Below are 41,372 nucleotides of genomic sequence, written 5' to 3' on the forward strand. Positions count from 1 at the left end.
ACCCTCTGGATCGGACTTCAGCGCACCATGGATGCCGCCTCTACAATCCAGGCGCTCCGAACAGAGGATGCGTGACTTGTGTATAACGAGATGCACTAAACCATACAACGATATGCGAGGCTTTGGTCGAGCGTAACCATGACGGCAAGTTTGTCGGTGCGAGCAGACAGAGGACAGAAAACAAACCTTGGGAGTATTCGATCCACGCTCATTTTCCAGGGCATGACGTTAGTAGCCCGGAGTCGCTGTTTAGATTCGAAATGCCGCCCAGACATCGCATTGGCGAACTGGATCCGGACAAGAGTGTATAGACCAAAAACGTACACCAGTGCTACTGGCTGCTTAGGGTCGGGTGCGGTCCAAACCATGGCAGCAGCGCCCGTAAGATAGCCTTGTCTCACAGGGACACTCTGAAAATATTGATCCCGCGGTTCAAGACTTTATTGTCTTGTTCAATATTCTATTGTCGGCAAACAGAAAGCCCCCGCTGTCCGAGGAAAGCGAGGGCGGCTGAAGCAAGTTAGGTGGCTGGAGCTGGATAGACATTACAGTGCATTCTTGCAGGGAAAAAAGAACGTCCCTGAGCGGCCATAGCGGCACTCAGGGACGAACTCACTTGCAAAGCTTCGCCATCTGCGCATGAACTTCCGTGAGGCTCCAGCGAAATGCGCCGGGATTGCTCATGTCGATGTTCACACGCTTCTGTGGCTCCGCCAGCCAGGCTTCCTGTGCGTCGGCACACTTGACGGTGTCCTGCGGCGGCCTGGGGTCATTCCTCCAGTCCCGGTACTGCGTATCCGCTTCCCACGCAACGGCCAGGCCCATCGGGACGGCTGCAAGGACGGCAACACACAGCATGGCAACTACTGGCGAACGTTTCATAGAATAATTCCTTTCTGAGATGGTGTATTGGCTTGAATTGATCGTGCCTTCCTATATGCGCCACACGAAATGACAAGCGCACCATCGCCCAGGAAATAAAAAAACCCGGCACTCAATGAGTAGCCGGGTCGGGTAAGGCAGTCCTGAAGTCATTGCGTCATGGGTTCATGCTGCACCTGGTTGCGCTGATGCACCTTGCGGAGAACTTCCACGGTCTCGCCGGTGCGCGCCTGCCTGATGTCGTAGTTCGATTCGATCATGTCCGAGAATTGCTCGAAGCTGACCCGTTTGAACTGCATGAAGGGACCTGACGCCCTGACAAGATGGCCGAAATCCTGGACCGCGAGGCGAACGACCTGCCCTTCCTCATCCGTGCCCAGAAACTCCTTAACGCCGATGGTATGTGCCTGCGATACGATCACGATGTGCTCCCTGTTGAGTTAGATTGAGTTCCGGGACAGCCCCGGCATACCGTACAGAGGAGAAATGCGTCACATCCATACACAAGCGCACAAACCGTTCGGGCAAGAAAAAACCCCTGAGGCATGAATGCGTCAGGGGTTGGGTTTAACGAAATGGCAGGTCAGAACAGACACTGTTGCGTATCTGGTTTTTCTTTTGCAGGAATACCAGTGACAGGGTCTTTGGCAGGCGTTACATGGTGCTCAGCTGTGGCGGCGTCTTCATCGCGGATGTCCGGAAAAGATGCCGCATGGCTTCTGTCGGTCGTTCCGGCTGCGGACGCCTGTTCCTCAAGGTTCGCAAAAACGATCCGTTCAGCGGGAGCTTCAGAAGGCAGGATCGGTTCAACAACAGTTTCTTCCGTGGCATAAGATGATTTGAGAACCAATGCATCGATGATCACGAAGACGATCCACGACGCTGCGACAATACCCAGCCCCATGGCAACCCTGCCACCAGTGAAATACCACCCGCCCGCGGCGTTTCCCGCGATCAGCAGTGCAATCAGGATTGCTCTCATAAAAAATTCCCCGTTAAAAATTGAATGTTAACCTTCGCAGACAACTGCATGTTCACGACGCTCTCTTTGTCTTTCCCGTTCCCTGATGATTCTAAGGACTGCCGGGTCTTTTGGCTGCTGCGATTCCCTGATGCGGCTGGGTGTGAATCGACCTGACCATTGATGGCCTTTCTCGGTAACGGTTCTGCGAACGCGCAACTTGAACGATTCGCTGCTTACTTGCTTATGCAGTTCGCAATGCTGCGCCTCGACTTCCAGCAAAAAGATAATGTCGCCTTGTGCTGCCAGTAGTTTCTCCTCCAGCCGCTTGCGACGCGCCACCTGGCGGCCGATCATCAGTGTTCCGACGGCAGCGAAGGCAGCCGCAGTTGCGGCTCCTGCCGCCTGAATCAATGCTGCAGCGACTTGCGGGTCTGTCCAGATCAAAACCATTTTTTCCCTCCTTAAATTGTAGAGTGATCGCCGCCGGCGACTCCCCTGCAAAAATTGTTGAATGATCACAAGCCAGGATTGCCGGTTGTCCGGATTGCCTTGGTATGAGTAAATGCAGCACAAGAAAAAAGAAGACCGACGGCGTCCCTGCTGCCTGAGCAGAGCGGTTGAACTGGAGCGATATAAAAAACCCCTTGTCGCAAAAAGCGGACAAGGGGCCGGTACAACGGTTAAGCCGACGAAGACTCGCTTGCCACGCCTGTGCAGACAGATCGGGAAAGTGCAGTCCTGATTGCCGCGGAGACCTGGGTGGCCAAGGCGTGGATGTCATCAGCGTAGAAAAACGACGCTGACTGATCCAGCAGGCTGTTGCTCATGGCGGCAAATGGCCTGCCCTGTGACACCCAAAGCGTTACCCGGTGCTGATCATCGCCAAATGCCTCGGTCCTGTCATTCCTTTGCAAGGTTCGCCGTTGCCAAAAGTACCGGACCTCGATCCCGAACTGGTGCTCGTCATGCTCATTTGCCAACGCGGGGGCAATGAAGAATGAAGCACCGTTCAGAGTAGAGCGAAGCGGATCGCCATCATTCCACCGTAGCGGCCTCCTTGCCTGTTTCCAGGCATGGCCAGCGGGACAGACAACCAGATCGCGCAGCGATGCATCCATCTCGGAAAAGCACTGCTCGATATAGGCGTTGAACTGCTGGTAGTCGAGCGGCACATTGCGGGGGTCTGTGGCCTGCTGGCTGCCAACCATGGCGAAGACATCGGGAAATCGCGCTGACACTTGGGGATACTCGGCCAGTACAGCAGCCGACGGCATGTCTGCCTTTATCCATTCCGGAGCGTCAGGCGAGTTGGCGTAGAGAGCATTGTTGACTTCGCGCTCGTGCACCTGCGCCAGCGCTGCCTCCAGGCTCCCGTCTGCGAAGCCGAGGCTGCAGCCGTGAAGGAAGATCTCCCAGTTGCGGCCGTGATTGAGAAGCTGTGTTGCCATTGCTGCCTGGACGAATTCGCCATAAGACATTTGCTGCGCGGGGACTGCTGCTGACATGAAAAGCTCCTTGAAGAACGGCCATTTCGGCCGGGATGAACAGGGTTATGAAATTCGCCGTGGTGTGGCGGTTGGGTGTGCAAGGAGATGCCTCACAACAGAACGCAAGAGCGGGATTACCCAGCAGTGGAAAGAAAAACGGCCCTCGAAGAATCGAGAGCCGGTGACTACGTTAAATGCGGAAATCGGAAAGGATTTCGATTTCTGCCGGTCGGGCGCCTATTGCACCAGTCAGGCGTTCGTTTAGCGGACGAACGCCAATTGGTCTGACGGGATGACAACTCAAATTGCTTATCCAGCCAATTCCCCTCCTCCCAGTTTCGGGAATAGAAAACCGGCACCAGTCGCCGAATTGAACGACTGCCCCTTTTCGATCAAGAACAGGTGGCAAAAGCGCGGCCGGTTCAACGCCATTGCATCGCCATGATTTCACTTCCCTCAGTGCCAGAAGAGTGCTGCGTTCAATGACATTTTCAATTTTGGCCTGGGCCTCGATGATGATTCGTTCGATTTCGACAGAATGATTCCATGTGAAGCGCTGACCGAGCGCGACGTGGCCAAACGTTGCGAATTGAATCGTTCCGGGCGAGAGGGTACGAACATTGAACGCCCCGATCGAGGAAAATTCTCCGAGGCCTGCCTCAACCATCTCGAATGCTGCGGCCGTGTGCTGAGGTGCCGTGGCCAGCGTAACGGCGTCAGGCAAATCCAGCCCGCCGACCTCGTGGTCTTCGTTGTGGTCTTTAATGTGAATGACTTCTGCTGAAAATGACATGCAATTCTCCTTGTGTTGGTATGGAGAGATGCAGCACGCCGAAAGATATGAGTACTGCCAGCGCCAGCAATTGCAATCCGCAAATGTAGAACTACAATGATTTTATGACAACCTTTTATGCAGATCAGTGAACCGTTTCGATGTGTTTACAAACGGTTTTACAAAGATGATTTGAAACAATTAGGCCGATGGATTGGTTTTGATCATCAGCTCGTATGTTATAACCTGCGTCCGCCAACGTAATACGGCGCTTTTTATAACAACGAGAGAGGAATCACTATGGCAAGCTTGAAGGAAATCCAGGCGCAGATCGAACAACTTCAGCAGCAAGCTGCAGCGCAACGTGAACAGGAATTGTCTGGAGCCATTCAACAAATTCGTGATCTCATGCAGGAATTCGGCATTACCGTAGATGACTTGCAGCCGAAAGGCAAAAAAGGCGCGGCCAAGAAATCCGGCACCGTGCAATTCCGTAATCCGCAGACGGGTGATACCTGGAGCGGCCGTGGCCGCATGCCGAACTGGCTGGCTGGCCAGGACAGGGAACAGTTCCGGGTGTGATGCCGAAAGGTCGCTTTGCTACCTACGCGACCAGATCCGCCTCAGGGAAAAGATAACGCTTTTCCAGCAGACCCTTTGCCTGAGCGGCCGGGACCGGTCGGGATATGTAATAGCCCTGTACCTCGTCGCAGGACAGGGTCTGAAGTGCCGCCAACTGCTCGGCCGTTTCCACACCCTCGGCCACGACACGCATATCCAGCGCATGCGCCATCGAGACGATCGCCTCGAAAAGTGCTGCATCTGCTGGGCTGTTCAGCATCTGTGATGTGAACGCGCGGTCAATCTTCAAACCATCCATGTCCAGGCGCTTCAACTGCGCCAGGCACGAGTAGCCGGTGCCGAAGTCGTCTACGTAGAGCTTGACCCCCGTTTTTTGGATCGCCTGCAGCTCTGTAACCGCCTGGCCATCTTCGGCGATGGTGGCGGATTCGGTAATTTCCACCTCAATGAGACCAGCATCCAGACCATTGCCGGTCAGGGCGCTGGCCAGAATGGCACTCACGGTACCGGCATCGATCTGCTGTGCCGCGACATTGACGGAAATAGGCACAACAGGCAGGCCTTCTTCCTTCCACCGCGCCAGTTGCATGCAGACCATGCGGATGACTTCTTCCCCCAGCGGCACGATCAGGCCAGTCTTTTCCGCCATCGGGATAAATTCGACCGGGGGTATCATTCCCCTTTCCGGATGGTTCCAGCGCACCAGGGCTTCCATGCTGGTGATCTCGCCAGTGTCACCACGCACCCTTGGCTGATAGTGAAGCACGAGCTCACCACGCCCTATCCCCAATTTAAGTTCGGTTAGCCGCGTCAGCTGCATGACCAGGTGGCGTTCCATATGCGGCTCGAAGAAGCAATACATGCCCTTGCCGCGTGCCTTGGCTGCATACATGGCCATATCGGCTTGCTTGAGCAGCGTTTCAGGATCGGTCCCATCGTCAGGATAGAGGCTCACCCCTACCGAAGCCTGTACAAGTTGTGGGCAGGTGCCATCCTTCATCGCAAATGGCGACGCGAGTGTCTTAACTACTCTCTCGGCCAAGGCCAGAACGTCGTTGCGTGTCTGAGCCGATTCAACAATGATGGTGAACTCGTCGCCGCCAAGGCGCGCAATCTTGTCCTCCGGCCGAATGACGCCTTTCAGGCGCATGGCGACAGCCTTTAGCAATTCATCGCCGGCGGCGTGGCCGAGGGTGTCGTTAATATTCTTGAAGTCGTCCAGATCCACGAACAGGACGGACAGGATCGTGCCCGTAGAGCGGGCATGGTCGACCGCGCCAGGCAGATGATTCATCAACCAGTGCCGGTTGGGCAGCGAAGTCACCGAGTCGGCATTGGCCATCCGGACCAGGGCATTTTCGTGGCTCTTGCTTTCCGTAATATCCCTCAATGTCACGGCAAGTCCCGCGCTGGAGCGAACAATGCGCATGTACAGCCAGTGGAGCGTGCCTGAGTGTCTCTGCGTTACCTGAATCTCTTCCTCGAAAAATCCGGTTTTCATTGCATTCAGGAGAAAACCCCTGACGCGAGCCTGCGCAGACTTTGAGATGGCTTCCGTTACGGTCTTGCCGATCAGCGCTTCCCGCGACAGTCCCTTGTAGCCTGCGCCCCGCTCGTTGCAGTCCTCAATCAGGAAATCGGTGATATCGCTATTTTCCCCATACAGTGGCCTGAGCATGTAGAAGCCATCGTTGGCGCTCTCCGTGGCGATTCGATAGGCTTCATTCACCTCATGTTTATATTGGCGTTGTGACGCTTTCACGAACGCGCGGCGCGTGCCGACGACGGCAACGGCAAGTAACACCAGGGTGCCGGAAGCCGCAAACAACAGAATTTGCCATCGTCTAGGCTGATACTCGGCCTGGAGGGAATCCTCTCCCACGCCCACGACTGCCATCATGGGGTAGCTGGCAGCGGTATTCCAGGCGATGATCCGGGCCTTATTGTCGCGATACTGGTCTGCCGAGCGATAGAGCATGCCGCTCGGGGTTTCAGGCGGGCGCCTTTCAAGAAGGTTTGGTACTTTGGACTGAATACCCTTCTTAGTTTTGGAAATCAGAAAGCCGCCATCTGCGCTGCGAAGCGAGATGAAATCTCCCTCGCCGAAGTTGATCTCGTTAACAAATGCAGCAAGGAACACGGGGTCAATGGCAACCACCATGACACCGGCAAAAGACCCATCTGGTGCGTTAAGCCTGCGCGACAGAATAATGACGTCGCCCTCAATCAGGATGTTGCGCATTAGCTTGGAAATGGCCAAAGCTGTGCTTGGGTTTGCCGCATGCGTCTTGAAATAATCCCGGGAAGCGATTCCCTTGCTTGACTTGACCTGTGGACTGGTTGTGGTGACGGGCATCCCATCGGGGCCAAACACGGTGACGGAAATCTGCGCGGCTTTTGGCACCAGGCCTGCTTCCATCTGCTTTTCCAGATTGAGCCTGCCGTTATTTTCCTGCCACTGGAACTGCAGGCTTTGCATGATGTAATCGAGATGGCCGATTGTCCGCTCGATCTGTTCGGCCTGCATGCGGGCATTGGTGGCAACTGTCAGCTGGGCCTGTTCCCGCAAGCGATTCACTTCTTGATGCATTGTTGCCGACGCCCATACCCATATCGACACAAGCAGGAATCCACAAACCACCGGCCATACCGCCATCGCCCTGGCGTTTTTGCGGATAAATCGGATTTTCTCCCTGAGGGATAGAGGGGAAGACTTAGCGATCATAGCGAACAAGACACCGTGCAATGGAGAAAAGGAGGCGCCGCGCTATCATTCGCCTTTACTACGAGCTGCTCACGCAGCCATCTTGTCGAAGAGGCCCATTTCGCTCGATGAGAGCAACTGGTCGATATCGAGGAGGATCAGCATGCGGTCATCGACCGTGCCAATGCCAAGCAGATAATTGGTGTCGACAGCGGTCCCCATCTCTGGCGCCGGCCGGACTTGACCGTCTTCCAGGGTCACCACGTCAGAGACGCTATCCACCACCATGCCGATGACCCGGTTGCGGATGTTGAGAATCACGACGACGGTGAATTCATTGTAGGCTGCCGCCCCGGTGTTGAAACGAATGCGCATGTCGATGATGGGCACGATGACACCGCGCAGGTTGACCACGCCTTTGACGAAGTCAGGCGCGTTGGCAATCCTGGTCACGTTTTCATAGGTCCGCAATTCCTGGACCTTCAGGATGCTGATGCCATATTCCTCGGCGCCAAGTCGAAAATTCAGGACTTCGCAGGGATACATCAGGGGTGAATCAGAGTGCATGTATAAGGTTTTCAATGATGATGTTCGGTGAGGGCCGCTGATACGCAGTGCGTAAAACACGGTAACGTCATCAGGTTTACGGCATTTCAAAATGGAAATTAAGGTTTGGCGGGCAATCAGCAGCCGGGGATGCCACATTTGGCATCAGACTCTCACGCCTAAAATTCTTCCCAGTTCCCGGCGTCGCGTGCCGCCACCTTTGAACTGGTGGTGGCCAAGGATCGTACATTGGCTGTCGTAGATGGTTTTCGGTTGGCAATTAGCGAAGGCGTAATGGCGGTGGCAGGCTTCTTGCCCGGGGCAGTAAGGGACGTCGGTGCCGCTCCGTCCAGCCGGAATACGCTCACCGCCTGGGACAGTGATCCTGTCTGTTCCCGCAACGATCCCGCCGCGGCCGCCGCCTGCTCTACTAAGGCGGCGTTCTGCTGGGTGACATCATCCATCTGTCCGATCGCACGATTGACCTGCTCGATGCCGGCGCTCTGCTCCTGGGATGCCACCAGAATTTCACCCATGATTGCCGTCACCCGCTTGACGCTATCGACAATTTCTTCCATCGTAGCCCCCGCTTCCGTCACCAGCTTGCTTCCGGTGTCGATGCGCTCGACCGAGTCCCCGATCAGCGACTTGATTTCCCTGGCCGCGGCCGCCGACTTCTGCGCCAAGGTGCGCACCTCGGTTGCCACGACCGCAAAGCCCCGCCCCTGCTCGCCGGCGCGAGCGGCTTCGACTGCGGCATTCAGGGCGAGGATATTGGTCTGGAATGCTATGGAGTCGATGACGCCGATGATGTCGGCGATCTTTCGCGCGGACTCGTTGATTGAGCCCATGGTGTCGACCACCTGGCTCATGACGGCGCCGCCCCGGATCGCGACCGCCGAAGCGGCAATAGCGACGTCATTGCCTGCGCGGGCATTGTCGGCATTCTGCCGGACGGTGGAAGTCAGCTCCTCCATCGAAGAAGCAGTCTCTTCCAGCGACGATGCCTGTTGCTCGGTACGGGAAGACAGGTCCATGTTGCCGGCAGCGATTTCGCCAGACGCAGTGGAGATAGACTGGGTGCCGGCACGCACCTGCGCCACGATGCCCACCAGGCTGTCGCGCATGTCCTTCATCGCGGCCATCACGCTATTCTGGTCGCCCGCACTGGTGATGACTCTGACTGCCAGATCGCCCTGCGCCACCCGGCGCGCAATGTCTGCGACGTCACCCGGTTCGCCGCCGAGTTGCCTCAGCAGGCTACGGGTCATTAGGATGCCCACGATCACGGCCACTAGCAGCGCTAGCGCTCCGACCATCAGGATGATGCGTACTGACTGGCTGACTGCTGCAGCAGCTTGCTGGCTTTGCGCATCGACGTTGCGCTGTACCGACTTGACCACGACATCGATATCGGCAACGATCTGGCGCCGCAGCGGCGAGCATTCCTTGACCAGGAACACACCGTATTCTTCCATCTTGCCTTCGCTGCGGTATTTGCGAGGACGGTTCAGTTCTTCTGCCATGGCCAGCAGGCCCTTCCTGGCTTTCTCGAAGTCGGCTTCACCCTTGAAAGCTGGCGTCATGGCGTTCAGCGCGGCCAGATAAAGCGCTTTTTGCTGGTCGAGGATGTCGAGTTCACGGTTCGCGTCCGCCTCGCTGGTAAAGATGAACGCATTGCGGGCAGCAATACCTGTCTGGTCGAGCGCTTCCCGTGCGCTGTAGAGCTGCTCGAGTTTCTCTGCGCGCGTCCTGTTTTGCGACTCCACCACCGCTTCAATGCTGTAGATGCGCATGAGTGCGAAGGCGGCGAGAATCATGATGAGAAGCGCCATGGCACCAAATCCCAACGCGAGCTTGGTGCTGATTTTCAGTCTTGACATTTTTTGCATTTTTTTTGTAATGAAAAGGTTGGCAGTGTTCTTCCAAAAAGAGAACCAAGAATATTGATGAAATAAATAAATTTCCAATTAGTAATACTTACGGCACAATCGTTACCTACTTTAGCTATAATTGGTACATATAGTCCAAAAAGTGTACCGATCCATCCAAATGAACGACGAGCTTCTGATATCGCTTCTGCCGCGCTTCAACTTTGCAGCGGAGACCTTTTTTTCGGGGGAGTTTTGCGGCTCAAATGATTTCAGCGAGAACCAGAACATAAGCCACCTGCATTTCGTACGGCGCGGCCCCGTCACCATGGCGCATGACGACGGCTCGACGATCGTGGCCGTGGAACCGACGATCATTTTTTATCCGCGGCCCTACAACCATCGCCTGATCGTGGCGCCCGGGACCGAAGCCGAACTTGTCTGCGCGAATGTCCAGTTCAAGGAAGCAGAGCGCAATCCGTTTGCCCAGTCACTCCCGAATTACCTGGCTATCCCATTGGCAGAGGTTGATAGCATCGGCGAGATCGTTGAACTGCTGTTTGCCCGCGCTGCCACACAATCCTTTGGCAAGCGCTTCATGATGGACAAGCTCAGTGACATCCTCGTCTTCGAGGTAATTCGGCATGCCATGGAAACCGGACAACTGAAGGCGGGGGTCTTGACCGGCTTCGCAGATGTCGGCATTGCCAGGGTACTGACTCTGATTCATGAGAACCCGGCGCAGGAATGGCAGATTGGTACGTTGGCGGCCGAAGCTTCAATGTCACGCAGCAAATTTGCGAAGAAATTTCATGACCTGGTCGGCATCAGCCCGGCTGCCTATATTGCCGAATGGCGCCTCGTCCTGGCGGAAAATCTTCTGCGCCAGGGCCAGTCGGTCAAGTCCGTTGCCAGAGCGGTTGGCTATGGCACGCCACAGTCCTTTGCCAGGGTGTTCATGGAACGACGGGGCAAGACACCAAAACAGTGGGCAGCACACGTAGAAAAACCCGACTCTTCAGAAATGGAAGAGTCGGGTCGGTGGAACGGTTAATCCCGGGATGCAGCAAGCGCCCCAGCGGCATCAACACAGCCGCGTTCCTTCAAAAAGGCGGCAACATCAGCTGGCGCCGGTTGAGCGTCATACAGCGCATTGAGCGCTGTCGTCAGTTCATTCAGGTTGTCGCGCGCATTGGCTGACCCGTCGTAAATCACGAGTTGCCCTATCGCGGTCTCCCCTCCCCCCTGCCATTTCACGAGAAGACGGCCGGGTTTGGCACCCGCTGGCGTCCCGTGGACTGCGGACGTTACCTGGTCAATCGCCTGCCCAACCGACACTCCCATAGAAGCAGGATCGTCAGGGAAGTCAGATGACAAAAGCAGGAAGCTCTTTTCATTGGCTTTCTGGCCTAGCGGGTCATCGTCTTCCGTTTCCGGACATCTGACACTGTCCCACGTCCAGCCGCCGCCAATTTCGTAGACTTCGATCGCCTTGCCTTCGCAGGTGATTGTGTGAGGCCGATAGTCTTCCGATTCCTCCCCCACGAACTGCAGGGTAATGATGCCCGTCGCCTCGTTATAGGACAGATCCGGCATGAGCGACACGATTTTCAGGGCCGTCTCCTTGTCGAAGCGGGGCATGCCCCAGCCGTTCCAGGCGCTGCCGTCGCTGAAGCATGGAAGGACCACGTCTTCAGCAAGGAAGTCCGCCGTTACCGTGCCGCGGCGCATGACAAGCGCCGGCGCCACAACATACTGACTGGCGAAATCCTCCGCGGACAGGAGCCGTTGAAAACCACCTCCCTGTGGCCAGATCGCAATCCGGCCATCGTCCTCGGTAGAGACCTCGTAGAGGCCACCATGCTCCTTGTGCAGGTAATAGAGCTGGGGATGACGGTGTTCTGACGAGAGTAAGCCTTTCTCTGCTGCGCCGGATTGTTGCTCGGACTGCTTGTTTCCTTGTCGATCGTTCATGGTTTCTCCATTTGTTGAGTGAGTACTCCGCTGTCGCGGGTTTGCGTTACTCATGGATATGGCGAACATGAAATACCAGGCAAGGAAGTAAGCAAGCAAGCGATGCTTAGGCTGCCCAAGGAGCTACGCTTTAGTGTGGTTGTTCACTAATTGTGGACTTAAGCCTGTGAGCTGGTCCTATAAAAATCTTAGTTTGGGATAACAAGACTTGTTGCTGCACTACTTCTTGTAGATTTTTTTTGTCAGATTTTCGCCTTGCATGACTGCGGCGGCACGCTCCGCTACAGTCAACTTGCCGCAGGCATAGGCATGGTTCGATGTGTCAGAGCTGTCCACCTGTTTATCACCGGAGAGAAGAATGACAGTGCGCCAAATGCATGCTTTCATGAAGTCCTTTGGCAGCCCCGTTGATGCGGTTTGATACGAGTAGGCTAAGTTTCTTTGGGCTTGGTAATCTCGCCGCATTGCTTTACGCTCCAGATCTGCAGCGTCATCATTAGCAAACACATTGAGAGAGGCAAAGGCAACTAGAGCAACAATAAAAATTTTCTGCATATTTAAACTGGAACGTATTTCATGGCACGTCGGAACCCCAACCGTTCTGCTTCCGCAGTGGTGTGCACATAGCATTCACCTTTTGCTGGATCAATTTTGACTCGATCGTATTGTTGGTCGAAAGGCAAATGATAGATATTGTTCTTTCCGTTAATATTACATTTGATGAGCGGGTAGTCGAATTTCATGTCCATCATTTCTATTTTGACACCTAGCTTTTCTGCAGCCCACTTCGCCGTATCAGAAAGGACTGTAGTTGTACAAAAGACAGGCTCAATTTTTGCCGTTCGCAGCATCGGCTTGGTCATTGGTAAAAGAATGGTGGTCCCATACAACTGAAAAATGTGTTTTTCGCGAATGGTGCGATGTTTTGCCCAGAATTTCGCTTGAATGACCTTCACATGATTTGACTTGGTGCAAATCAAATCCCGTCCCATATCCTTTAGCCCTTCAGTGGCACCAAAGAAGGCTACGTCCCAAGAATCCTTTTCATAAAGATACCCAATGTAGCGCTCGAACATCCGACCAATCTCGACATTGGATTTCTTGCGCTTCTTCCAGTTATCCAAAGCAAGCTGATTACGGACTGAAGGTCGAAGTTTGGAGTATTCCTCTTTGCTGATGTACGTGCTTACTCGATCGAAATCTGGGTTGGTGTCCTCATCCAGGACGAGCGAGGCATTCTCGTTTAGTATGTCTTCATAGTAATCCTCAAGTGCTGGATAATATTCGTGATACGTCTTTAAGACATACTCAAGAAACTTTGCGCGTTCCAAAATTTCCTTTTTCTCCAGCCGGACTTCGCGAACTTCATCTGCAGCTTTAAGAGCCGGATGTTTTTTCTTCTCGAGCGAACGGGCGGTCTTCAGATCCTTCGCTGTCATCGCTTCAGCAATCAACTCGGCAAGCCATTTACGCCCTTGAATGTAGCTTTCACTAAAGGCTTGCTCCATGCCTTCAATTGCCTTTTGCATTGCCTGTGCTTGCTTCTCTGTCTTGGTGCGCTCCCTACTCTCCTTTTCGTCGATTTCTTTTGATCGGTCATCGACTTCCTTCAAACGTTTTGCATGCTCAGTCTCACTGTAGGCACGCTGCCTCTGCTCGTGCACACTGATCTCGGTCATGCGGTTCTGGACAATTCGTTCAGCTCGTTTGTCTGCCTGAGTATTGATCCAGCCAACGACGCAGCAAATAATTACGATGCCAACGACTATAAGCCACCCGGATCCATCTGATCCGCGTGCGGCATAGGCAGAGGAACTTGTAAACAACAGTGCTAAGAGAAATGATGTCTTGAAATACATTGGTAGGCAGTAATGAGAGCGTTCCCCGATTGTATCTTCTGTGCAATATAAATGAGAGGTAGATCAATGTTGTTTTGGTCACAGATCTGTAAACCGCATAAGTTGTGGGTGTCAACCAGTTTGTAATTGGTGACGACTTATTCAAACATATAAAAAAATGAAAATAGCCCGGTCCATGGAATGGAACCGGGCTATGGGTAGTTATCTGTGGCTAAACCGCAGTTTAGTGGCTGGTTGCAGGCGTTGCGCCAGCGTGTGACGCGACAGCCGCCTTGATCTGCGCCACACGTTCGGCATTCTGATGCTTGGCAAAAAAGTCGACAATCGCATCATTGAGCCAGGCGCGGCAGGCGTCAGGCGCCGGCATCGAACCTGTTGCGGTGACGGTCTGGGCGAGCCAGAGTCCAAACGGCGCGGCCACTTCGTATTCCAGCACGCCGGGATATTCCAGATCTTCGCCGCATTCGCTAGCAACCGCGTTGATGGCGTCCACCAGGTAAGGCACGAAGCCCATGACTTCCCAGACCAGTTCGACGCAGCCGCCATTCCATGCGGTCAGGACGGCGTCGTAGTCCTTGTCATGCATGCCTTCCATGATGAAGGCGGAGTACATCGCAATCATGTGCGGATCGCGTTGTGGCGTGGGCGTACCAGGGATGAGGCGTTGGGAAATGGCGAGGCTGGATTTAACTGCTTGCATTGCATTCTCCTGAAAGGTTGGTTCTCGAAAATCGAGAGAGGCGGAAAGTCCGCCGGACACTTGCGAGGAGAAATGACCAACATGCTTGTCTACGCCGCAAAAGAAAAAAGGCCCATTTTCCGAAGAAAATGAGCCTTGGCATACTGAAGAACCCCGAGAGGTTCAGAAGTACGATTACTTCGTTGTGAAGGTCCAGGTCTTTCCGACCGGGTTTTGCTTGACCGAGCCTACAAAGGTGACTTTGTAGCTGGTGCCAGCGTCAAGCGGGCTGGTTGGCAGCAGAACGATGTTGCCGGAACCATTGATGTGCTCATCCGAGGTCAGTTTCGCACCCATCGACAGCACACCGGGCGCAGTCAGGATGCGAACATCCACGGCGGCACCGTCGCTTACCCGGGTCATCGTGTAGCTGATGACGCCAACTTCGGTCGGTGCCAGTGTTTCGGCGCCTTGCGAGTACAGGTTGACCAGTACCGGACGACCCACACCAGTGCCCACGCCAATATCGGCTGCAGGCGTTGGCAATTCAAGCTGGTTGAAGAACGTGGTTTCCACGCCCGTCTGACCAGCCGAAGGCGTCACCGAAACCGAACCTGCTTTTGGCAGTTGCGGTTTCATTTCGTTGGCAACGTCATGGCCAAGAACGATGACGCAGGTCTTGCCCGGTGTGACCGAAATGCCGACTTCGCGATACCAGTTCACCAGGGAGATCAGGTGATAGACCGAGTTGAACAGGTTCTTCGCGCAATCGCCCGCCGGGGTATTGACGGTCACGTTTTCGGTAACCGTACCCGTGTACTGGGCAAAGATGGCACGTTCCGCCGGAGACTGCCCGGTAAAGCCAAACAGCGCCGGGTCCTGGTAGTGCGGTCCAAGAATGCCGTTGAACGTAGAGTTGATATAGGTTGCGTTCTTGTACAGCTCGTTTTTCACAAAAAAGAAGTCATGGTTCATTGCTGCAAAATCGAGCTTCAAGCTTTGCTGCAGCAGACCCACGCCCATTGCACCGCGCATATCATTCAGCGCCTTGAAGATTGCCGCTTCTTCGAGGGTGGATGCATACTGCGCAGCCGGCACCGACGTCACCGGATCGACCACAGTGGTCGATGCGAGGATCGGCGTCTGAGGAACGTTGTTGCCACTGCCTGTACCGGTATTGGTGGTGATGTTGCCGCCGGTAGTCGCGCTCGTCGAAGAATTGCCACTGTCACTACCGCCGCCACCGCCACCGCAACCTGTCAGTGCCAGACCTGCGATCAATGCGACGAGAATTGCCTGCTTCTTCATGGTGAAATTTCCTGCCTTGTTGGTGTTAAACATGATGTGCTTTCTTGGTGAGTTAAAAAGGATTCCAGACCTTGCGATTACATCTGGCTTCCGGATATGACTGACAGTCGTTTGTAAGGCGGCTCAGTGCCCTGCCTGGGGACCCACCTGCCGCGCGGCCGCAATATCTTCGACAAAGAAAGCCAGCGCCTCAAACGGAAGGCCGTATCCCTTGCAGACCTGCACGATCGTGCTGAACTTCGGGTCGCGGATCTTGCCCGCTTCGAGCTTGCTCAGCACCGGAAGAGAAAGGTCGCTGCGGCGTTTGATGTCGCTGATTGTCAATGGTCGGCCTGATGCGCCGCGTTGGGACAGGCGGGTCTTCTTCAGGAACTCGCCCAGCGAAGGCGGCTCAATGGTAGCGTTGCAATGGGTGTCGGCTTGGATTTGCATGATGTTGTGTTAACCGTTCAGAAAAGAGATTAGGCGCGGCTTGCGCCCTGGATGTGTGCGATGACGCGGTTGGCGTGGCCGGCGCACAGAATCATGTCCCTGAGATATTCCTCGGGGGTGGCATAACCGGCTTCATGGGCCATCCCGCCGATACCGTACTGGCGAACGATCTCGTAGCCATGCACGGGACTATGGGGGGGAAATTCTTCCACCGGAAACGGCTCAAAGAAGTGGAACCGGTACTCGCCGGGATAGCCGTCGGTTGGTTCTCCACAGTACGCACTGAAGGTGACGAACCACGGCCGCAGCGAGGTCAGGACGGCGGGATGCTGCTCGATGAGCATGTGGACCGTATATGTTTCGTCAGCGGCGGGCCAGCGCAGCGATTCCAGCGAATCGTTGTGAGGACTGGGAAAGGTCATGCCGCGTACTCCGACGTGGCGCGGCGCAGTTCCCGCGCATCATTGGCTTCCTCGATCAGGCGCCGGTTTTCGCGCTGCTGCTTCTTGATCTGCTCGAACTGCTGCCGGCTCATGGGCGGCGTGGTCATCAGCGCCTTGTTGGAAGCCGGGTGATCCATTTCACGATGCTGGCTTAGCTGGTTTTTCATCTCATGCCGCCAGTTCATCCTGGACCTCGCCGCCCAAGGCGTTGATCAGTCCGTTAATCAGGCTGTTGAGTTCGCCGGTCATCAGGGCCCAGTCCGAGTCGAACACTTCGTCCGAACCTTTCGCGGTGGGATCGGCATGGTTCTTCAGCACTTCCAGCGGCCGGATACGCTTAATGGTGGTGTTGCCAGACAGGACAAACGAGATCTTGCCGTTCCAGGTCATGGCCAGATTCAGGCACTGCTTGCCGGCGACGATATGATTACGCACATCCTGCGCATCCAGCGAGTGGCGGGTGTATTTGACGGTAGCCTTGCCTTCGCTCATCGACTGCAGTTCGGCCTCGTTGTCGACCGTGAAGGCGCCGGGCGCTTCATCTTCGGACAGCCATTCGGTCATGGCGGTCGTGGTGGAACGGCAAAGACGCAAGCTGGAGACTGGAAGCTGCTCGACGGCCTTGACCAGGTACTTGAAGACGAGTTCTGCCTTGGCTGGCGACGATGCATCGATGCCGATCCAGCCGTTGACCGGATCAATCCAGACCTGGATGGTGGACAGCACCGGAAAGGCCTTCGGCAGCAGGTCGTCGATGACCTGTTCCTTGATTTCCTTCAGCTGCTTCTTGCCGGGCTTGAAGCCTTGCTGGTTTTCCATCTCGGTCGCTTTTTCCTTGACCTTCTGCTTGATGGTCTGCCCCGGCAGGTTCTTTTTCTCGATGGCCAGCGAAATGAGGAACTGGCGATTGAAGGCATAGACCAGTTGCCCGTCATCGCGTGGGCTGATCCAGCCAATCGACTCGGACTGCAGACCGCTGCACGGCTGGAACGCCTGCGTGGCCAGCAGGCCAGCCAGCTTTGCTGCTGACATGTCCCAATGTGGCCGTAGCCGCAGTAACTGAAGGTTCTTGAACCACATGCTCGCTCCCTTGCGTTGAAGATACATAACAGACGCCCATAATACGTAATGTATTTATGTGAAGCAAGGAAAAATGTATCTTTTGGGAAATGATTTTTTGCGGGGAGCCGGCCTTGAGCAAAGGCCGGTTGTTCTTGGCAACGAAGAACGGGGAATTAGCGGGAGAAAAGCCAGGCGCCGTCTGGCTGCTTGACGACTTCGTGGTCCATCTTGATCGTTTCGCCGCTATCGTCGGCAAGGTAGACGACTTCAAACGACAAGGCGTTCAGGGCCTGCATCTTCCAGCCGTGAATGCGGGCGACGCTCAGGCATGCCGCCTTGTTGTGATACGGCGTATAGGACATCGGCAGCAAGCTGGCAAAATCCCGGCCGGGGGCGGTGTAGACCGCTGTACTAGCAGACGAATTGCATGCGCGCTTCTCGAGTACTGTCTTGATCGTTGGCGACGCTTCCCGTAGCGACGAGGCGATCCGCTTGTCACCCTGTTGTCCCTGGAGCGCCTGCAGGAGGCTTGCCTGCTGTTCGGCACTCATCTGCGGGGCAATCGGTACAGGGCGAGACGGCAATGTGCCAGATGGAGCCCTGGAAACGGCAGCCAGAGTATTGTTCAGACCAGACAGGCCTTGGTTGACGTCCTGCAGCGTGGTGGCGCAACCGGCAAGGCCGAGCGCGGCGATTAGAGGAACAAGAATACGGGATGGCATGGAAGTCCTTTAAGTAAGTGGGATATCAGTGGAAGATCGTGGGTTCTGCGGGGATTACTGGGCACATCAGCTTGGCTCGCTGACGAACTGCCAGCGAACCTGTTGAGCCTGAAATGAATTCAGCGTCACGGTGATATCGCCGAGGCCAATAATTCCTTCGTCATACACGGTGCGCATATGCACACTATCGTCTCGGACCGCCTGGATGATGAAAACGCGTAGTCCCAAATGAGGATGCTTTTCTGCCCAAGTCTGGCCAGTACGTACCTGATGCTGTGTGCTTGTATTCATGAATGCTCTGACAGATTGGATTCGCTGCACAAAAGGCGTAGGCATTGCCTCATACAACGCAATTGCGCCATAACAAGGCAGCATAATACGCCTGGTATTTCTTATGGGCAAGATAAATATTTCCGCAAAGACTTTTCCGCAGCTACCTGACATCCCGAAAAATGAAAAAGGCCCGGAGTTTCGGGGCCTCTATCTGCATTAGATTGAAATTTCAACCTTCCCGATAGTCTAAGTTCTGCCAGAAGCAGGGTTACTTAGTCGCGGACAATTTGATGTTTCTTTTGCAATTTCTTATGCATGGATGTAATTCAGATCGTCCAACAAAGATGTGCGTGCTGTACCGCGAGGAGCGGCTCCGGCGTACACGAAAGGACTCACATGATGCTACGCAATAGGCGTAACCAACCTACCGAAGCGGAACCGCATGGTGCCGAGCGCGGACTTGACCGCTTCGAGGGATTCAGCGACGCAGTTTTCGCCATCGCGCTGACCCTGCTGATCGTCGAGATCAAGGTCCCCGGATCTCCAGAGGGATCGCATGACTACAGTGACCTGGCAAGTGCCATGGCTGAGCAGTGGCGCGAATTTCTCGCGCTCGTTCTCTGCTATGTCGTAATCGGCGCCTACTGGCTGCAGCACCATTATTCGGGTCGCATTTATGCTAAGAGTGATCACTGGTTCGGCGTGATCAACCTCCTGTTCCTGCTGGCGATCGTCGTCATTCCTTATCCAATCCGCGTCTGGTGCTTCCACCTCGGCACGGGCTTCGAACCCGCCGCGTCAGTGACCCTGGTTGCCGGTCTTGCCTTGACCGGCTGCACCTGGATGGGGAAGTGGTTCTATGCAATGCAAGGCCGCCGATTGATGGACGAACGGCTCGCACCCGATTTTCTCCAGCAAATGACGCGCCGCTTCGGCGTAGCGACGCTGGTCCAGATCGCTGCAGTTCCGGTCGTAGTCGTGGCGCCGCGTATCGGAGTGGCCATTGCACTGCTGTGCGTCGCCTACTTCCTGCTGCCACAGCCCACGCCGCGCTACAAGCCCAGGGAGGAGCCGAGCGAGGATGAGAAATTGAACAAGTAGCCAATTCGATGTGAAGCGCATTACAAAATTGGATTGTGCAATCCAACTGCATGCTTACTTGCGCACCTCCTGCTCATGATTGGATTGCACAATCCAAAGTAGGCGTTAGCGTAAGCGGCTGGATTTCATGTTGCCATAGAGGCTGTCCGTATTGGCATTCCTGAGTGCGACGCACTTTGGTTCATCTTCCTGCCGGACGGTGCCAAGCCGCTTACAGAATTCGCCGGTCTCGGTCTTGAATTTCGCGTCCGCCTGCAGCTGCTTCTCGAACTTCATTTCCTGCTGCACGAACTCTTCGTTGGACATGGCAGCCAGGGCGGAGGCGCTGGCCAGCGACAGGCTGGCGCAGATTAGTGCTGCGAATTTGTATGACATCTTCATGGGGTTTCTTTCGTCGTTTAAAAACTGTGCCGCAGCACAGGGATTAGTATTCAAGCTTGTTTGGCTCGCCTATATGCGACCATCACGCCGGCAGCGCCTGCCACCGACACAAGTGAACTGCCCCAGACAAGCGGCATGCGCCATTGCTCCAGAGTGGCCGGCGCAAAGGGGATGAGGGTCAGGACCGTCACGCCGGCATTGAGGCCATGCAGACTCCATTTCGTCAGCGCCGTCTTTTGCGCCAGCATTGTTCTAAGCGTCGTAATCACTTCTTTTTTCCTTGTTCGGTTCTTCTTTGCCTGTAGCGTGAGGTCGGCGCGGGAGAGTCATGTGTTGCCCGAAAAACCAGACGAACACCAGTGGCCAGCCGATAAAGGCAGCCAGCGCCAGCAGCCCGGCATAAAGCCACTGGTGGTGCCTGGCCAGCCAGATCACGCCAGCGGTTGCCACACCCATGACGACAATGTTCAGCGTTCGCAAAGGACTCATTGCACGCCGTCCCGCTGCGCCTTGTGTTTCACCAGGCGCGCGAGGGCTTCCTTCGGTTCGTGGGGGTGCGTCACTTTGAGCCCGCGTTCGACCAGCGTGCGGATCTCGGCCATGATGCGGCGCCCGACCAGCCGGGATGCGCCGATCCGCGCCAGTTCTTCGGTGCGCTGGCCTTCCACATCCATGGCCCAGCTGCGAAGCTGCGCCCGCGCGGCCGGCACCGATCCCCGTATGAGCGTGAAAACGTGATACAGGTCCGGGTCGACCGAGATCGATGTGCGCTTCTTCCGGCCGTCGACCGTCTTGGGATAGACGATCCGGACAAAATCATCCTTGGGCATTCTGCCTCTTCTTGAAATGTGCCTGGAAAGCGCCCATGACGGCTGCGTTCTTTTCCCAGTAGTGAAGGCAAAGCCGGGTTTCGAGGATCATCTTGACGGCGCTGGCGACAATTTCTTCCACCGGCACGCCCAACTCTTTGGCGATAATCTGTTCGTCGAGCCGGGCGGTGCGAACGATAAATTTCTCGATCGCGGTTTCCCGGATGAAGTGCGGGTCAGGGGCCGCTGGCGCCGGGACGCCTGCTTTTGCCGCATGAATGACTTCCTCGGCTTCCTTCAGCGCGACTGGCGGCGCACCGGCCGGAATCGGCGTTCCAACTTGGAACGGTTGCCCGGCAAGATGCAATTTCCACAAATCCAGGAAACTGCGCATGTTCTGGTTGATTTCCAGGGCGGTAATGGCGCGGGTCATGCCGACGTACAGCATGTTGACCTCCTGCGCCATTTCATCGCCGCTCATGTCGCGGAACTTGCCATGCTCGTCCAGCAATTCCTCAAAGTCATTCTCCAGCACGACCTGATCGAATTCCAGCCCTTTTGCCCGGTGAACCGTCATCACCAGCACATCGGCCTCGTCGCGGTTTGCGCAGTTCTGTGCCCGCACATTGGCGACCAGGCCCGGCAGGTTATGGCCGTAATCCTTCACCGCGCTCATGAGCGACATGATTTCCTTGTCGTCCACTGCATGAGCATAGGACTCCAGTTCGTCCAAATCCTCAAAGGCGCGGAAGAACGGATCGGTGATCGCGCCAGGCGTCTTGTTCCAGATCTGGAAGACATCGAGCAGCTTGCCCAGCGGGTAGGTATCGATTCCACCGACGAAATGCACCTTCTTGGTGTTGAGCAAGGCAACCGCGTTTGCAAAGACCTTCGCGTTCGTGCGGCAGATAATGGCGTATTGCCGGGTGCGATCCGCACGCGCATGGGTCAGTTCAGCTACACCGCGGCCGATGATGCTGCGTTCCTCTTTCTTGAAGCACTTGAGCAGGTGGTTCGACACAGTGGCCACGCCGCGGCCGAAACGGAAGCTGTGGGTCAGGGAATGACGCTCAGGCTCGCCCTCGATCATTTCAAAGGCGTGCATCGCATGCCGAAAGCCATAGATCGACTGGTGACGATCGCCTACCAGCACCTTCTTGCACTTCTGATTGACATAGATGGCCGCCGTACAGGGATTGGCGTCCTGAAATTCGTCAAACAGGATCGCCTGATATTTCGCTGACAGGTCCGGGTTGGAGAGCTGGAACAGTTTCAGGTAGCCGTCATGCGGCATGCGCAACTGCGTGTTATCGACATTCTTGACCTCCTCCCACAATGCAATGGCGTTCTTCAGCACCAGGTCGCGACTGGCAACAGGCACCTCGGGCGGCACATGGTCGGCCAGAATGGTGCGATCAGCCGAGGCGATGAAGCGTTCAACGGTGCTTACCAGGTACGTCGCGGCCAGGACCGGAATGCTGTAGAAACGCATGACGTCATTGGGACGCAGCATGCCGGTCTTGTGGGCATACAGGCGGCCGGTATAGGGGAACGCAAGGGAATGGGTAGTCTTGCACTGGACGTTGGGCGGAAACTTGGCTTGCGCTTCCATCTGGATCGCCTTGTTGAAAGCGACGTACAGCATTCGTTCGTAGGGCCGCGCCAGTGCGTACTGCACCAGGGTGAAAGTCTTGCTGGCGCCGGCGAAGGCTTCGACAACCAGATACGGGGCGTTGCTCTTGACGATGCCGCGCTGTTCGGTCGTCAGGGTGATGGTGCTTTCTTCCATGCTTTTTTTCCTCGCCCCTTATATGAGGCCTTACTTGTTCAGTCCTCCCGCACTGGCATTCGGCCGGGGATCACGGCAGCTGTCCACACGATGAACTTCCTTCCGTGCGGCACAACCATTTGTGTCTACTATACCATCTGTATTTCCTATCATCAATCTTTATTACGGGTACGTGTTATGGAGCGTTGCGCGCCTGCACAACAGTTTATGCCTTGGGCCAGCCTATAAATGCGGTGCATAGAGATACGCTTCCTTACAGGCCTTGATCGTCACACGAGGATGGATGCACAACGATTTATGCTTAGGCGGTAGCGCGTATACCTGTTCTGCCGACACAAGTATTTATGCCGTTGACGGGTGCCATATAGCTTCGTCGGCACAAGCATTTATGCCGGGTTGCGAGTGTAAACCTGGGCTTCAGGAAGTAGCGCCCCAGAGATGGCATACAGGCTAGAAAGGCAAAGGATGCTCGTACCGGCTCATCCTCATTGTCCGGTTGGGTGAGAGCAGTTGGATAGCCCGGTCAAGCGGCGGCTGAAAGGCACGGCGCAGGCGGAGTCAGTACATCCCGCACGGGAACGGTTATTCATGTTCACAAGCCTCGGCCAGGCGAAAGGATAAGAGCAAGGGCGAGTCCCAGCCATTATGTTCAAACGGCTCGGCCAAGGGTCAAGGTACGAGGAAGCGCCAGTTTCAGCCCTCATGTTCAAACGGCTTGGTCAAGAGGCAAGGAATGAGCAACCGCCCATCTCGGCAATTGTGTTCACACAGCCCATCCCTGCCCTCATGTTCAAACGGCTCGCCCAGGAGGCAAAGAACGAGCAAGCACCCATCCCGGCCATTGTGTTCACACAGCCCATCCCTGCCACGACCTCCCGCAAACGACACCGGTCGCATCATGGGTCCGCCCTTCAAACTACTGATGGTGGAACAAGGAAGAACTTTGCAAATGGGGCCGCTGTTTCCGCACTTGAACAACGATCACTCCAAACCGATGCCCTCCCCCTTCCGCTGTTGAAACGACGCCAGTCGCGGACAGGACCGAGCTAAAGGCATACCGAACAAAGAAAGGGGGCAAGCGGGGCCATGCTTGCGCCGGATGAAAAAGACAGCAGTCCGCGTTGATCGGTAGGCGGGGCGGGCCAGGCCGAGACCTTATGACACAGGTCTGCCTGTCAGCGCAGGTGAAACGCAGTTGAACCTGGTGAGCGATCGAGGAAGCGCCGGGGTACTCTGGACCGGATACGGGGCCAAAGCCTAATGACACTGGTCAGCCGGGTAGCGCAGGTGAAACGCAGTTGAACCTGGTAAGCGATGGAGGAAGGGGCGCCGTTGCTCGGACCCGACTCGAAACCAGGTGCGGGGCAGGCTCCGCGGCGAGCATTCGGGCCCAGCCGGTTGAAGCAGGCAGGGTCGGGCCGGGCGGTCAAGGAAGTCGAAGCGGTCGACGCAACCGAGCCGGTTGTTCGTGGCGTCAGAGGAAAAAGAAGAGAGAGAGAAAAAAGAGGACTGGGGAGGATACCCGGACCGGGGCCAACCGGGGCAGTCAAGATCCGCAATGTGCCAAAGAAGCCCTGCCCTGTCTGCGCCGCCTGGACAAGTGCCGACCCGACTGACCGAACAAAAGGAAAGCTGGTGCCGAACGACGGACAAGAGCCGCGCCGGTCCTCGCTTCCATCTTCTCGATTGCCTGTCCTCGCATCAGGAACAAGCAAAGCCGACCCGGAGCCGGGCGCCGCTGCAGCGCCAGCCAAGAGCAAGGGCTTTTGACACGGGTCAGGGTGTTGAGCGGATGGTGAAACGAAGTTGAACCGGGAGCGAGGAGGAAGACGGGCGGTGGCCGGTAGCCCACGACAGGGGCCGGAACGGGGTGGCCAAGGCAGGCTCGGACGGATGGTCGACCTAGTCGGCAGTCTTCACGGGCGGGAAGTTCGCTTGCGTGCGCAAGTAGGCAAGACAACCAAGATGACCAAGATGAAAAAGGAAGCAAGCCGCGCAAAGCCCTGCAGCCTGCCTGCGCCAACCCTGAACAAGTAGCGGTCCCCAGAAAAGCCGACCAGCACTTGCGCCGCATAGACAAGTTGCCCCACTGCGCATCCAGCACAAGCAAGTTCCCGGGAGGATGAGTCGCCCATCGACACTTCCCTCTCCCCCTCTCTTGATCCCCTCGGACGGCACTCACCGGCAATGCAACGGCCACTTCACCGGGCAAAGAAAGAAAGGGGGAAGCCGGTCGATCGGCAGAAGGAGGCAGGCACGACTCAGCAGGAGCCAGAAAAGTCTCGGCCCTTATGACACGGGTCAGATTGACCAGGCCCGCCAGGAGGCTAGCCAGTCAGTCTCGGAAGTCAGCCGGTCATGGCCATTTTGATACGGGTCAGGAGGACTGCCAGGTCTAGGAGCCAGACCCGGCCGGGAGATCGTGAAAGGGGAAAGAGGAAGGAAAGGACTTAGTGGAAGTCAGTCGTCGTCTTCAGGCTCCATTTCGAGCAAGACGGGAGAGGAAGGCCCGGGCTCAGAGTCGGGACTATCTGTTCGGTTATCCAAGGCTTCGAGCAGGCCGTTGAGGTCAGCATTGAACGTGGCAAGTTTGTCCTCGTTTGCAGCATGTAGCAGGTCGGCGGCATGTTGGAAGCGCTGCATCGTTTCAAGCGCTCTAGCACGAAGACTTAGAAGTGCTTTGGTTCGTCGCATCAGTTCCTTGACCGCAGGAGCATCCGCTTTAAATTCGACGGAAGAGCGCACTGAAATGACCAATGATTCGTTGCTTAGACGTTCTGCTCGCCACCTCTGCATGTTCTTCACATAGATCCATTTCACCACTGCCGGTGTGACCTTTCCTCTCCTTTTCCACCAGGTGATGCGCAGTTTTCCGGTCTTTCTTGGCTGCAGTGTGTTGAGCGCATGGTCGATTTTCGCTAGTTGCCCATCAATCGAAATCACCATATGCGATAGGGTCTCGGCGCTTTTCGCACAAGCAGGAACGGCTTCAAGAACTTCATCAAGATTGGGGGGGTGATGGATCACGGGATTTGTAAGTAGTTGAGGGGGGATGGTGTTACTCAAGTGTTTAAGGGAGTTTAGGGGGGGTGGTGTTAGTTAGATAAAAAAGAGAGGTTCGGGGGGTGTAGTTTTACTCAGGGTTTTCAAAAGAAATCAGGCTAAAAATCCAAACACATTATCATTATGTTTTTATAGGATTGTCAACGCAAGTTAAGTATCATAAAATCTTACCCGATAAGGCACTTAGAATGTGATGTTCAAAATCACTTCGAAGTCTAAGTTCAACTTATAAGTACATGTTGAAGTTAGAAGTGCACATTCCCGTATTGTGCGGTTTGTCAGTTGCCTAAACTGCATCATCGATTGAGGTTCTAGTGAACTTAGAAGTTCATAAAGTAGGCGGCACAAAAGTGCATTATTTACAACATTACTAAGGGAATTCATATGTACGATCAAACCATCGTTGGCCTTGACGTCGGCCGGAGCGCTGTAAAGGTGGCAGCTTTCTCAAATGGACAGATCTTTCACCTAACCTTCCCATCGTTGGTTTGCCTCTCAATCGAGTTAAGCGACGAGAACTCCATTCGTGCAGCTGAACTGGAAACCGTTGTTGTGGATGGACTTAAATACTTCACCGGCGATACTGCCCGCCTTCAAGGCGGCGCAGCCACTTCCGTCGGCTTGTCCAATGATTGGACTGAAACTCCTGAATACCTTGCGCTGGTCTTGTCGGCATTCAAGCGTCTCCACTGCATGGGCGTAACCGGCCTGGACTCTTCTTACATTGTGGTTGGCACCCCAGCTGCGCTCTACGGAAAGCAACGGGATCGGCTGGAAGAACTGACGCGCAAGGCCGTGCCGAACGCCGATGTGAAGGCGCTGTCCCAGCCAATGGGAGCCTATCTTTCCTTCTTCCTGGCTCCGAATGGCGTACCGGTCTATGAGCGGTTCAAGGACGCGAAGGGGCGAAAAAAATCCTGGGCTGTCATCGATGTTGGCCATTTCACCACCGACTTCCTGCTGATGAAGGAAGGGGTTCATATCGATCGGAAATCGGAGTCCTGTGAAGGAATCTTCCTCGCGGCCGAGCATCTGGCACGCATTCTCAGCGCAAAAGGCATTGACGCTTCACCGGTCGATTGTGAAGCATCGCTCCGCACCAGGGAGATTCAACACTTTGGGATCAAGGACGTCACGGAAGAAGTGGCTGATGCAGCGAATTTCGTCGTGTCGAAGATCATGACCAAAACGAACGCACTGCTTTTTGCTGAGGCGGCAAAGGTCGACGGCATCCTCCTCGCAGGCGGCGGTGCAGAAATCATCCATGAGAGCCTGGCGAAACAATGGCCTCATATTATGTTGCTCCCCGATGCAAGGATGGCGGTTGCGGAAGGATTTTGCCGATTTGGCAAGGCTCAGCTTCTCAAGCGCGCAGCAGCTATCACGGTCCAGCAAAAGGTAGCTGTCAATGGCTAAGTTTCTGAGGCAATACGATCCATCTGAGACCAAGCGGCGCGTGACGATTGAAATTTCGGAGGAAGTTTGCCCCGGTATGTTGGAGGCGCTGTCTGTTCTTCCTTATGGCCACGAGACGCCACTGATCCGTGCGGTGATGTACCAATGGATACTCGACCGGCAGGCCGAAGGCGACCTGGATGAGGCCATGCTTGCCGCGTTGGCTGGACCAGGGGGGCGGCCGGATGGTCGCCGGCCGAACAAAATGGCGATGGGAAGTGCACAGCCAGTACGGCGTCCAGTAGCCAAGGTGGCTAAGCCGGCCCGCGCTCCAGTTCAAACGGTTCAGCCCCACCCCCGCACTTCCGATGTGACTTCACAAGCTCCGGCTTTAGTGCCACCTACTGCGGCTCAAGGACTTCAAATGACCTCTGCCCAACCCTCGTTGGCAGCGCATGTTGAAGTAACTACTCAACCGGATCTCGCTACGGCTCCAGCGACTCGATTTCCACCAGTTCCAGCTCCCGACTACTCTACCCCTGTGGACGTTTCCGCGCTCTCAGAAGGACAACTCGAGGGAATTTTGGATTTGGACACGATGTTCAACTAGGCACATTTCAGCAATCATAGGCCCGACTTTTATGCGAACGACTGCTTTCCGTACTTCGCTTCGTCCTGTAACCCCCTCCTTTGTTCGGTCGCCTTATTTCTCTGACCCCTTACCCTCCAGGATTCCTCATGAAAGCATATCGTCTTGGCATTCTCATAGCACTGCTTGTCACAGGTTCTGCTTACGCGAAAGACTTTTCGCTGCCACGCGCGGATGAAGTCCTCCGCTCATTCGCAGGCAGTCGGCCGGTTGCAGCGCCTGCTGGCCAGCAGATTGAAGTGGGTTTCTCGCCTAACCAAGGCGCTGAAGAAGTCGTCCTTAAGGTGATCAATTCGTCAACGAAGTCGCTTCGCGTCGCTGCCTATTCCTTCACATCGGAGCCCGTCGTCTCCGCCCTGCTTGCCGCCCACAAGCGCGGCGTGGAGGTCGCCGTCATTGTCGACTACCGAAATAATTTCGTCGAAGGATGCGGCGAACGCGGGGCCTGCAAAGGCAAGCATGCGGTTGCCACCCTGGCAAACGCCGGGATTCCGGTGCGGGTGATCGACAAATATGCGATTTTTCATCATAAGTACGTCCTTGCAGACGGCAAGCACATGGAACTTGGCAGCTTCAATTACTCGGCAAGTGCAGCCACCCGGAATGCCGAGAATGCCATGGCGATCTGGAATAATCCCGAGGTCGTTGCGACCTACGCGGCAAAATGGAATGCCTACTGGTCCGAAGCCAGGCAGCCACCTCTCGACTACTGATCCAACAGTTGTACCCTCCCCGGTTCCATCAGCGGACCGGGACATCTTCCCAAGTATCCCATCCAGCTCTTATCTTCTGGCGTATCTCATACCTCCCCTGTCAGGCCACCGCAAGCGGCCTCATTTCAACCTGTCAGGAGAAGCAAATGGAAGTGCGTCAACTGGAACTCGAAGCATTGTGGGCCGCGCAGCCGGTCAAAAAGTTCAATCCCGATGAGTACAACGGATACGTCAACTCAACGACCTACTGGACCTGCCTGTATCTGCAGCAGGAATCGTCGATCTATCATCAAATCTGGAATTTCGTGGGGGCGAACCGTCAGGTATGCCCGATCCGTCTGTCCGCAAAATTCAAGGTCAAGCGCGTCCGAGAAGATAGCGATCAGAGCGAAGGTGTGCGGGGAAATGTGATCTGGATTCCGAGCTGGTCTCAGGGGGAAGTAAGCTGGAAAGAAGTCGCGGCGTCGTATGCGGATTGCCTGGTGGAGTCACATCAGCCAGTTCCAGAGGAAGTACCGGCGCCAGTTGGCCAGCTCGCCGACCTGTCCTTAATCGAGTTGTTCGCGGAGGCCGTCATCGATGGCAACATCGTCCGGTTTCCTCGCAAGCTCGATGCGGCTGACTACCGGCGTGTCGACGCGGCGCTGACGGCGCTGGGCGGCACCTGGAACAGAAAAGTCACAGGGCACGTTTTCGGACAAGATCCCACGGATCTGATCGAAGGGGTTATCGAGACAGGCACCTACGACCGTCCGGAACGACCCGAAAACTTCGGGTTTTTCCCAACGCCGTCGGCGCTGGCCAAGGCGGTGGTCGAAGAAGCGCAGCTGGAGCCGGGCATGAAAGTGCTGGAGCCAAGTGCCGGGATAGGTAACATCGCAATCGAAGCAGCGGCAATCGTCGGTGCAGATAACGTTCTCACGGTGGAACTGCAGGCATGCAATATCGACGTCCTCAAGGGTCTGGGGTTTTCTCCGGTCCAGTCAGACTTCCTTGTCTTTCAACCGGAAGCAGGGTTCGATCGGGTCCTAATGAATCCGCCTTTTTCGCGTCAGGCCGACATCGATCATGTGCTTCACGCATGGTCGATGGTCAGGGAAGGCGGTCGGCTGGTTGCCATCATGGCGGCCAGTGTCACCTTCCGCGAAAACGCCAAGTCCGTCGCGTTCCGCAATCTGGTCGAACGCCATGGCCGGATGTGGGATAACCCGGATGGTTCCTTCAAGAGTGTCGGCACCAAGTTCGTACTGTGACCGTCATTCTCGATAAATAACCAACCTGCGCCTCATCCCATCAAGGATGGGGCGCTTTTCTTTGTCTTCTCCCTTTCCCCGATTACCAATGTGCGTTCGACATTTCCCGGGTACCAGGCTTTCGCGGAGCTTGGCCGCAATCTGCGGATTCAACCTATAGGAGAACATCAATGACAATGCGCATTATCACCGGGCCGGAATCCATTCAGGGTTCCGCTGAATGGCTCGCGTGGCGGCAAAAGGGACTCGGGGCTTCCGAGGCGCCGATCATCATGGGGAAGTCGCACTACATGACCCCGTACACCCTGTTCAAGCTTAAAACCGGGATCATGCCGGCACCCAAACCCAACCCCGCGCAGCTGCGCGGACATGCACTCGAGCCAAAAGCCCGGATCGCTTATCAGCAGCTAACCGGCAATGTGGTCGTTCCAACGACTGCGGAGTACGTCGAAGTTCCCATCCTCCGGGCGTCGCTTGACGGCATGAGCTTTCACGAAGACATGATCGTCGAGATCAAATGTCCTGGGGCGGAAGCGCACCAGTCAGCCTTGAACGGCGTGGTTCCAGCATGCTTTGCAGATCAGTGCCAGCAGCAGTTGCTGGTGACCGGTTTGCCGAAAATGCACTACTACTCGTTTGACGGTGAAAAAGGCGTGCTTCTCGATGTCGTTCGGAACGAGGCCCGTATCCTGGAAATCATCACGGCCGCCAACGCCTTCTGGGATCACGTCATGTCCAGGACCTGGTCAACAGACGAATGGGCTGCCGCCGCAGCGGAATGGATCATGGCCTCACAAGCCGTGGAACATGCCGAAGAAATGGAAAAGCAGGCGCGTGCCATCCTGGTGAGCATGCTGCCGGGCGGTCAGACCAAGCGCGAAGGCAGCGGCGTGTCCGTCACCAGGGTGACCCGCAAGGGCGCTGTGGATTACGATGCACTACTCAAAGTCAAGGGGGTTGGCCTGTCCGATGCGGATCTGGAGTCGTTTCGCAAGGGCAGTTCCGAGTCCATCAAGGTAACGGTCCTGAAAGAAGCAAAGGCATCGCCAGCTCCGGTTGCCGCACTGGCATCGCTGAAGGCAGCAACACCGCCCAAGTCCCCGTCTTCCGTCAAACCGGCTGTCACGGCCATGCAACCTGAAGACGAAGGCTTCATCCTAACTGTGTAGTCCCGACGCCACCACTCATTCGAGAGGTGGCGTTTTTCTTTCCATTTCCTTGTCATTCATCTCCTTGCACGAAGACACCGCAAGTGCCTTTGCCCTTTCTTTTTTTCTCAGGAGATTTGAATGAATGCTGTTTCCCTGCAAGTCAATGTGCCAAACCTGGTTCGCAACATGCGCTTTTCGTTTACCAACTCGGTCAACGTGCTGTCTGAAATGATGCAGAATGCCCGCCGCGCCGGCGCCACACTGGTCCAGTTCTCCTTTTCGGAGGATGGGACGCTGGTGGTGGTCGACAATGGCAAGGGTATCGATGACTTCCAGAAGCTGCTTACCCTGTCCGAATCGGGATGGGATGCAGAACTGGTAGCCAGAGAGCATGCCTTCGGGCAGGGCTTCTTCAGTGCGCTGCATAGTGGGAAGCATGTCACCGTGGAGTCGCGCGGCCGCAAGATCGCCTTTGAAACCGAAGCTGTTCTGAGTTTCGCAAGCATTGCCGAAGAGCCGTCCGACTTCATTGGCGGCACCCGCATCACGCTGCAAGGCATGACGCTGCCAAAAAAGAACGTGGTCGATGCACTGACCCGCTTTGCCAAGGGTTTTCCCATCGAGGTCATGCTCGACGGCGTGCAGGTCGCGCGCAAGCACGCCATGCCTGCCCTGCCAACGATGGAGACGGCTATAGGCCATATCCATCTGCGCGGCTATCACGACAGCAAACCGCAACTCACCAGCGGAATCGAGGTCTATCTGCAGGGACTGCCCATCTACAATTCGGGCTTTTCCTGGGAGGACCGTAACATCGTCCACCTGGATGCGACGCAATTTGACGCACGCATGCCGGACAGGTCGCAGTTGATCGACGAGAAGGAGGCAGTACAGCGCATCCAGAACGCCGTGCGCACCGAACAGGAGAAGATCCTGACGGTACACAAGGCAGAAATGGGTGGCGAAGCGTTTGCGGAGAAATACTGGAATCTGCTTCCGCAACTCGGTCTGTCCGAAATGCTGCTGGATATTCCGTATTTGCCAAAGTCGGCGCTGGAGTATGCCCCTGAGCCGGTTCTCAACAGGGACTGTCTCTATCGGGCGGAGGTTGCGTCGGGCATTACGCGGGCGTCAGTGGAATCGGGAGAGCATGTCCTTTGTGTGGGTTCGCCATCCGAAGAAACGATCCCGGTGCACATGCTGGCGTATAAAAAGCGCTGGATGGTCGTCTCGAACCTGCCTGCCGGCCACTGGGCGGATCAACACCAGGTGGATCTGGAGGAAAACGCCGAAAAGGTCGTCGTTACCCTCAACGGTGATGAAGGCAAGATGCAGATGTTTCAGGGCATGTATCTCGATGCCAGGGTGCGTTTCTGCGACAGTGTGACCTTAACGCTTGATCAGCACGCCGTGACGTTTGATGACGAAGCGGTCTTCTGCGCATTTGGCGAAGTCGCTGTACCAGCCAAAGCCAGCGGCTGGAACGCGGTCATGCAGGCCAGTTCCTATGTGGGCGATAACGACCAGTTCGAGGAAGACGATCGGGACACCGACGATCAATACTTCCAGGCACTTGTCACACTGCACCGCACGAAGGACCTCGGCACTGTTGTCAAAATGCTGTTGTCACAAGGCGGGGTGCATCGCTTCGATGCGCTGCGTGGTCATTCTTTTAACGTCATCGTCGATGACACTGGCAACCTGACGGTCACGTCAGTCTAGCCAGACCCTGAAGTAGCAAGCCCACCATGTTTTTCATGGTGGGCTTTTTTCCGTCTGACTTGGCACGCACGCCGCCGGCGCCAGCTTGAAGCGCTGCTTAGCCTTAGATTGCGGCTGCCGTGGTATCGACCAGGCGCTCGTAATTCGGGATGACCTTGCGCACATCGTCCAGCGAAGTGGCGTTCTGCATTTCCAGGAACAGGCTGGCCAGCAGGATCTCGGCGCGGCCTTCCGGATACGACAACAGTGCCTGCTTCAGCTTGCGTGCCGATGGCGTTGCCTGCCCACCGATTTTCGAGACATCAGCGTAGCCCAGCATGTCCAGGCCCATTTCCACTGCAGTATTAGCAACAACCATGATGTTTCCCCAAAAAAATGTGTGTGTTTCGTGTGCTGTTACCGTTGTTTCTTTCGCGGTAACGAATAACGACATTTTGCCCATGGGAAACATATGCCACAATGTGTCTTTCGGCATGTGCCGAAAGTAACTAACTGGGACTTCGTTATTTCCAGACCATTTTTAGTTACAGTCTGTCGAAACTTGTACGCTATGACGATACTTATTATTGATGATCACCCCATGCTCGCGGCCGGACTGAAGTCCATGCTTGAGCATCACATCCCCGACCATGATTATGTGACCTGCACGAATCTTACTGCCGCCAGGGCCCTCCTGTTCGGCAAGGATGGTCCGGCGGTCGCCCTGGTCATTTGCGATCTAGGCTTGGGAGCGGAAAACGGTGCAGAACTGCTCACCTACATGCAGGCGTTTTCAGGGCCCAGAATTCCGGTCCTGATGATCTCCGGATTGGTGGAGCAGGCAGCCGTCAATTCCTGCAGGGGGCTGGGTGCAAAAGGCTATGTCTCAAAGACCGACAACACCGATGTGCTGATCGAGGCGATCCGCACCGTTCTCGCTGGCGGCGAAGTCTTCCCTTCCTGGGACAACAAGTGCACATCCCAATTTCTGGATCGGGCATTGAAGCTGACAGATCGCCAGCGTGCGGTAATGGATCTGGCGATCGCCGCGCTGTCCAACAAGGAGATCGCCCGTGAGCTCGACATCACGGACGGCACGGTCAAGAATTATCTGCGCCAAATCTACGGCTTCCTGAATGTAAAGAACCGCACCGACTTCGGGGTCCAGGCTGCCAAATGCGGCTATATCCCACGCACGTTTCCCACCGCTCACCGCGTCTGACCTGTCTTTTCTTCGCCAGTTTCCTGCAGCTCTGTTTGCTGTCTGCGGAAACTGGCTGATCTGAATGAACCCTACCATGCCTACTTCCATCCTGAACTCACCAGGTTTGCGCCGCCTTGACTTCAATCTGCTGGTCGGCCTGCCGCAAATGCTTCTGTCATGCGGAACGGCCACGGTCGGTACTCTGTTCATTTTCTGGGTAACACAAGCCTACGCCAAACCTTCTGCGACGAATTGTCTCTCCGTGGTTTCCTGGCTATGGGTTGCCGCCAGCTTTACGCTGATCGTTGTTCGCAACTTGATATATGCAAAGCTCAAAAACACCCTCACGGGCACCGATTCCGGCCTGAGCGGAGTGACGCTTTCCCCCATCCAGAAGCCGCTAATACAAGGCCAGCATGTTAACTTTGGCCAGGCGATTCCCCAACGTGCCGCGGCCGCGATTGCCTCGGGCCTGATATGGGGCGCTGCAAGCCTGCTGTTTTTCAATGAGGTCAGCGATGAAGGCCAGCATTTCCTGCTGCTCGCACTGGTCACGCTGACCTTCACCAGTATGCCGTCGCTGTATGCTTCCCAATGGGGGTTTCTGGCCCTGTGGGCGCCAGCGTGGCTTCCGAACATACTCTTTCATTCATCAGGAAACCATGCAAATGTGTACCTCGTTTCTGCCTTGATCACCTTGACGGCTGGCATGACGGTTTCAAAAGGAATTCGCATGGCATTAAGCCAGATGATGAAGCGACACAACATCTGGATTGACCAAGTGATCGCATCCAAGCACCAAGCGATCGAGACCGAAGCCATCGCCAAGGCGACGAAAGAGATGGCATATCAACACAAGATGTTCCTGCTGGGCGCTGGCCACGACCTGGCGCAGCCAATTCACACCATGCTCAACTGCCTCGGCAGCTTTGAAAAGCGGATTGAAGACATGGAGCGCTTTGGCGGCCCGCTCAATTCGATGCGCACCGCCGCATCGGTACTGCAGCGGCTGTGCAAGGACATCATTCAGCTTGAACAGATTAATTCTGGGCTGCACAAGGCCGAATGCAAACCGATATCCTTGCAGTTCATGTTTGAAAAAGTGATCGACCAAACCCTGCACCTTTCAAGATGCAAATATTTGACCGTGTGGAGTCGGGGGACGAATGCCGTTGTCAGGACAGACCCGTTCCTTCTGGAGCGAATCCTGCGCAACCTGGTGGAAAATGCAATCCGCTATACCTCGGCAGAAGGGAAAGTCATGTTGGTCGCGCGCAGCGCTGGAGACGCCATCAATATAGAAGTGTGGGACTCGGGCGCCGGCATCTCGCCGGCCACCCAGCAGCGGCTCTTCGAGGTTTTCGAGCGCGGCGACAATCCTGGTCCGCAAAAGGGTTTCGGTCTTGGTCTGTCCATCGTCAAGGGCCTGGCCACATCGATCGGGGGCACCATCGCGGTCAAGTCCATTCCGGGCAAGGGAACGCGGTTCAGGCTCTCGCTGCCAAAAGCAGACATCGGCAGTGCGGAACTGGAAGCCATCGAAACCTCCCCGCTCCTTCCATCGATCAATGGGATGTGGATTACCCTGATCGAGGATAACGACAACCTCAGGACCTCGCTGGTGGACTACTTGCGACTGGAAGGGGCAACTGTCCTTGCCGCCAAAGACTCAGCCAGCATGGTCTCCCAACTCAAGGAATGCAATGAGCGCATTGACATCCTGATCACCGACTGGAACCTTCGCGGCGAATCAGGGGAAGACGCATTCAGGAAACTGCTGAGTGAAGTACCGGGCTTCTATCCGATGTGGATCGTCATCAGTGCGGCCATTCATCCAGAACAAGCCGGCGAGATACAGGCACGCGGGGTACCGGTCCTGAACAAGCCAGTCGAGCCCACTGTCCTGCGGGATGAAATCGCCAGGCGCCGCAACCTGTCGATGAACCCGGAGCACCCATAGGCCGAACAAAACCCTCTCCCTCCAAGCCGCGACCGAAAAGCTCGCGGTTTTTTTTCGCCATAACATTGGCTCGCCTGCCCGCCATCGGAATCCACACCAGTCATGTGTATCGAATATGAATCGGTATATAAATACTCAGTATGCAATCTTATTTGCACATGTTGCACATAGGCGATATACTTCAAGGAATCCGAACACAGGTTACTTTTCCATCCACCATGTCAGCCGTCATCCTAGAAGATCCTCCCATCGACGAGTCCACCAAGGCCTCGGCACTTGAGGAGATGATCGAAAAATACTTGCAGCATCCAACGGATGACAAGGCATTTATTGACAAACTGGCATTGGCACTATTCCACGACCCGCGTGCACGAGGGATTTGCCGCAAGCGGGCCTTCGAGAACGGTGTCGATCTGAAGCGCGTGGAAGAAGTCATCCAGCGCGTGATGATTGTCTTCTTCGCCAAGATGCTGCCGAAGATCCGCGCTTCCCGGGCTGTCTACTACGTGATCTGGGCGATTGCCGACAACGTCAGCCGTGAAGTGCTGCGGGACGAGAACACGCTGACTTATCACCATGATTCGGTGGAAGCCATGCATGACCGCGGCGAAGAACTGACGCAAGTCGGGCTGGTGGAAACGGAAGAGTTTGACCTGGATTTATTCATTGACCAAAACAACGAGCGCGCACGATTTATGACTGATCTGAACAAGGTAGCAACAGGAGAAATGAGCATGGGTGACACTGGCGTATTCAATATCGATGCAGTTCCCTTCATGGCCTTCGTGCCGCCATCGACCGAGCCGGAAGAGGAAATTCCTGACCGCCGCTATACGAAGGATGCTTACAAAAACTCGACGCCGGGACGCCGTAAGGGCCAGACCCGCACGATCCTGTCGACGGACCAGCAGGAACTGGTTTCCATCGGCGAGGAAATGGGCGTACGCAATCAGGATTACGCCGTCCTGTTGGGTATCGGCCTGCCCCGCCTGTCCTCGTACATCTATGGCCGCACTGCCAGCGTTTCCAAGGAAGTCATGGCAAAGGCCCGCCAGCTGCTTGAAGAGCACAAGACCACGAATGGCGTGCGCGCCAACAAGTTCGACAAGCCGATGAGCGAAATCCTTGCGGGCTGGGAGCAGCGCTTGGGCACCACGGAAAATATCGGCATTGCCAACCTGATCGGTGTGACAACGATGACGATCCATCGCTGGAAGAAGAACGAGAACAAGCCGGACGCCACTGCCCTCACCCGCTATGACCATATCGTCTCGACACTGGAAGCACGGATGGCGCGTATCAATGCCTGACCTGGTCGGGACCTGAAATCCCAAGCCCGCTCAGAAGCGGGCTTTTTTTTTGGCGAAGGTAATGTCGGATTATCTACCTTTGTTTCGCAAAGGCAACGATAATGCAGAAAGGAAGCGAAAGGAATTGGCTTTCGCAGGGGACCACTTTAGGATTGCGTTTCTGGACAAGCGGTGTCGATACCTGCAGCAATGGTACTAGGCCGTCACACGCAATACTGCAAGTGCGTCCAGCCTAATTCTTCAGGCATTGTGGTTGCGCGCTAAGTCGGGGATGACCCTTGACCGCACTCCAAACAACCTGCCAGCTATCCCGGTCGACAATCTCGTTAATCTCATCCAGATTAAACTGTGCCGCCGCCTGTGCGCGAGGCAGGTCGCTGAATGTGCCCAGCACATAGGAATGCTGATGACGGACCTGGCCATGCTTGTATTGAAGAACAATATAGCGGCTCAACGGCTGACCTCCACGGGCACATTATGATCTATTCGATAATTATATTAATGCGCCGTTAACCTTTCCAAAAGGATACGCAACGAGTTTGACCAGATCGTATAGGCGCCGCACGCATACGGCCATGGAGACATCTCGCAGCATTGGTGGGGCCCAGTGTCCAGCACTGTGGACCAACAAAAAAACTCCGAGACGCATAAGCGAACTCGGAGTGTGGATCAGATGTCGCAAGACGACAAAAGATTGGTTAGACGCCAAGGGCCTTCACGATAGGACGCGAAATTACCCAACCGGTGATGCAGCAAGCCGTAAATACGAGTGCCATGGAAGACTCCTAGAAAGCGTTATGAATGAGTGAAGGATGCAAAGGACTTTGCGTAGTCTTTACATAGAGGTATGGCCAACACGCGTTTGTATTCGTGCGTTTCACACGCTTTTGTAAGAAAGAAATATCGGACAAGAAAAAGCCCGGATCTTCGTGATGAAGATTCCGGGCTGGTGGTTAAGGCCAGGCAGTGCCTGTTTCGGTGATGCGGCTGCTTATGCGGCGAGAAGCTCCAGGAAATCCTGCTGCGCCGCGCTCTGTGCTGGCGTTGGTGCTGGTGCTGGTGCTGGTGCGTCGACGACTCGTTGAGGATGCGCTGCGATCAGCTCGTTGATTTCAGTGCCCTCGATGTAAATTTTCTCGGTTGCCGTAAACAGCGAGTGCGTGGCTTCAATGACAAAGCACACGGCAAGCGAGCGCAAGGCGTAGAGCGTCTCAAGCGGGAACTTCACCTGCCCCGTATGGAAATGCACCGTTCCTGTTGGGGGTTTGCCGTTCGTCCACGAAGTAAGACGAATATCCGCCACGGCGATGGGTTCGCCTTTACGCGACACCGTGCAGCGTTCCACCGAATAGTCAAACTCCTTGAGACGGCGCTTTGCAGTGGCATCGTCCAGCAGCTTGACCGTTCCGGCATCACGGTCCAGCAAGTAGACTTCCCGGCGGTTGGCATCGTGAATGTCGATGGCATAGTCCACTTCAGCATTGACCCGCGGCGCCACGCCCAGCCGGCAAAGGTACGTTCCGCTTTCTCGGACGATCCACATGAATTTCACACCAGGTGCATCGTTCTGGCGGAGGTATTCAAGGTCGTGGACATAGAGGTCGACTTTGTAGGAGCTAAGCAGCGGATAACCTGCGCGCTCGACGATCGCCTTCATGTTTTCAAACAGTTTTTCTGCGTGCATTTGATTCTCCTGAGGATTGATGAATCCAGGCGTTGCGTTCACCTGGCTTAGGAGAATGAGAAACAGGGAAATGGAAGGTTTGGGGTTAGCCTGGCCGGCCGCACTGACACGCGTCGGCGCAGCCGCAGCGAGGGGCGAGATGACTCATCTTTGGCATGTTTGCTTAAGTACTTACCTGCCAGAATGAGAGTTTAAATAGGGGTCAGCAGATGGCCAAATTTAGGCCAAAGCGCTTTCCTTTCAAAGAATTCGTACACACCGACTAAAGCAATACGATCCATTGCAAAAAATATCTTCCTCTCATACGCTGGTACTGCAGGGGTAATCGCTCCGCACACAAAGCACGTTTAAGAGTAATATCTTTTTCACATTAATCCAAACCAATGTACTTTCAGGAGTCACGACCTTGTTTGAAAATAGCGATATTGATAAGCTCACTTTTGAAGAAATTCCTCTTGATAGAGATTGCTACCTTATGAGCGAAATTTACATGAAGGAATTTGACGAGGCACTGGAAAAGATGCTTAGAGGAGAAGAATGTAGTCCTTACAAAGTAGGCTACGTTAGTCAGGTCTCTGTAAGAAAAATTAACAACGCCTCCTTGGAGCTTTCTTGGTACCCAAACACATATACGAGATTTCACGAAGTTTCAGTTACTCTGCCAAAGGATATGGTCAGGACATCTTTGGATTGTTGGAAATACGATATTAAACCCTACATTTTCGTAGATCATGAGTGGCTTGAACATCTCCACGTACGAGAATATTCTGTATTCGCATTGGTTGATGCAATAGGGGTTAAAAATGCAATTAGGGACAATGCTTTAAGTAAAGAGAAGTTGATTAGTCTAAGAGAGAAAATAGACGAGTTGGCTGAGAGGCACACTGATATATCATTTATTTCGTTTGCTGATAGCTTAATTCTTAAAAGCAACTGGGATGTAGGCTATTTTCACAAAGGGATTAAATGCTCATATAGTCCAGAAATGCTCTTGCATGTTATCAAGGAGATTGATTTAATTTATCAAACCATTCTTGACCTTAAAATTTACGCTGTGCTTACACAAGGAAGCAATGAGTACTTTGGCGAGTCGTTGCTTCATATATCAAAAACTAAGAATCATGTTTGCTTAAACAGTTTGGGCGTCCCTTTTGCAGAACTACTGGCAATTGAGAGCGCTGCAAAAAAAGCTATCAAATCAGGTGAGCATCCTCCTATGCAACTGTACATTGATGAACAGTTTTATCATTCATTGAAGTTTAAATTCGAATTCGAAAAAAGCGCGAAACCTAAAAATGCATATGTAGCCATAATGAAGTCCCATCAACCGAGTTATTTTTACTCTACTTGTGACACGCTAATTGCCAACTTAGACAACAAACCAGATGAAAATTAACGATGTTGACTTAATTTAACTCAGACTTTCACCTCAGATAACGTACAGCGCAAGCTTAAGGCGTTTTTATCGCGAGGCAGCGAAACATATCGGGTCGCAGCTAACGTTTGATTTCCGGATCAGCACAATATGTCGAGTATGTCTTTCAGCGCAATGTAGTATTCACTATATAGCGCTTTTCCCCCAAAGGAGCATTCCTCGAAACCACCTTTACGGACGGTCCCTCTTAGCGCGGTTGTCTATTTAGTCGACGCTTATATGGACGTCTCCTGGAATGCAAGCTTTAGCAGTATGAAATGTCAACGGAGGTTCGCAGTCTTATATACGGCCTGTTTATGCAGGCGTTTTATCCTGCTGGCCCGGATGGCATTCGCGGGCAAGGTTCCTATCTGAAAAGCGGGCTTGATGCCCTGGCCGACTAGCGGATTGTCCTTGCCCCGTTTTACCTGTTGACCCATCACTTTGCTGGTGCCTGCTCTCCTTTACAACGCTGTCATGATCCCTAATCGAATAAGGCTACGCGTGCTTCATGCCGCAACCATTTCATCAGAATTCCATATAGCCTGATCAAAGGCTTTACCTTTGATCAGGACCGCCCAGGCGGTACGTGCAAGCTTGTTGGCCAGGGCCGCGACGACGACGCAGTACGGCCTTCGCAGCAAGAGGGCGGTAACCCACGCCGACCGGCTGCATCGGGCAATGATCGCCCTCGCACCGTGCATTAACAAGGTCCTCACGTACGGGTCTCCACGCTTGGAAATACCCAGTTGCCGGATCTTCCCGCCAGTGCCCGTTTGTCGTGGCGTCAAGCCCAGCCATGCGGCAAATTGCCGGCCGCTACGGAAACCGTGAATGTCGGTGGCAGTGGCAGCCAGGGCGGTTGCTGTCAGTGGACCAATGCCTGGTATGGTTTGCAACGCCTGCATCTGCGGATTCTGTTTGCCTAAGGCGGCCAGACGCCCGTCGATGTGATCGATGTCTTCCTGAAGCTTGTTGATGCGCGTGAGTTGCTCCAGCACGCTTTCGGTAATAACCCCAGGTAGTCTATCGCCGGCTTTAGCCAGCTCGGTCTGAATCTTTTGCAGCAAGGCATGATGCCCTTCTGGGAGCACCACGCCAAACTCGTACAGCAATCCTCTTAGCGCGTTGGTCTGCATGATGCGCATCTTCATCAGTTGAGAACGCATCCGATGCAAGGCGAGGCAGGCTTGTTGCTGCTCACTCTTGACGGGCACTTCCCGGATATGGGGTTG

At 54.9% G+C, this 41,372-nt stretch carries 43 protein-coding genes; 13 read left to right on the top strand and 30 right to left on the bottom strand.

The window, feature by feature from the left end; all coding sequences use genetic code 11:
* Positions 1–612: 612 nt before the first annotated feature.
* The 6 genes from QOL82_RS26825 to QOL82_RS26850 form a co-directional block, all read right to left on the bottom strand.
* Positions 613–882 carry a hypothetical protein gene (locus QOL82_RS26825; protein ID WP_283445392.1) on the bottom strand — a complete coding sequence of 90 codons (270 nt, stop codon included), beginning with the start codon at positions 880–882 and terminating at the stop codon, positions 613–615.
* Between the two features lie 149 nt (positions 883–1,031).
* A complete protein-coding gene (locus QOL82_RS26830; RefSeq protein ID WP_283445393.1) occupies positions 1,032–1,304 on the bottom strand; it encodes a hypothetical protein in 273 nt (90 codons plus the stop codon).
* A gap of 161 nt (positions 1,305–1,465) precedes the next feature.
* The gene (locus QOL82_RS26835) at positions 1,466–1,864 is read right to left on the bottom strand and encodes a hypothetical protein (protein WP_283445394.1); all 399 of its coding nucleotides are present in this window, start codon (positions 1,862–1,864) and stop codon (positions 1,466–1,468) included.
* Positions 1,865–1,891: 27 nt separating this feature from the next.
* Positions 1,892–2,296: a hypothetical protein gene (locus tag QOL82_RS26840; protein ID WP_283445395.1), complete on the bottom strand. Its 405-nt coding sequence runs from the start codon at positions 2,294–2,296 to the stop codon at positions 1,892–1,894.
* Positions 2,297–2,526: 230 nt separating this feature from the next.
* On the bottom strand, positions 2,527–3,351 hold the full coding sequence (locus QOL82_RS26845; protein ID WP_283445396.1) for a hypothetical protein: 825 nt from the start codon (positions 3,349–3,351) through the stop codon (positions 2,527–2,529).
* 172 nt (positions 3,352–3,523) lie between these two features.
* Complete coding sequence (locus QOL82_RS26850; RefSeq protein ID WP_283445397.1) at positions 3,524–4,126, bottom strand: hypothetical protein; 603 nt, start codon at positions 4,124–4,126, stop codon at positions 3,524–3,526.
* Positions 4,127–4,405: 279 nt separating this feature from the next.
* On the opposite strand from QOL82_RS26850, the gene QOL82_RS26855 reads away from it, so the two are divergent.
* Entirely contained in the window at positions 4,406–4,687 is a 282-nt protein-coding gene (locus QOL82_RS26855) for an H-NS histone family protein (RefSeq protein ID WP_283445398.1), read from the top strand.
* A gap of 22 nt (positions 4,688–4,709) precedes the next feature.
* Here QOL82_RS26855 and QOL82_RS26860 read toward each other — a convergent pair whose 3' ends face one another.
* The 3 genes from QOL82_RS26860 to QOL82_RS26870 form a co-directional block, all read right to left on the bottom strand.
* Positions 4,710–7,277: a bifunctional diguanylate cyclase/phosphodiesterase gene (locus QOL82_RS26860; protein WP_283445399.1), complete on the bottom strand. Its 2,568-nt coding sequence runs from the start codon at positions 7,275–7,277 to the stop codon at positions 4,710–4,712.
* 204 nt (positions 7,278–7,481) lie between these two features.
* Positions 7,482–7,958, bottom strand: coding sequence for a chemotaxis protein CheW (locus QOL82_RS26865; RefSeq protein WP_283445433.1), 477 nt, complete (start codon positions 7,956–7,958; stop codon positions 7,482–7,484).
* Between the two features lie 158 nt (positions 7,959–8,116).
* Positions 8,117–9,829 carry a methyl-accepting chemotaxis protein gene (locus QOL82_RS26870; protein WP_283445434.1) on the bottom strand — a complete coding sequence of 571 codons (1,713 nt, stop codon included), beginning with the start codon at positions 9,827–9,829 and terminating at the stop codon, positions 8,117–8,119.
* Between the two features lie 160 nt (positions 9,830–9,989).
* Between QOL82_RS26870 and QOL82_RS26875 the strand changes: the two genes are divergently transcribed.
* Positions 9,990–10,862 (top strand): AraC family transcriptional regulator, encoded by an 873-nt coding sequence (locus QOL82_RS26875; RefSeq protein ID WP_283445400.1) that lies wholly within the window; start codon positions 9,990–9,992, stop codon positions 10,860–10,862.
* On the opposite strand, the gene QOL82_RS26880 is transcribed toward QOL82_RS26875, so the two are convergent.
* The 11 genes from QOL82_RS26880 to QOL82_RS26930 all read right to left on the bottom strand — a co-directional run bounded on the left by QOL82_RS26880 (position 10,859) and on the right by QOL82_RS26930 (position 18,578).
* Complete coding sequence (locus QOL82_RS26880; protein WP_283445401.1) at positions 10,859–11,782, bottom strand: hypothetical protein; 924 nt, start codon at positions 11,780–11,782, stop codon at positions 10,859–10,861. The two genes, QOL82_RS26875 and QOL82_RS26880, sit on opposite strands and share 4 nt — an antisense overlap.
* Before the next feature lie 219 nt (positions 11,783–12,001).
* A complete protein-coding gene (locus tag QOL82_RS26885; protein WP_283445402.1) occupies positions 12,002–12,337 on the bottom strand; it encodes a hypothetical protein in 336 nt (111 codons plus the stop codon).
* Between the two features lie 2 nt (positions 12,338–12,339).
* Positions 12,340–13,461, bottom strand: a complete 1,122-nt coding sequence (locus QOL82_RS26890; protein ID WP_283445403.1) for a hypothetical protein — start codon at positions 13,459–13,461, stop codon at positions 12,340–12,342.
* 403 nt (positions 13,462–13,864) lie between these two features.
* Positions 13,865–14,341, bottom strand: coding sequence for a hypothetical protein (locus QOL82_RS26895; RefSeq protein ID WP_283445404.1), 477 nt, complete (start codon positions 14,339–14,341; stop codon positions 13,865–13,867).
* Between the two features lie 174 nt (positions 14,342–14,515).
* Positions 14,516–15,661: a CAP domain-containing protein gene (locus QOL82_RS26900; protein WP_283445405.1), complete on the bottom strand. Its 1,146-nt coding sequence runs from the start codon at positions 15,659–15,661 to the stop codon at positions 14,516–14,518.
* 90 nt (positions 15,662–15,751) lie between these two features.
* Complete coding sequence (locus QOL82_RS26905; RefSeq protein ID WP_283445406.1) at positions 15,752–16,060, bottom strand: helix-turn-helix domain-containing protein; 309 nt, start codon at positions 16,058–16,060, stop codon at positions 15,752–15,754.
* 29 nt (positions 16,061–16,089) lie between these two features.
* A complete protein-coding gene (locus tag QOL82_RS26910) occupies positions 16,090–16,482 on the bottom strand; it encodes a hypothetical protein (protein ID WP_283445407.1) in 393 nt (130 codons plus the stop codon).
* Complete coding sequence (locus tag QOL82_RS26915; protein ID WP_283445408.1) at positions 16,479–16,670, bottom strand: hypothetical protein; 192 nt, start codon at positions 16,668–16,670, stop codon at positions 16,479–16,481. The genes QOL82_RS26910 and QOL82_RS26915 overlap by 4 nt, the downstream gene beginning before the upstream one ends.
* Position 16,671: 1 nt before the next feature.
* Positions 16,672–17,583 carry a recombination-associated protein RdgC gene (locus QOL82_RS26920; protein ID WP_283445409.1) on the bottom strand — a complete coding sequence of 304 codons (912 nt, stop codon included), beginning with the start codon at positions 17,581–17,583 and terminating at the stop codon, positions 16,672–16,674.
* 155 nt (positions 17,584–17,738) lie between these two features.
* Positions 17,739–18,287, bottom strand: coding sequence for a hypothetical protein (locus tag QOL82_RS26925; RefSeq protein ID WP_283445410.1), 549 nt, complete (start codon positions 18,285–18,287; stop codon positions 17,739–17,741).
* 66 nt (positions 18,288–18,353) lie between these two features.
* Positions 18,354–18,578, bottom strand: a complete 225-nt coding sequence (locus QOL82_RS26930) for a hypothetical protein (RefSeq protein ID WP_283445411.1) — start codon at positions 18,576–18,578, stop codon at positions 18,354–18,356.
* A gap of 378 nt (positions 18,579–18,956) precedes the next feature.
* Between QOL82_RS26930 and QOL82_RS26935 the strand changes: the two genes are divergently transcribed.
* Positions 18,957–19,661 carry a TMEM175 family protein gene (locus tag QOL82_RS26935; protein ID WP_283445412.1) on the top strand — a complete coding sequence of 235 codons (705 nt, stop codon included), beginning with the start codon at positions 18,957–18,959 and terminating at the stop codon, positions 19,659–19,661.
* 105 nt (positions 19,662–19,766) lie between these two features.
* On the opposite strand, the gene QOL82_RS26940 is transcribed toward QOL82_RS26935, so the two are convergent.
* The 6 genes from QOL82_RS26940 to QOL82_RS26965 form a co-directional block, all read right to left on the bottom strand.
* On the bottom strand, positions 19,767–20,096 hold the full coding sequence (locus QOL82_RS26940) for a hypothetical protein (RefSeq protein ID WP_283445413.1): 330 nt from the start codon (positions 20,094–20,096) through the stop codon (positions 19,767–19,769).
* Positions 20,093–20,311 (bottom strand): hypothetical protein, encoded by a 219-nt coding sequence (locus tag QOL82_RS26945; protein ID WP_283445414.1) that lies wholly within the window; start codon positions 20,309–20,311, stop codon positions 20,093–20,095. The genes QOL82_RS26940 and QOL82_RS26945 overlap by 4 nt, the downstream gene beginning before the upstream one ends.
* On the bottom strand, positions 20,295–20,531 hold the full coding sequence (locus QOL82_RS26950; RefSeq protein ID WP_283445415.1) for a hypothetical protein: 237 nt from the start codon (positions 20,529–20,531) through the stop codon (positions 20,295–20,297). Before QOL82_RS26950 ends, QOL82_RS26945 begins: the two co-directional genes overlap by 17 nt.
* Positions 20,528–20,872 carry a hypothetical protein gene (locus QOL82_RS26955; RefSeq protein ID WP_283445416.1) on the bottom strand — a complete coding sequence of 115 codons (345 nt, stop codon included), beginning with the start codon at positions 20,870–20,872 and terminating at the stop codon, positions 20,528–20,530. The genes QOL82_RS26950 and QOL82_RS26955 overlap by 4 nt, the downstream gene beginning before the upstream one ends.
* Complete coding sequence (locus QOL82_RS26960) at positions 20,859–22,640, bottom strand: UvrD-helicase domain-containing protein (protein ID WP_283445417.1); 1,782 nt, start codon at positions 22,638–22,640, stop codon at positions 20,859–20,861. Before QOL82_RS26960 ends, QOL82_RS26955 begins: the two co-directional genes overlap by 14 nt.
* A 2,460-nt stretch (positions 22,641–25,100) precedes the next feature.
* A complete protein-coding gene (locus tag QOL82_RS26965; RefSeq protein ID WP_283445418.1) occupies positions 25,101–25,667 on the bottom strand; it encodes a hypothetical protein in 567 nt (188 codons plus the stop codon).
* A 420-nt stretch (positions 25,668–26,087) separates the two neighbouring features.
* On the opposite strand from QOL82_RS26965, the gene QOL82_RS26970 reads away from it, so the two are divergent.
* The 6 genes from QOL82_RS26970 (at position 26,088) to QOL82_RS26995 (ending at position 32,586) form a co-directional block, all read left to right on the top strand.
* Positions 26,088–27,119, top strand: a complete 1,032-nt coding sequence (locus QOL82_RS26970; protein WP_283445419.1) for a ParM/StbA family protein — start codon at positions 26,088–26,090, stop codon at positions 27,117–27,119.
* Positions 27,112–27,708, top strand: coding sequence for a hypothetical protein (locus tag QOL82_RS26975; RefSeq protein WP_283445420.1), 597 nt, complete (start codon positions 27,112–27,114; stop codon positions 27,706–27,708). The genes QOL82_RS26970 and QOL82_RS26975 overlap by 8 nt, the downstream gene beginning before the upstream one ends.
* A gap of 128 nt (positions 27,709–27,836) precedes the next feature.
* Positions 27,837–28,460 (top strand): phospholipase D family nuclease, encoded by a 624-nt coding sequence (locus QOL82_RS26980; RefSeq protein WP_283445421.1) that lies wholly within the window; start codon positions 27,837–27,839, stop codon positions 28,458–28,460.
* A gap of 146 nt (positions 28,461–28,606) precedes the next feature.
* A complete protein-coding gene (locus QOL82_RS26985; protein ID WP_283445422.1) occupies positions 28,607–29,713 on the top strand; it encodes a hypothetical protein in 1,107 nt (368 codons plus the stop codon).
* Positions 29,714–29,883: 170 nt separating this feature from the next.
* A complete protein-coding gene (locus QOL82_RS26990) occupies positions 29,884–30,882 on the top strand; it encodes a lambda-exonuclease family protein (protein WP_283445423.1) in 999 nt (332 codons plus the stop codon).
* A 120-nt stretch (positions 30,883–31,002) separates the two neighbouring features.
* On the top strand, positions 31,003–32,586 hold the full coding sequence (locus tag QOL82_RS26995) for an ATP-binding protein (RefSeq protein WP_283445424.1): 1,584 nt from the start codon (positions 31,003–31,005) through the stop codon (positions 32,584–32,586).
* Between the two features lie 103 nt (positions 32,587–32,689).
* Here the strand turns inward: QOL82_RS26995 and QOL82_RS27000 are convergent, their stop codons facing one another.
* Entirely contained in the window at positions 32,690–32,944 is a 255-nt protein-coding gene (locus QOL82_RS27000; RefSeq protein WP_283445425.1) for a hypothetical protein, read from the bottom strand.
* Between the two features lie 192 nt (positions 32,945–33,136).
* Here QOL82_RS27000 and QOL82_RS27005 point away from each other — a divergent pair, with 192 nt between their 5' ends.
* The 3 genes from QOL82_RS27005 to QOL82_RS27015 all read left to right on the top strand — a co-directional run bounded on the left by QOL82_RS27005 (position 33,137) and on the right by QOL82_RS27015 (position 37,039).
* Positions 33,137–33,787, top strand: coding sequence for a response regulator (locus tag QOL82_RS27005; RefSeq protein ID WP_283445426.1), 651 nt, complete (start codon positions 33,137–33,139; stop codon positions 33,785–33,787).
* Positions 33,788–33,863: 76 nt separating this feature from the next.
* Positions 33,864–35,729: an ATP-binding protein gene (locus tag QOL82_RS27010; protein ID WP_283445427.1), complete on the top strand. Its 1,866-nt coding sequence runs from the start codon at positions 33,864–33,866 to the stop codon at positions 35,727–35,729.
* A gap of 218 nt (positions 35,730–35,947) precedes the next feature.
* The gene (locus QOL82_RS27015) at positions 35,948–37,039 is read left to right on the top strand and encodes a hypothetical protein (protein WP_283445428.1); all 1,092 of its coding nucleotides are present in this window, start codon (positions 35,948–35,950) and stop codon (positions 37,037–37,039) included.
* Positions 37,040–37,271: 232 nt separating this feature from the next.
* Here the strand turns inward: QOL82_RS27015 and QOL82_RS27020 are convergent, their stop codons facing one another.
* Positions 37,272–37,493: a hypothetical protein gene (locus tag QOL82_RS27020; RefSeq protein WP_283445429.1), complete on the bottom strand. Its 222-nt coding sequence runs from the start codon at positions 37,491–37,493 to the stop codon at positions 37,272–37,274.
* A 537-nt stretch (positions 37,494–38,030) separates the two neighbouring features.
* A complete protein-coding gene (locus tag QOL82_RS27025; RefSeq protein WP_283445430.1) occupies positions 38,031–38,723 on the bottom strand; it encodes a hypothetical protein in 693 nt (230 codons plus the stop codon).
* A 406-nt stretch (positions 38,724–39,129) separates the two neighbouring features.
* On the opposite strand from QOL82_RS27025, the gene QOL82_RS27030 reads away from it, so the two are divergent.
* On the top strand, positions 39,130–40,119 hold the full coding sequence (locus QOL82_RS27030) for a hypothetical protein (protein WP_283445431.1): 990 nt from the start codon (positions 39,130–39,132) through the stop codon (positions 40,117–40,119).
* A gap of 527 nt (positions 40,120–40,646) precedes the next feature.
* Here QOL82_RS27030 and QOL82_RS27035 read toward each other — a convergent pair.
* Positions 40,647–41,372, bottom strand: a 726-nt coding sequence (locus QOL82_RS27035) for an IS110 family RNA-guided transposase (protein WP_283445432.1), incomplete at its 5' end; no start/stop codon positions are given.

The organism is Noviherbaspirillum suwonense, from assembly GCF_900182955.1.
Lineage (GTDB): Bacteria > Pseudomonadota > Gammaproteobacteria > Burkholderiales > Burkholderiaceae_D > Noviherbaspirillum_A > Noviherbaspirillum_A suwonense.

Excerpts from the sequence above, each read along its gene's own strand:
- QOL82_RS26825 (WP_283445392.1), bottom strand. The coding sequence starts at position 882 with ATGAAACGTTCGCCAGTAGTTGCCATGCTGTGTGTTGCCGTCCTTGCA.
- QOL82_RS26835 (WP_283445394.1), bottom strand. The coding sequence starts at position 1,864 with ATGAGAGCAATCCTGATTGCACTGCTGATCGCGGGAAACGCCGCGGGC.
- QOL82_RS26840 (WP_283445395.1), bottom strand. The coding sequence starts at position 2,296 with ATGGTTTTGATCTGGACAGACCCGCAAGTCGCTGCAGCATTGATTCAG.
- QOL82_RS26845 (WP_283445396.1), bottom strand. The coding sequence starts at position 3,351 with ATGTCAGCAGCAGTCCCCGCGCAGCAAATGTCTTATGGCGAATTCGTC.
- QOL82_RS26850 (WP_283445397.1), bottom strand. The coding sequence starts at position 4,126 with ATGTCATTTTCAGCAGAAGTCATTCACATTAAAGACCACAACGAAGAC.
- QOL82_RS26855 (WP_283445398.1), top strand. The coding sequence starts at position 4,406 with ATGGCAAGCTTGAAGGAAATCCAGGCGCAGATCGAACAACTTCAGCAG.
- QOL82_RS26860 (WP_283445399.1), bottom strand. The coding sequence starts at position 7,277 with ATGCATCAAGAAGTGAATCGCTTGCGGGAACAGGCCCAGCTGACAGTT.
- QOL82_RS26865 (WP_283445433.1), bottom strand. The coding sequence starts at position 7,958 with ATGCACTCTGATTCACCCCTGATGTATCCCTGCGAAGTCCTGAATTTT.
- QOL82_RS26870 (WP_283445434.1), bottom strand. The coding sequence starts at position 9,829 with ATGCAAAAAATGTCAAGACTGAAAATCAGCACCAAGCTCGCGTTGGGA.
- QOL82_RS26875 (WP_283445400.1), top strand. The coding sequence starts at position 9,990 with ATGAACGACGAGCTTCTGATATCGCTTCTGCCGCGCTTCAACTTTGCA.
- QOL82_RS26880 (WP_283445401.1), bottom strand. The coding sequence starts at position 11,782 with ATGAACGATCGACAAGGAAACAAGCAGTCCGAGCAACAATCCGGCGCA.
- QOL82_RS26885 (WP_283445402.1), bottom strand. The coding sequence starts at position 12,337 with ATGCAGAAAATTTTTATTGTTGCTCTAGTTGCCTTTGCCTCTCTCAAT.
- QOL82_RS26890 (WP_283445403.1), bottom strand. The coding sequence starts at position 13,461 with ATGACCGAGATCAGTGTGCACGAGCAGAGGCAGCGTGCCTACAGTGAG.
- QOL82_RS26895 (WP_283445404.1), bottom strand. The coding sequence starts at position 14,341 with ATGCAAGCAGTTAAATCCAGCCTCGCCATTTCCCAACGCCTCATCCCT.
- QOL82_RS26900 (WP_283445405.1), bottom strand. The coding sequence starts at position 15,661 with ATGTTTAACACCAACAAGGCAGGAAATTTCACCATGAAGAAGCAGGCA.
- QOL82_RS26905 (WP_283445406.1), bottom strand. The coding sequence starts at position 16,060 with ATGCAAATCCAAGCCGACACCCATTGCAACGCTACCATTGAGCCGCCT.
- QOL82_RS26910 (WP_283445407.1), bottom strand. The coding sequence starts at position 16,482 with ATGACCTTTCCCAGTCCTCACAACGATTCGCTGGAATCGCTGCGCTGG.
- QOL82_RS26915 (WP_283445408.1), bottom strand. The coding sequence starts at position 16,670 with ATGAAAAACCAGCTAAGCCAGCATCGTGAAATGGATCACCCGGCTTCC.
- QOL82_RS26920 (WP_283445409.1), bottom strand. The coding sequence starts at position 17,583 with ATGTGGTTCAAGAACCTTCAGTTACTGCGGCTACGGCCACATTGGGAC.
- QOL82_RS26925 (WP_283445410.1), bottom strand. The coding sequence starts at position 18,287 with ATGCCATCCCGTATTCTTGTTCCTCTAATCGCCGCGCTCGGCCTTGCC.
- QOL82_RS26930 (WP_283445411.1), bottom strand. The coding sequence starts at position 18,578 with ATGAATACAAGCACACAGCATCAGGTACGTACTGGCCAGACTTGGGCA.
- QOL82_RS26935 (WP_283445412.1), top strand. The coding sequence starts at position 18,957 with ATGATGCTACGCAATAGGCGTAACCAACCTACCGAAGCGGAACCGCAT.
- QOL82_RS26950 (WP_283445415.1), bottom strand. The coding sequence starts at position 20,531 with ATGAGTCCTTTGCGAACGCTGAACATTGTCGTCATGGGTGTGGCAACC.
- QOL82_RS26955 (WP_283445416.1), bottom strand. The coding sequence starts at position 20,872 with ATGCCCAAGGATGATTTTGTCCGGATCGTCTATCCCAAGACGGTCGAC.
- QOL82_RS26960 (WP_283445417.1), bottom strand. The coding sequence starts at position 22,640 with ATGGAAGAAAGCACCATCACCCTGACGACCGAACAGCGCGGCATCGTC.
- QOL82_RS26970 (WP_283445419.1), top strand. The coding sequence starts at position 26,088 with ATGTACGATCAAACCATCGTTGGCCTTGACGTCGGCCGGAGCGCTGTA.
- QOL82_RS26975 (WP_283445420.1), top strand. The coding sequence starts at position 27,112 with ATGGCTAAGTTTCTGAGGCAATACGATCCATCTGAGACCAAGCGGCGC.
- QOL82_RS26980 (WP_283445421.1), top strand. The coding sequence starts at position 27,837 with ATGAAAGCATATCGTCTTGGCATTCTCATAGCACTGCTTGTCACAGGT.
- QOL82_RS26985 (WP_283445422.1), top strand. The coding sequence starts at position 28,607 with ATGGAAGTGCGTCAACTGGAACTCGAAGCATTGTGGGCCGCGCAGCCG.
- QOL82_RS26990 (WP_283445423.1), top strand. The coding sequence starts at position 29,884 with ATGACAATGCGCATTATCACCGGGCCGGAATCCATTCAGGGTTCCGCT.
- QOL82_RS26995 (WP_283445424.1), top strand. The coding sequence starts at position 31,003 with ATGAATGCTGTTTCCCTGCAAGTCAATGTGCCAAACCTGGTTCGCAAC.
- QOL82_RS27000 (WP_283445425.1), bottom strand. The coding sequence starts at position 32,944 with ATGGTTGTTGCTAATACTGCAGTGGAAATGGGCCTGGACATGCTGGGC.
- QOL82_RS27005 (WP_283445426.1), top strand. The coding sequence starts at position 33,137 with ATGACGATACTTATTATTGATGATCACCCCATGCTCGCGGCCGGACTG.
- QOL82_RS27010 (WP_283445427.1), top strand. The coding sequence starts at position 33,864 with ATGCCTACTTCCATCCTGAACTCACCAGGTTTGCGCCGCCTTGACTTC.
- QOL82_RS27015 (WP_283445428.1), top strand. The coding sequence starts at position 35,948 with ATGTCAGCCGTCATCCTAGAAGATCCTCCCATCGACGAGTCCACCAAG.
- QOL82_RS27025 (WP_283445430.1), bottom strand. The coding sequence starts at position 38,723 with ATGCACGCAGAAAAACTGTTTGAAAACATGAAGGCGATCGTCGAGCGC.